The 57,671-nt window shown below is 42.6% G+C and carries 40 protein-coding genes and 1 tRNA gene (1 of these 41 running past the window's edge); 23 read left to right on the forward strand and 18 right to left on the reverse strand.

Translation table 11 applies throughout. The features are described 5' to 3' along the window. Positions 1–680 precede the first annotated feature (680 nt). Both BP621_RS01430 and BP621_RS01435 read left to right on the forward strand, forming a co-directional pair. Entirely contained in the window at positions 681–1,175 is a 495-nt protein-coding gene (locus BP621_RS01430) for an NOB1 family endonuclease (protein ID WP_292387550.1), read from the forward strand. A 197-nt stretch (positions 1,176–1,372) separates the two neighbouring features. Further along, positions 1,373–1,987: an orotate phosphoribosyltransferase-like protein gene (locus BP621_RS01435; RefSeq protein WP_292387551.1), complete on the forward strand. Its 615-nt coding sequence runs from the start codon at positions 1,373–1,375 to the stop codon at positions 1,985–1,987. Positions 1,988–2,215: 228 nt separating this feature from the next. On the opposite strand, the gene BP621_RS01440 is transcribed toward BP621_RS01435, so the two are convergent. Continuing rightward, on the reverse strand, positions 2,216–3,073 hold the full coding sequence (locus BP621_RS01440) for a DUF63 family protein (RefSeq protein ID WP_292387552.1): 858 nt from the start codon (positions 3,071–3,073) through the stop codon (positions 2,216–2,218). Positions 3,074–3,761: 688 nt separating this feature from the next. Further along, positions 3,762–5,894, reverse strand: coding sequence for a DHH family phosphoesterase (locus tag BP621_RS01445; RefSeq protein WP_292387553.1), 2,133 nt, complete (start codon positions 5,892–5,894; stop codon positions 3,762–3,764). Between the two features lie 566 nt (positions 5,895–6,460). Between BP621_RS01445 and BP621_RS01450 the strand changes: the two genes are divergently transcribed. Together BP621_RS01450 and BP621_RS01455 are read left to right on the forward strand one after the other, a co-directional pair. Beyond that, positions 6,461–7,255 carry a slipin family protein gene (locus tag BP621_RS01450; RefSeq protein ID WP_292387554.1) on the forward strand — a complete coding sequence of 265 codons (795 nt, stop codon included), beginning with the start codon at positions 6,461–6,463 and terminating at the stop codon, positions 7,253–7,255. A gap of 42 nt (positions 7,256–7,297) precedes the next feature. Then, on the forward strand, positions 7,298–8,626 hold the full coding sequence (locus tag BP621_RS01455) for an NfeD family protein (RefSeq protein ID WP_292387555.1): 1,329 nt from the start codon (positions 7,298–7,300) through the stop codon (positions 8,624–8,626). A 150-nt stretch (positions 8,627–8,776) separates the two neighbouring features. On the opposite strand, the gene BP621_RS01460 is transcribed toward BP621_RS01455, so the two are convergent. From BP621_RS01460 to BP621_RS01500, 9 genes are all read right to left on the reverse strand, one after another. Then, entirely contained in the window at positions 8,777–10,102 is a 1,326-nt protein-coding gene (locus BP621_RS01460) for an AIR synthase-related protein (RefSeq protein WP_292387556.1), read from the reverse strand. Positions 10,103–10,338: 236 nt separating this feature from the next. Beyond that, positions 10,339–10,947 carry an imidazole glycerol phosphate synthase subunit HisH gene (gene hisH / locus BP621_RS01465; protein WP_292387557.1) on the reverse strand — a complete coding sequence of 203 codons (609 nt, stop codon included), beginning with the start codon at positions 10,945–10,947 and terminating at the stop codon, positions 10,339–10,341. 792 nt (positions 10,948–11,739) lie between these two features. Next, complete coding sequence (locus BP621_RS01470) at positions 11,740–12,948, reverse strand: MFS transporter (protein WP_349682036.1); 1,209 nt, start codon at positions 12,946–12,948, stop codon at positions 11,740–11,742. Positions 12,949–13,438: 490 nt separating this feature from the next. Then, on the reverse strand, positions 13,439–14,452 hold the full coding sequence (locus tag BP621_RS01475; RefSeq protein WP_292387558.1) for a YncE family protein: 1,014 nt from the start codon (positions 14,450–14,452) through the stop codon (positions 13,439–13,441). A 951-nt stretch (positions 14,453–15,403) separates the two neighbouring features. Continuing rightward, on the reverse strand, positions 15,404–17,272 hold the full coding sequence (locus BP621_RS01480; protein ID WP_292387559.1) for an MFS transporter: 1,869 nt from the start codon (positions 17,270–17,272) through the stop codon (positions 15,404–15,406). Then, on the reverse strand, positions 17,217–17,609 hold the full coding sequence (locus BP621_RS01485; protein WP_292387561.1) for a PadR family transcriptional regulator: 393 nt from the start codon (positions 17,607–17,609) through the stop codon (positions 17,217–17,219). Before BP621_RS01485 ends, BP621_RS01480 begins: the two co-directional genes overlap by 56 nt. A gap of 592 nt (positions 17,610–18,201) precedes the next feature. Continuing rightward, positions 18,202–18,855, reverse strand: coding sequence for a class I SAM-dependent methyltransferase (locus BP621_RS01490; RefSeq protein WP_292387562.1), 654 nt, complete (start codon positions 18,853–18,855; stop codon positions 18,202–18,204). 603 nt (positions 18,856–19,458) lie between these two features. Beyond that, positions 19,459–20,160 (reverse strand): hypothetical protein, encoded by a 702-nt coding sequence (locus tag BP621_RS01495; protein WP_292387563.1) that lies wholly within the window; start codon positions 20,158–20,160, stop codon positions 19,459–19,461. Positions 20,161–20,561: 401 nt separating this feature from the next. Then, positions 20,562–22,487, reverse strand: coding sequence for a PINc/VapC family ATPase (locus tag BP621_RS01500; RefSeq protein WP_292387565.1), 1,926 nt, complete (start codon positions 22,485–22,487; stop codon positions 20,562–20,564). A 668-nt stretch (positions 22,488–23,155) separates the two neighbouring features. On the opposite strand from BP621_RS01500, the gene BP621_RS01505 reads away from it, so the two are divergent. Next, positions 23,156–23,575, forward strand: a complete 420-nt coding sequence (locus BP621_RS01505) for a hypothetical protein (protein WP_292387567.1) — start codon at positions 23,156–23,158, stop codon at positions 23,573–23,575. A gap of 321 nt (positions 23,576–23,896) precedes the next feature. Here the strand turns inward: BP621_RS01505 and hisI are convergent, their stop codons facing one another. Together hisI and BP621_RS01515 are read right to left on the reverse strand one after the other, a co-directional pair. Then, positions 23,897–24,259: a phosphoribosyl-AMP cyclohydrolase gene (gene hisI, locus BP621_RS01510; protein ID WP_292387569.1), complete on the reverse strand. Its 363-nt coding sequence runs from the start codon at positions 24,257–24,259 to the stop codon at positions 23,897–23,899. Positions 24,260–24,343: 84 nt separating this feature from the next. After that, positions 24,344–26,323, reverse strand: a complete 1,980-nt coding sequence (locus tag BP621_RS01515) for an amylo-alpha-1,6-glucosidase (RefSeq protein ID WP_292387572.1) — start codon at positions 26,321–26,323, stop codon at positions 24,344–24,346. A gap of 170 nt (positions 26,324–26,493) precedes the next feature. Here BP621_RS01515 and BP621_RS01520 point away from each other — a divergent pair, with 170 nt between their 5' ends. The 3 genes from BP621_RS01520 (at position 26,494) to BP621_RS01530 (ending at position 28,702) form a co-directional block, all read left to right on the forward strand. Beyond that, positions 26,494–27,648 carry a hypothetical protein gene (locus tag BP621_RS01520; RefSeq protein WP_292387574.1) on the forward strand — a complete coding sequence of 385 codons (1,155 nt, stop codon included), beginning with the start codon at positions 26,494–26,496 and terminating at the stop codon, positions 27,646–27,648. 298 nt (positions 27,649–27,946) lie between these two features. Then, a complete protein-coding gene (locus BP621_RS01525; protein WP_292387576.1) occupies positions 27,947–28,267 on the forward strand; it encodes a HesB/IscA family protein in 321 nt (106 codons plus the stop codon). A 72-nt stretch (positions 28,268–28,339) separates the two neighbouring features. Further along, complete coding sequence (locus BP621_RS01530) at positions 28,340–28,702, forward strand: nascent polypeptide-associated complex protein (RefSeq protein WP_292387578.1); 363 nt, start codon at positions 28,340–28,342, stop codon at positions 28,700–28,702. Positions 28,703–29,113: 411 nt separating this feature from the next. Here BP621_RS01530 and BP621_RS01535 read toward each other — a convergent pair whose 3' ends face one another. From BP621_RS01535 to BP621_RS01550, 4 genes are all read right to left on the reverse strand, one after another. Continuing rightward, entirely contained in the window at positions 29,114–31,402 is a 2,289-nt protein-coding gene (locus BP621_RS01535) for a PGF-pre-PGF domain-containing protein (RefSeq protein ID WP_292387580.1), read from the reverse strand. A 953-nt stretch (positions 31,403–32,355) separates the two neighbouring features. Further along, positions 32,356–33,420, reverse strand: a complete 1,065-nt coding sequence (cax, locus tag BP621_RS01540) for a calcium/proton exchanger (protein WP_292387583.1) — start codon at positions 33,418–33,420, stop codon at positions 32,356–32,358. Positions 33,421–33,747: 327 nt separating this feature from the next. Continuing rightward, positions 33,748–35,220, reverse strand: coding sequence for an MATE family efflux transporter (locus BP621_RS01545; RefSeq protein WP_292387586.1), 1,473 nt, complete (start codon positions 35,218–35,220; stop codon positions 33,748–33,750). Next, the gene (locus BP621_RS01550) at positions 35,214–35,435 is read right to left on the reverse strand and encodes a hypothetical protein (protein WP_292387589.1); all 222 of its coding nucleotides are present in this window, start codon (positions 35,433–35,435) and stop codon (positions 35,214–35,216) included. The genes BP621_RS01545 and BP621_RS01550 overlap by 7 nt, the downstream gene beginning before the upstream one ends. An 847-nt stretch (positions 35,436–36,282) precedes the next feature. Here BP621_RS01550 and BP621_RS01555 point away from each other — a divergent pair. Beyond that, positions 36,283–38,919, forward strand: coding sequence for a DUF3656 domain-containing U32 family peptidase (locus BP621_RS01555; RefSeq protein WP_292387591.1), 2,637 nt, complete (start codon positions 36,283–36,285; stop codon positions 38,917–38,919). Between the two features lie 290 nt (positions 38,920–39,209). On the opposite strand, the gene BP621_RS01560 is transcribed toward BP621_RS01555, so the two are convergent. Then, positions 39,210–39,575 carry a hypothetical protein gene (locus BP621_RS01560; protein WP_292387592.1) on the reverse strand — a complete coding sequence of 122 codons (366 nt, stop codon included), beginning with the start codon at positions 39,573–39,575 and terminating at the stop codon, positions 39,210–39,212. Between the two features lie 772 nt (positions 39,576–40,347). Between BP621_RS01560 and BP621_RS01565 the strand changes: the two genes are divergently transcribed. The 14 genes from BP621_RS01565 to tuf all read left to right on the forward strand — a co-directional run. Next, entirely contained in the window at positions 40,348–42,330 is a 1,983-nt protein-coding gene (locus tag BP621_RS01565) for a DUF460 domain-containing protein (RefSeq protein WP_292387594.1), read from the forward strand. 221 nt (positions 42,331–42,551) lie between these two features. Continuing rightward, entirely contained in the window at positions 42,552–43,313 is a 762-nt protein-coding gene (locus tag BP621_RS01570; RefSeq protein ID WP_292387595.1) for a UPF0280 family protein, read from the forward strand. 493 nt (positions 43,314–43,806) lie between these two features. Then, positions 43,807–43,883: transfer RNA gene (locus BP621_RS01575), tRNA-Lys, on the forward strand. A 90-nt stretch (positions 43,884–43,973) separates the two neighbouring features. Further along, the gene (locus BP621_RS01580) at positions 43,974–44,210 is read left to right on the forward strand and encodes a DNA-directed RNA polymerase subunit H (protein WP_095643934.1); all 237 of its coding nucleotides are present in this window, start codon (positions 43,974–43,976) and stop codon (positions 44,208–44,210) included. Positions 44,211–44,420: 210 nt separating this feature from the next. Next, complete coding sequence (locus tag BP621_RS01585; RefSeq protein ID WP_394339276.1) at positions 44,421–46,016, forward strand: DNA-directed RNA polymerase subunit B''; 1,596 nt, start codon at positions 44,421–44,423, stop codon at positions 46,014–46,016. A 14-nt stretch (positions 46,017–46,030) separates the two neighbouring features. Beyond that, positions 46,031–47,845 (forward strand): DNA-directed RNA polymerase subunit B, encoded by a 1,815-nt coding sequence (rpoB, locus tag BP621_RS01590; RefSeq protein WP_292387599.1) that lies wholly within the window; start codon positions 46,031–46,033, stop codon positions 47,843–47,845. Positions 47,846–47,857: 12 nt separating this feature from the next. Then, a complete protein-coding gene (locus tag BP621_RS01595) occupies positions 47,858–50,500 on the forward strand; it encodes a DNA-directed RNA polymerase subunit A' (RefSeq protein ID WP_292387600.1) in 2,643 nt (880 codons plus the stop codon). Positions 50,501–50,529: 29 nt separating this feature from the next. Next, complete coding sequence (gene rpoA2, locus BP621_RS01600) at positions 50,530–51,741, forward strand: DNA-directed RNA polymerase subunit A'' (RefSeq protein ID WP_394339277.1); 1,212 nt, start codon at positions 50,530–50,532, stop codon at positions 51,739–51,741. Between the two features lie 269 nt (positions 51,742–52,010). Beyond that, entirely contained in the window at positions 52,011–52,307 is a 297-nt protein-coding gene (locus BP621_RS01605; protein WP_292387603.1) for a 50S ribosomal protein L30e, read from the forward strand. 20 nt (positions 52,308–52,327) lie between these two features. Continuing rightward, a complete protein-coding gene (locus BP621_RS01610) occupies positions 52,328–52,753 on the forward strand; it encodes a NusA-like transcription termination signal-binding factor (RefSeq protein WP_292387604.1) in 426 nt (141 codons plus the stop codon). A 106-nt stretch (positions 52,754–52,859) separates the two neighbouring features. Continuing rightward, positions 52,860–53,288, forward strand: a complete 429-nt coding sequence (locus BP621_RS01615; protein ID WP_048107406.1) for a 30S ribosomal protein S12 — start codon at positions 52,860–52,862, stop codon at positions 53,286–53,288. After that, positions 53,285–53,851 carry a 30S ribosomal protein S7 gene (locus tag BP621_RS01620; RefSeq protein WP_292387606.1) on the forward strand — a complete coding sequence of 189 codons (567 nt, stop codon included), beginning with the start codon at positions 53,285–53,287 and terminating at the stop codon, positions 53,849–53,851. The genes BP621_RS01615 and BP621_RS01620 overlap by 4 nt, the downstream gene beginning before the upstream one ends. A 69-nt stretch (positions 53,852–53,920) precedes the next feature. After that, a complete protein-coding gene (locus BP621_RS01625) occupies positions 53,921–56,113 on the forward strand; it encodes an elongation factor EF-2 (RefSeq protein WP_292387608.1) in 2,193 nt (730 codons plus the stop codon). 344 nt (positions 56,114–56,457) lie between these two features. Further along, positions 56,458–57,671 carry the 5' portion of a translation elongation factor EF-1 subunit alpha gene (gene tuf / locus BP621_RS01630; protein WP_292387609.1) on the forward strand. 55 nt of this gene lie beyond the right edge of the window, so the window shows 1,214 of its 1,269 coding nt (coding positions 1–1,214); its start codon is at positions 56,458–56,460; the stop codon falls past the right edge of the window.

The raw sequence follows: 57,671 nt of genomic DNA on the forward strand, positions 1-57,671 counted from the left end.
AAATCGCAGATGAAGAAATGATCATGGGAATTCCAATCGAACTTCTGGCTGATGTAGCTGCTGGCCTCAAGGAAATTTGCCCGAAGTAAGGTCTGGAAAGTGTATATGTCCTTCAAATAAAAATCCCTTCATTCTCAAAGCCCTTTCAAGACGTCTCCAAAAAAGAAACCAATGAAAGGGCAAGAGCTTATAAATGTAGATAAAGAAACCCTCAACACACAAAATCTAATTTTGAAACATGTCTCAATTTTTATAAAAAGTATCTCCCAATTAAATAGACACATTCAACTTGTTCTTTTAACTCATTCTTGCCTCCTTTTTTTGATTAATTTTCCTAAAAGGTGTGGTAAATGTCGTTCAAATTCTTATACGGGCACTCGCTTTAACTTTAATTTCACCACTGATTAAATACTTACAAGGAAAATTGAAAATGCAGAAAAGATTTAACCTTATAAATTAATCCATTAATCGAGCGAAAGCCAAAAGAGCTTATCCATAAACTAGCTTTCTTAATCAAATTAAAAAATATCTTGCCCTTGATTAATTCCTCTTGAGCAAAACCGTTGACCCGCAACCGTTGCGCCGGTTGATGACGCCGTTGCTAGGTTTTTTCGCTCAAGCCTTTTTGTAAAAGGCTTGGCGGGAATCAATTATATACTAAAAGAGAAAAGAGAAGAAAAATGACCTATTACATAGCAGACTCAGCGGTTTTTATAATGGGAAACTGTGACCTGGACAGTTCCCTAATAATTACCGTTCCTTCTGTTGCGGAAGAATTGAAAAGCAGAGACTCTGCACTTCGTTTTGACCTTGCAAAAGAAGGAGGATTACGTGTTGAATGGCCAGAGCCTGAAATGGTAAAAGAAATTCAAAAAATGGCCGAACACACCCGGGACTCCGAAGAGCTTTCAAAAACGGACTTGGAAATCCTTGCAAAGGCTCTTGAATACAGGGATAGGGGCATATTGCTTACAGACGATTATGCAGTCCAGAACGTTGCTGTGCAGCTTGGGATTCAGGTTAAACCCATTGCCCAGAAAAAAATAAAGGATATTATTATCTGGCAAAAGCAGTGTATAGGCTGCAAAAAAACTTTTGACAAAGGGGATGTCTGCCCTATCTGTGGTTCCCCCCTTAAGAAAAAAAGGAAAAAAAGTAGAAAAGAAAAGAAGTAGAAAAGAAAAGAGTTACTTTTAAGCTGAAGAAAAAGATATAATGCTTGATAATGTAATAGTGTCTTTAATTGAGAGAAGGAATTTGAATATAGTTTACCAGGCAGTATTCAAGGCAAGCATTGTGAATAAGTTGTAAAATGTGCCGAGAAAAGTGCCGAAAAATACAGCCAGATAAAAATTCAGGTGGGAATGGAGGCATGAAGAACATAGAAGATTTAATCCAGAAAGCTGTGGAATTGCAGAGTAATGGGCTTGTAACCGGCCAGATTGCCGACGAACTCAACGTTTCAAGGGAGACAGTTACCTGGCTTTTAACCCGTTCAAAAAAAGAAGTAGCAGCCCCTGCTCCAAAGGATATTTCCGTAAACTGGAGCAGTATAGGAAAAAGTGCTACGCGGCTCCACTATATCTCGCTTGCACTATGCGACATGGTGCTTGAGACTCTGGAAAAAACAAACGCCGAAGTCGACGTGGTTGTCGGTGTTGCTGCCAGTGGCATTCCCCTAGCAAGCATGATGGCAAATGAACTGGGAGCTGACTTTGCTCTATATCATTCCCGTAAAGGACAGGATGTAGTTCAGCCAGGCCAGAAAGGGACAATAAGCAGAAACTTCGGAAGCGTTGCCGGCAAGAACTGCGTGATCGTAGACGACGTTATTACCACAGGTTCCACAACTATGGAAGTCATTGAGCAGCTTCGAGAAATGGGAGCAAAACCAAGGGTTGTAGTGGTTCTTGTAGACAAAAAAGGCGCAGATATGATTGCTAATGTCCCAATTCAGTCTCTTGTAAGGATTGTACGCTTGGACTAAAAAGCAAAACAAGGATAAATTGTTAATAACCCTTTTTTTATGAGAAGCCTTTCCAAGTGAAATACAAGGAAAGGCAAGACTTTTTAACATAAATTTCTTTTTTCCACATGAATAATGAAATTGACTACTAGCTTGGCTACTCTGAAAAAGGTGAGACGCTTCAAGGAAATCGTATGCGGATCAACCATCCTGCAAGTTGAAAAACGAAAATTTGTCATCTTATGGAATTCATATTCCTAATGTCATCCGAATTGTATCTCGGGTCGCAGTGGAAAGCCCAAGGATCAAAATAACCATTTTAATTAGCATTTTTAAGTTCAAGGAGCGTTCATCATCCTCAAACTGAGTGTCAAGCAGGTAAATAACCCCTATGAAGATAATGAGCTTCAGTGGATACATAATCAGTGCAGTACCAGTAAGGTGGATAAGATAGCTTGGTACAACGTGTTTAGAAAAGTATCCCAGCTTATCTACTCCTATATACGTTGAAGAAGCATCCATCAGATGAATCAGCAGGATAGAAAGATTCAGGGGATCAGTGAATATAGAGGATTTGAAATAGCGAGCAATAAGATAAAAGGCAAAAGTAAGTCCTGTTCCTGCTCCAATTACGAATAGGGGGATATAAGCGGCCACCACGTGTTGGAAATGGAGCAAAATAATAAGATTTATGAAAAACCATACAAGTCCGAAGCTTGCAAAGGTGAAGTGAAAATCCTTTACTAACCCTGCTTTCTGCATCCGGATTGAAATCCAGAGGCAGCCTACAGTTATCGCAAAAACCAAAAAATAGATATTCGGAGTTATTAAGAGATAGCTAAATGGTGGATGGACGAGACCTGCAGGAGAATCTTCAATTACGCGCAGGGAAGAACCTGCAAGTACAAAAGGCAGGACAGACGCAATAAAGCGAGGGGTCATTTTTACTTCAAGTTTTTCGAGCAGCTTGAAAACCCCAAATACGCAAATGCCCAGTATCACTGCCCAGGTAAAGGTATTTACAGGATTATAACCGGAATCAGTTCTTATGGGATCAAGATAATAGGTATTAATAAATTGTGAAATTGTATCAATTAAAGAATTCATTTTATCACTAAGAGGACTTATACACTTGAGTATTAAAACCAAGCGCATGCGAATTCGTAAAAAGTATTGTACCAATTGAGCTTAATGTCTTGTGCTATTAATATATGATGCTAGTAATAAATTCGTAAAAAGTATTGTACCAATTGAGTTTAATGTCTTATGCTATTAATATATGATGCTAGTAATATATGCATGAGTTATGCACGACTTTGAATTTTATTCAAACTTGAGAGAATCTCCTCTCTTCAAGAAACTTTTCTATTTTTCCTTCTTATCTTTCAAGCTGCAGAGCTTCTCTTATCTGCTCTAAATAATTATGATACTTCTTTCCATTTTTGGAGAAGAAACCCCTCAATTATGGATTTGGGGAAGTGATCAAAAAGAAAGGACTTGCCTTTGCCTGAGTTCCTCACAATAAATATAGGATTTTACATGCCATTTTTGAAAAAGTAGAATATTAATCCAAGGTGAAAAGAGTTTTCTCAGATCTATCATATCTTTTTACCAGCATCTTTTGCCCAAAGTTATAAATTCCCAGATTTACAGGACATCGGCAACATCACCAGAGAGTAAAATTCTTTAAGAAAAATTTTTTGTGAATAAAGTTTATTAAAAATAGACATTTTAAAAACAGAGTTTGTTGACCCAGAATAGAAGCGGAGGAAGAGAAGAGGCTTATTAAAGCCCTTTAATATTCGACCTCTGCAGATCCTATCTTCTCGGCAAGCCTTGATAACACTTCAGTCCTCATTCCTTCTACAAACTTAATGCTACCCACAACCAGATGTCCTCCTCCGCTAACGCCCGCGCCTTTCATTTCTTCCCTGAGTTCCCTGACGATTTTCGGAATGTTCATAAGCACGCCTTTCGAACGAATGACCGCAAAGTCAGGACCGTATCCGAGAGTTACCACAGGTTTATCCGGATACCTTTTGGTAAGTACGTCATGAACTTCTCCGGAGGTCTTTCCTGGTGGCGGGAAGGTGAATTTCTGGGCGTAGTTTTCAACGTCTATCACATTCATAATAGCCCCGTTTGCCAGTTTTTGAGACTTGACATTAAAGAGGCAGGTCTCAAGTTGTTCCTGTATCATGGTATTTGCCTGTTCGCAGAGCAGGGAAACCAGTTTTTTATGGGTATCATGGTCTCCGAGATCCAGAATGTCGTCGATAAGACCTTTCCCACTACTGAACTTCAACCAGAACTGTTCATAGTCAAGAGCCAGAGCCATTTCTTTTAACTCTTCAAGGTTATAACGGTCCGAGACAAGAGAAATGTACCTCTCAGCTTCCGGAGCCTCTGACCGGTCCCCTACTGCGGAAACCGCGGGAAGATGTTTTATTGTATCGCTTATATTGGGATTTATCATACGAGCAACTTCAGCACAGAGCATTCCGGCAGTAACCCCAAAATCCCCTCCCACGTGAGCAGGATTTACGTGCCCTATAAGGTACTGGTCAACGATCTCATCCGGATGGTGATGATCAATAACAAGCATATCGATTCCATAAACTCTGGCCTGCCGCATTGAAGGTACGTCTTCTTCCGTTGATCCGTTGTCGACAAGAATCACAAGCGGCATCTTCTGTCCGTGCCTGGAAAGATCTTCAAGCGCAAAGGAGATATCCCTTGTAACATCGGCAAGTTCATAAAAAGGAGCCTTTGAAGGAGCACGTTTATAGAAGTAATATTCTGCATCCGTTCCCCCAATTTCTGTAATAAGGGGCAGGATTGCCCTCTCAATTGCAATTGCTGAGGTAATTCCATCAGCATCGGCATGATGTCTGAGAATAATCGGGGTTGAATGAAGAATAGCTTTTTTGATTTCCTTGGCGACATGGAGCATCCTGGGCTTGAGTTTTTCCATAATCTCGCTTTTGACAAGGAAAGGAATATCAGCAGGAGCTGCCTTTTCGTCAATTACCTTCTCAACTCTGCCCTTGACAATTGCTTCTTTCTCTCCAGTCAGCAACTTCATGCTCATGACCTCGATCTGGATCTGGTCATCTCGCAGAGTTACTTCTCCAGTAATGGAAACAATCATTCCTGCATCAATATGCGGATAGGATCTTTTCCCGGCACTCTCAAAGGCTGCACAGGGCACAAAGCCTCCCTCATCGCTAATTGTAAAAATCGTGGGTCCGCTAGTCTGCTTTACCTGAATCACTTCCCCTTCGATTCTGAGGAGCCTGCCTTTCATACTGGAGTCGATTTCAGCTGAATTCTTGAGTGGAAGCTCTTTTTCAAGTTCGATAGTTTCGTATTTTTTAAGGGTTTTAGGGATCAGATCCAGCTTTCCTCCGGCCTTGACGCTTTTTACTAAAACAATCACGGCATCCCCTACTTCAGGAGGAACTCCTACGTTGCTGGAGTGCATAAGCCCTCTTACGTGAGGGTTAAGGTCTACAAAGACCCCAAAAGAAGCTTTACTGCTCGCGATGCCGTGGTAAAGTTTTCCTGCTTCCACGTCCTTAAGGTCGCAGGACTCATCAAGAGCATAAACATACTGAGAATGGGCACAGGAATCGCATACCTCTTCATCAGGATCCTGAGGGTTCTCAATACGTTCTCCACAAACCTTGCATGTGTATATCTTTCCCAGTCCATCACAGGTTTTACAGGGAGTTGTTACTTCAATACTTCCAATGCCTTTACATTTCTCACATGCAGCACCATTTTTTAAAAAGCTGTCAAGATTTTTTTCTGACATTTTCATGAAATCAATTGATTTTGATTTACCTCTGCCCTTACACTGAGGGCAGATTTCAGTTGAAACAACTTCATAGCCACGCCCGTGGCAGTCTGGACATTCCTTACTCATTAATATCAACACCAATGGTTCTTCCGAACCTGCGTTTTCTTGATTTACTGTTTGCGGCTCAGAGCACGTTTCTGAACCTAACAGTGTTTCTCGTTCCTATTGTCAGCTTTTAAGCACGCTGATCTAACTCTCCGGCCTTAAAAGGCCGAAAGTCAATATCGTTTTGATCCTTTTTTCCCTGTTAACTCACTTTTCCCTGTTTTATATTTTCTATGTTTCAAATATAAGTGTTTTCAGAGACAACTATTATATCAGAATAGGTTTCTCGCAGCTTCTTCATAATTTCATATAATCCTGCATCTGCATTTTTAACATTTTTTTCCTTCTCCGATATCGCTCAAATTCTGAAAAATTGAAGTCAATGGAGAATCTAGAGAGGAAGTAATAATAAATAATACAATATAATAATATAGCTTTTCAGATATTTGTGGAGTGCAGGGTGCAAAATTTTTGAACTATGAAGACTTACTCTATAGAAACTTTTATTATTAATTCTCTGAACAAAGAATACTTAATTATTATTAAGTCTAATTTAAACATTAATGGAATAAGAGGTCATAAAAATTATGAGTACCTTTGCCAGTCAAATCTATCTTCCTGTATTATTAGTCGTAATATTAATACTCTCACAATCAATAAAAATGGTTAACGAATATGAGAGAGTAGTCATTTTTAGGCTGGGCCGCCTAAGTGGTGTAAAAGGGCCAGGGATTTTCCTGATTATCCCGATTGTTGATAGAGCTATAAAAATCGATCTGAGAATTGTTGCAATCGATGTACCCAAGCAAGCCGTAATCACCAAGGATAACGTCACAGTTGAAGTGGATGCGGTCGTTTATTACAAGGTCGTGGAACCTGGAGCTGCCATTACTCAGGTTGAAAATTATATGTTTGCAACTTCGACCCTTTCACAGACTACCCTGAGAGACGTTATGGGCCAGATGGAACTCGATGAGCTACTTTCGGAAAGAGAACAGATCAATAAGCAAATTCAAGAGCTTCTAGACACGTATACCGATCCGTGGGGAATCAAGGTTACAGGAGTTACAATCAGGGATGTTGCCCTGCCTGATACAATGAAGAGAGCAATTGCCAAACAAGCTGAAGCTGAAAGAGAAAAGCGTGCCAGAATTATCCTTGCGGAAGGAGAGTCCCAGGCTGCGCAGAAAATGAAAGAAGCTGCAACTTTCTATGAAGGAGTACCCACAGCAATCAAATTAAGGGAGTTACAAACTTTAGCCGAGATTGCGAGGGAAAAGAACCTCATAGTAGTTACACAGTCCCAGTCTCTCGAAACCGGGAATATAGCGGCTTTATCTCAGGCTATTGCCGAAAGAAAAGAGCCGGAAAGGCAAAAATAAGCTTAAAAAGATAATAATAGCAAAAAGAACTGAAGGAAATGGATGAGCAAGAAAGGACCGATAACCATGTCTGTAGAAAGAGGTCCACATCTCTTCTTTATTTTCTTCCTGTGTTTCATCCTCATAGCTGTTTCTATACCCTCTGTGGATGCAGGACCTCAACAGAAAGTACTTGTGCTTGAAATATCCGAAGCTATTACACCAGCTTCAGATGACATTATAGCGGATGCAATTGAAAAAGCTGAAAATGAAAACTTTGAGGCTCTTATAATCGTCCTGGACACACCAGGAGGAGGGCTAGATGAAACTCAAAAAATTATAAGCACAATTGAGAATGCGAGCGTGCCTGTTATCGGATATGTGCCCGAGGGCGGGAAAGCCTGGTCAGCCGGCACACTCATCCTTATGGGAACTGATATTGCTGCAATGGCACCTTTCACGGTTATAGGATCAGCCCAGCCTGTTCAGATGTCGGCTGAAGGGACAAAACCCATAACAGATGAGAAAATAATAAATGCTCTTGTCAAATTTTCGGTTGCAACAGCCAGTAAGCACGGGAGGAACGAGACCTTTGCAGAAGAAGTAATAACGAAAAATAAAAATCTCGACGCGCAAGAAGCCCTGCAGACTGGCGTAATAGAATATGTAGCTCCTTCGATCCCGAATTTGCTGACACAGATTGATGGGCAGAAGGTAAAGGGGAAAATACTGCAAACTGAAAACGTAGAGATCGAAAGCTATGAGCCTTCACTTTCTCTGTCCCTCTTAAGACTTATTTCAAACCCGATTATCTCCTCACTTCTTTTGACCCTAGGAATTTATGGGCTAATTTTTGGAATCTCAAGTCCGGGAGCCGGAGCAGAAGTTTTCGGAATCATCTCAATTGCACTCGGATTAATAGGCACAGGCTTTGATATCAATATAGGGGCAATCTTCCTCATTCTCTTAGGAATAGGACTTCTGATCATTGAAATTAAAATACCTGGATTTGGGATATTCGGGCTTGCGGGCCTCATCAGCCTCATAATAGGAAGCATACTTCTTGTACCCATGGGAAGCGAAAATATTTACACCCCCGAATTTCAAAAGGTTCTTGTCCTGACGGTTGTTGCCCCCACGGTTGTTTTCGGATTATTTCTGGTTTTTGCAATCTACAAAGTAACCGAGATCAGAAAGAAAAAGCCAGTCATTGGAGTGTTTATAGGGGAAACTGCCGAAACCATAGACCCTCTAGGGCCTCAAAAGACAGGCTTTGTCCGCTATAAAGGAGAATACTGGAAAGCTCGTTCAGAAGAGGAAATCGAACCAAAGGTAGAGGTAGAAATCACTGGAAAAGTAAGGGAAGTACTCTTAGTAAAAAGAAAGATGTAATTTTTCCCTATTTCTCCGGTTCAATTTCTTTCTGATCTTACTCTTACTTTAGATTAAGGACCTCTACTAATTTTCGCCAAAGCCTTTTCAAAAAAGGCTTTTGACTAACCTAATTTAAGCAGTTTTCGCTAAAGCCTTTTTAAAAAGGCTTTATTTACTTCTTATTTTTTCGAGGACTTTTTGTTTCTTTTCAATAGCTTCAAGCGCAGCCTTATCAATTGCTGCTCTCATTTCTTCAAAGTCCTTGGGATTCTCTTCTCCGTGAACTTTTTTAACTGGTGTATAGGCAGACTCTCTAAACCTTGGCGTGAAGTCCCTACATTCGCCATTTATGAAAATTTCAGCTCCATTCCCTTCCTCAACATGCCCTATAATATCAATTTTAATGCCTGCTCCCCTGACAATATCAAGGATCTCATTAGCATACTCAGAGGGAACAACTATAAGCAGGGCATCGAGAGAGACTCCAAGATAGTCAATTTTCAGGTGCTCAAGCATTGAAAGCACTTTTGGGTTCACAAGAGCCCTTATTTTTTCCTCTTCAAAGACCAATTTTACTCCTGCGGTCTTTGAGATTTCCTTGGCATCTCCTCGAATTCCGCCATTGGTAACATCAGTCATCGAATGGACTTTTTTATACAGATCGGACTGCAGCAAAACCTCACAAGCTTCAAGGAAACGAATGTTAATGGTTTCCTCGACAACATCGTGCATTCCGTAGTAAAGCGCAGTTGTAGAAATCGTACCCCCGCCTGCTCCTTCGGTCATAAGGATAAGATCTCCTGCTTTTGTCCGGTTCCGCGAGGTAAGTGAAGAGGTTATGCCTACCGCCCCAACTCCGCCTGTCATGCGTTCACCTATGACCATGTCTCCGCCGATTCGAAGCGTGCTTCCTGTAATAAGAGGTATTCCGGTAAGTTCAGAGACCGTGGTTATTCCTGCAATATGGTCGAAGATCTTTGCTACATCCCCATCGTCTGCTACGTGAATATCGGAAAGCATTGCCAGGGGGCGAGCTCCCATAGCATATACATCACGTAGAGCTGCCCGAGCTACGTGAAAGCCCGAGAGAAAAGGAAAATCACTCAGACGAGAATGAATACCGTCAATGGTGATCACAAGGTAGTCTTCACCGATTTTGACAACCCCCGAGTCGTCAAGCTGGGAGCTATCCACAACCGCACCTGTTTTACCTATAACTTCTCCAAGCTTGGAGTGAACGTAAAAATCCCCTATGCCCCTGGAACCTACCCCGAATTCTCCCATTGAGACTCCTGAGAAAGTGGACCTTAACACATCTCCTTTCACATCAAGTGTTGCTTTTGCTTCACAAATGACCGCAGCCGCGATCTCATGAGCCTTCTCCGGGCTGATATGCTTAATTTCAAGAATTCTTGAAGCTAGCTTTGCCTCAAGCCCTGCTTCATTTGAAGGGTCCTCCCTGAGAGCCCGTTTTGCGTAGCCTTCTATATCCATAGTAACCATCTCTTGCAGATTTTTCTGCCCTAAAAAGTGCACAGGGCAGGATAGTTTGGCATTCAAGTATCAATCTATTTATTTCAGGTATTCTGTTGATTTCAGATACTTTAGTAAAGTTCACAGGACTGTTGATTTTAGATACTTTAGTAAAGTTCACAGGAATCAGAATTAAATAACTGGAAAAAATGAAAATATATTTAGAGCCCGAGGGTGAATTCCTTAAAAAAATTCTCTCAGCACATTTCTACAAAGTTTTTCAGGATCTTCAATCCAATAGCTCCACTTTTTTCAGGGTGGAACTGGGTACCCATAACATTACCTTTAGAATTTACGACAGACGCTGAGAAATCCAGCCCATAATTGCAGGCTGCAAGGGTGTTTTCAGGCTCTGTATCCACATAGTAGGAATGGACGAAGTATACGAAAGAGTTGTCAGGAATCCCTTCAAACAGAGGGTGGTCCTGCTTGATTTTAATATTATTCCAGCCAATATGAGGCACCTTTAGTTCGGATTTTGGAAAACGCAGCACCTTTCCAGAAATAAGGTTCAACCCATCAGTAAGCTTTCCTTCCTCTGAAGAACTCATGAGAACCTGCTGCCCAAGGCAGATCCCGAGCATCGGCTTGCCTGACCGCGCGTATTCTTCTATAATCCCTTTGATGGAGTCAAGGCGCTTCATGGCATCCACAAAAGCGCCGACACCCGGGAGAATTAAACCGTCTGCGGCAAGGATCTCCTCAGGATCCCCAGAGATTGCGGGACTGGACCCGACATGTTCGAGCCCCTTTTGGACACTGCGGAGATTTCCAAGCCCGTAATCGAGAATTATAATTCTTTTCATATCTCTAACAAACAAAGTTAAAATAGATTAACTTTACGAGCATGGGAGGGGACCATAGGAAAATTAAAAAAGAAAAATAAGACAAAAATAAAGGAACTGTAAAATCCTTTGCAGTTAAGATCTCCCAGCAGGAAGGCTGTAAGAGCTGTTCTCCCTTTCAAAAGTCACCTTGTATTTGCCACAATGTATGCATTCATAGCGTTTTTCGAGCACTGTTGGCAAAAAGTACAATGCACCGCTTTTTCGCTTCCATTCATGCAGTCCTAAAAAACACAAGAAACTACGGTTGCGATCAGATTCATCTGAGTCATCAGAGCATTCTTGAGTCAAAAAACTGTTTCCCCTTGTTTCTGATTGTTAAGGTTATTCTACAATAATAAAAAAATATGGTTAAAAGAACTATATAAATATATAGTTCTTATGGAAAATATCAAGAAGTTCTACTATCAAAAAATATACCTGGCTAAAAATAAAAGAGCAACCATATAATATCAAAATATTACTAAATTCTATTCTTAATAATTTAACAAAGTCTTTGTAGGAGTAAAATATGAAGAAATCCAGATTGATCAGACATGGCGAGAAAGCTATATAACTCCCGGTAAATGTCTTGGTTATAGTGAAAAAATTTCAATAAGAATTGCAGTCTGGAATCTTCTTTCGTTTTCCCTATCCCTTCAATATTTTTTAGTGTTTCCTGTCCCTGCTCCTGCAGGAATATATTTTTAATTAAACTTTATTGGTTGAGCAGCAAACAAGTATCAATAACCCATCAATTCTGAGACGTTTTCATCAATGGTTATGTTGGAGCAAAAGCGGCACCATGAAGGCTGTAAGTGATACAACAATGGCAGAGCCGGCAACCCCCTGCCAACCTGCTACCTTCCAGGCCAGCATTGCACCTCCAGACCCCAGGCTGCCGCAAACGAACATCCCTACCATGAACAAACTATTCACCCGGTTGCGTGCTTGCGGCTTAAGCCCGTAAATTATCTGCTGATTGGCGACAATGGCGCTCTGCATCCCGAAATCCAGAAGCATAACACCGAAAATCAAGCCGGTAAGGGAGTTCCAGACTGCAAGAATCAGCCAAGCTAGCAGAGTGGCAAGTGCACCTGTAGAAACAACATTGCTTGGGCCTCGGCGGTCGGCTAGATGTCCAGCTATAGGAGCAGCAAGCACTCCAACCATCCCAAGGATGCCAAAAAGTCCTGCGATATCGGCGCCGAGGTGAAAAGGAGGCTTCTCGAGATGCAGCGCGAGGATCGTCCAGAAAGCGCTGAACACGGCGAAGAGCAATCCCTGTGTCAAGGTGGCGCGGCGTAGCCTGGATTCATCGCGCCAAAGTTGTAGGAGTGAACGAAGCAATGGTCCATATTTCATAGAGATCGTGGGCCGGCTGAGTGGCAATAACAATGCCATTGCTGTCGCACCAGTGAGAACAAGGGGAATACCTATCAGGAACATAGTTCTCCAGCCGTAGTGAGTGGCGACAAAACCGGCCAGAATCCGGCTCAAAAGCATGCCGCTCAGCAATCCGCTCATAACACTACCGATTACTGCACCTCGGCGGTTATCAGATGCCAGCGATGCGGCTGCCGGTATTATCTGCTGCGTGACGGAGGCGCTGAAGCCAATGCAAAGTGAGGCGCCCAGCAGGGCCCGACCAGTAGATGCAGTGGCGGCAAAAATCAGTGATAAGGCCAAAACAAGGAATTGCGACACGATCAGTCGGCGACGTTCCATCAAATCTCCCAGGGGCACTAGAAGCAGCAAACCTATTGCATAACCGAGTTGGGTAGCAGTCGGAACAAAGCTTGGAGCCAATTCGCCAGGGAAGGAGCTTGTGATAACCCCCAGCATTGGCTGGTTATAGTAGATGTTCGCAACTGCGATTCCACATGCACAGGCCATAGCGAAGACAAGCCCTTTGCCTGGCTCAGAGACACTTCTAGTATGGAATGTGTCTTTTTTCGAACTATAGTTTCTTTCTTCCGACATGTAGCGAGATTTACAACTATCAAGCACCTTATTTATTTCCCCTCAATATCACAATTCGCACCGTATAATCCAAGGATAAAAACGCATTCTGTTTCTTTCATTTTATACATAATCTCTAGTTGAAAATAAATGCTTAAAAATACCGCTAAGGCTGGATGGAAAATTCTGAAAGAATTTTTATTAATTAATTACAATTATTCAAGCTTATTATCTTTTTTCAAACAAGCGAAAAATTTCCAATCTCCTACTATATCAGCTATAAAAAATCCGATAAATAATGATTGTTGTAAAAAGTGAATTAATTATGGTTAGGGCAGCTTTCTAAAAGTGAAGTTATGTAAATGTCTTAAAAACATAGTTACGTTTTTAACTTTTATCTATATTAAATCCTAAAATTAAAAAAAATTAATTATAAATCTTATAAACATTAGATAAATCAGTGCTGTGTGTTCTGCCGTTACGTTGCGTTTTTTGACTTGCCTATAACTCTTTATCCAATAAACTGCCCAAAAGAACTGGGTAAATATCCTACTGGCACAGTAGCTGTAACACTGTTGTTTGCTGTGTCAATTACAGAGAGAGTGCCGCTGACCTCGTTATCCACATATACCTTTGTTCCATCCGGGGTGATTGCAATTCCTATAGGCAGTATTCCTACTGGCACCGTAGCTGTAATTGTATCTGTGGTAGTATTAATGACAGAGGTGGTATTGCTCCAGAAGTTCGCAACATATACACTTGTTCCATTTGGATTGACTGCTATTCCAAAAGGACCAATTCCTACATCCACCGTAGCTGTTACAGTGTTTGTTGCTGCGTCAATTACGGAAACAGTCTTGTCACTATCGTTGATATTACTTATGTTGCCACAGTTAGTCACATATACCTTTGTTCCATCTGGAGTGACAGCAACTCCAATAGGGTTGGACCCTACAGGTACCGTAGCTGTGACAGTATTATCTGATGTGTTAATTACAGAGACAGTGTCGCTGTAGGGATTTGTAATATATACCTTTGTTCCATCCGGATTGACGGCAACTCCATCAGGAGGGCTTAATACATTCAATGTGGCTGCAATAGTGTCTGTTGCTGTGTCAATTACAGATACAGTGTAGCTGTTAACGTTCGCCACATATACCTTTGTTCCATCCGTACTGACTGCGATACCTTCAGGAGAGTTTCCCACAGGTACCGTGGCCGTAACAGTGTTTGAACTCGTGTCAATTACAGAGACAGTGCCACTGTCATAATTTGTCACATATATTTTCGTTCCTGCCGGATTGACTGCAACTCCTTCAGGACTGCTTCCTACAGCCACTGTAGCTGTAACAGTGTTTATAGCTGTGTCAATTACAGAAACAGTGTTGTTAAAGGGATGTGCAATATATGCAAATGGTGCCGCTCCTACGATACTCACCAGCATTAAAAACGTCAGCGCAATTATTCCAAAAATATTTATGAGAGCATGTCCTCTATACGTTTTATCATATTTTGCTTCTTCCATTGTCTTCCTCCTTATATTGGCGCTTATATTTAGATAACTAGAAATAATATAAACCAAATAGAATTTATTTTACCTAACCTTAATAACTAAAATGTAATAAGATCATAAAAACAGAATTTGGTAATATTATACTAACATTATTCTATAATTAAACTTATTTGACAATAATTAATATAACTATTACAAAAAGTAGACATTAAGATTTAATTAAATATCATTAATTTATATAAACAGACTATACAGAAAAATCAAAAAAAGCTCAAATACAATAATTTCCAGTGCATAAGTTACAATAAAGTCTCTGTGTTTTATGAGTCTTGAGTCCATATTTAGTGTTACTGACAGTTACAATGGTAAGTGCTTGTATGTAAAGACAAATACAAAACTGACACATTAAATTTCAGCCCGTTTCCGATGAACGAAAAGAAATACGGACTCAAAGTTGTTAGCATCTCAAAGAAAAAAGTCGCAAATAACCTTACATATGCCTACACATAAATACTAACATGTGACCTATAATAACTGATTTATCCGGCATGTAGAAATTCTCTAAAATCCAGGATTCCCATTGTTAATTTAGACTGAGATAATTTAGGTAGGTTTTCTACAAAAGCCGAAAAAAGCATATTCAGGCGTCACAGACCCTGAAGGAAAGGTAACACTAAACATTTCTAATCCTGAACTGCCTTCTGGAAAAGCTGAAGGGTATATAAAGATAAAAGTAAGAAGAGAAGGATACAGAGATTTTACCAGCGACTATTTTCTGAAGTTAATCCGAGTTGAATTCTCGGATAGATTTATGCTGGAAGAATCTGAGTCAAAAAGGATACAGGGCCTTGTTTCTACGTCGGCCTTCTGTATTTTTCTGTTCTCTGTATTTCTTGTTCTCTGTATTTCCGGTTTTTCACGCTTGTTAAGTTGCAATGATTCTTACCAGGCATGCCAGAAATATTAGGTCTGCGTTTCTTCTACTGCTGCAAGATCACCTTTGCTAATATTGCTGACCGAGCTATGAGCCTCATACACATACCGTTGTCCTCTCATTGCCGATAGCACTGCTGCTATGCCACAGAGTACAGCTCCGATTATGAAAGAAATCCGCAACGCTGGCATAAAAGCCTGCTGCAATGTCTGTGGGAACCAGTAATTACTTGTCAGTGTGGTCACGATTTGCTGTGGTATTGCGCTGACAATACTCGAATCCATAGATTTCAGAATTGAGCTCATTGGATTATAACCCAGAAAGGCAGAAAACAAAGCATTTGTAGGCGACATTGCTGCCAGTTGATTCGCGAGCTGTTGCAAAGCAGGGGCAATCTGTGTAGATCCAAGACTGGCAAACGAGCGGTGTACCGCACCCGGGAAAGCTTTCTGAATGCCCACTATCACGATGGTGAAGAATACAGACATGCTCAGCGTACTGGCCGAGTTTGACAGTGTAGATAGCATGCCTGATGCAACACCTCGGTTTTGAGGCGGCACGGAATTCATTATTGATGAACTGTTCGGAGAGGCGAACATACCGTTGCCAATACCCATGAAGAATATCAATATTCCCAGCTCCCAGTAGTCGAAGTTATAGGGAAGCAGTGAAAGCCCGAGGAAGACCAGTGTTACGATGGTCATCCCGGCAGTGGCGATCCATCGAGGCCCATACTTGTCCGAGAGCATCCCGGAAATCGGTCCCATGATCATAAAGCCAAGAGTCATGGGAAGCATATAGATACCTGCCCATAACGGTGTATCCTCAAAGCGATAACCGTGGAGCGGCAGCCAGATTCCCTGCAGCAGAAGAATAAGCATAAACATAGCACCGCCTCGCGCAATGGCTGCAGTGAAGCTAGCAAGACACCCGTAGGTAAAAGCCCTGATTCTGAAGAACTCCAGCTTAAACATAGGATTCTTCACCTTGCTCTCGACGAATGGGAAAGCGATCAGCAATACGATTCCGATACCTAACGCTGCCATTACCCATGGGTTGTTCCAGCCCATTGCGTCAGTGATGCCATCGTGCTCGTAAGGCATGAGAGCGTAAGTGACGCCTATCAGAAGTGAAGTCAGCCCGCCGACGAAGAGTAAGTTGCCCACAATATCGAGATTAGTCTTGGCAGCACGGAATGAAATATCCTTCATCCTCCAGTAAGACCATACCGTTCCAAGGACAGCAAAGGGGATATTGACCAGGAAAATATAGCGCCAGTTGTACGTCGCCAGTACGCCACCCAGTAACAAGCCGATGAACTGACCGGACATGAAGGCAACCATGTTTATGCCAAGTGCCTTTCCCCTCTCACTGACTGGAAACGCGTCTGTAATGATAGCTGATCCATTTGCTATTGTGAATGCACTGCCCACAGCCTGTATCAGCCTGAAAATAATTAGCTCCAGTGCACCAGTGTTGCCTGTGCCAGGCGTCAGATATAGCAAAATTGAGCCGATGGCGAATATAAGGAATCCCAGCCGGAATAGTTTTACCCGACCGTACATATCTGCCAGCCGACCAATAGTGAGGAGCAGTGTAGCCGTGATCAGGCCAAAGCCCATAAGGAGCCACAGCAGGTACTGAAATGCACCCGGATCCGTTGGGTCCATCTGGATGCCTTTAAATATGGCGGGCAGCGAGATCAAGATGATGCTGCCGTTGACAGAACCCATTAATGATGCCAGGGTCACATTGAACAGTGCAACCCATTTGTACGCAATATTCTTCCCAGACCCTCCCGCGTCTATTTTATCTGTCAAATTGCGATTTTCACTCAAGTTATTACCTTCCATTTTCATCTGTTTCGTTTTTCCCACCAGCATCACTATTGTCGTCATCTTCAGTCACACTGTTGATGATCCGGGACATTTCATTAAGGAGTTCTAGCTTCTCCTTTGTCATGCGATCCAGCCCAGCCACTCCCTTGGGGGTGATCGTGTACACCCTACGACGTTCGATTCCCTCGCTCTGGATGAAACCTTTTGATTCAAGTTTCTCTAGGATTGGATAGATCGAGCCTGCACTCGGGGTCCATCGTCCGTTTGAGCGGAGCTCAACCGTCTTGATGATATCATAGCCATGAGTAGGCTTATCTTTAATAATTTTCAGAACGACATATTTGAGAAAAGCCCTTCTGATCTCTGTACACATTTTATTTTCGGTGTTTTCTTCCATGGTTCGTGCCCCGACATATCGACAAACGATATATCGGTAGATTGTATAGTATTTATTTCTTTTTGGTAACTATTAATCATTTAAATATTGGTTAGATGGTATCGATTTTAACATATCTGTGACTTCAAGTTATTAACTAATGAAAAAAGAGAAGACATAATCAATAGTCAGAGATTAAAAAAGGCAAATTTGCTGAAATTTGCTTATTGATCGTAATAAAGAGGATACTAATTATATTTTCCCTGGACTGAATAGTTACCATAATTATGAATTAAATCTTTGTTTGCTCAAGGCAACTTCAAAAAGATTCTTTATAACGTTCGTTAACCAATGACAGATAAACATCAAATTAGGTAAGATCAGAATTCACAAGAAATAAAAGCTGCGGGAGCACACCCTGCTGAAGCAAGAGAGTATTTACGCACCACCTGTCTGTTTTTAATAGTTAGTAATAATCGCGTTTCCATATTTTCCTTTTATATATCTGTTTTTTGATCTCATCCATTATTTAAAAATTTACAGCATGGCTTTTTAAGTTAACATTGCTTATATTCAACTGTTTTAATGAAATAAGATAAATAAACAAATTTTTTCACATAGATTTCTGTGCCTTAAACCTTACAGTATAATTCCAGAGATTTCCTTCAACTTTATCTAAGATAAAACCAGCTTCTTCTCCTAATTTAATAGTAGTAGATTTTAAAGGGTAATCTGGATCAGGTAAAAATTCTGTTACTGCAAGGATTCCGCCAGGCTTCAGAACTCTTTTCATTTCCTTTAAAGCCTTGTTTTTGTCTGGAAGTTCCTGAAGAACTGTTACCGTATACACCACATCGAATGAATTATCATCAAATGGTAGTTTATGCGCATCTCCTTCCACAAGCTTGATATTTATGATGTCTCTGTTTTCTGGTCTGGATAGTTTCTTCTTTAACTGCATTAACATTTTTGGTTGAATATCAAGAGCATATACTTCTCCTTTAATTCCAATAGCCTTTGCAGCGAAGGTTGTAAACGCCCCGCTTCCGCATCCAACCTCCAGAATACGCATTTCTTCTGTTATCCCGCTTCGCTTTATCAATTTATCAGGAGGCTGCAATTTTCTTCTAAAATCGCTATCTAAAAAAGGTCCCATAAATGCTGGTGGTGAAAATACATAAAATCTTTTTATAATTCTTAATGCAATTTGCAATAAAACAAAAAAGCCTATAATTTTCAGTAAAATCGCTGTAAGTACCCGCCGCATACCTAACCACTTTTAGAATCTCAATATTTCTGATTTCTTTAGTTCTGAAATCCATTTTTACGTACATATATTATCAAAAAAGGCATTGAAGACTATGGAATTATTTGTTATAAAACCTAAAAACAATTTCATGTTTGATGTAAGCGCAGCCAAGTTGTTAGGCATACCTTCTGAATTGTTTAGTATTATTAATATAATAGTTTTGTCTGCAATATAAATTCTAAAATGTATTAAAAAATAGTAAAACAGGTTAAGTTGAGGCTATCCATAACTTTTACTTCAGGACTTTACAATATTGAATTCCTAGAGAAAATTATCAAAAATGCACTTAGGATGGTTTCCCCTTGAGTCCCCTATGTTAAGCTGGATAATCCTGGGTTCATTTATTATTGTAGAAACTTCTAGAAGTCGAACTTGAAGGACAGTATGTGACGAAACTTACTCCATTTGCTTATGTACGTTATATCACTCCGATTAAAGGGATAATTTTTTACTGCCGCCACTCCGCCACTAATACTTTTCTGCTGTTATCATTAATACTTCGACTCCTAAATAAATTTATGATATATTGAGAAATTCTTAATCGAGAAATAAGTTCAAAAGTCATGCATACATACAATTTTCGTTTAAACGCCCCGATATGAACAACTTGGCTATTATTGGCACATCGGTCTTCTTCACAACAAGCAATTCTCTTTTTCCAAAACGTACACAGCCTTTATGTATACTGTAGTTCACACCCCCTGATTTTAATCTATTACTTGCTTCATCAAAGTGTTTGGAAGGGACTTGCAAAACGGCGAGATCGGAAGAATGAACTTTTAATATGCATTCACTATATGCTTTGTTAAGGTTGCAGTCTTGTTGTTCCGATGTTATTTCAGTTATTATGGCTTCGGCTTCAGTTTTATCTGAAAATACTTTGTCTGCAAACTTCTTGAACTCCTCCACAGTTACAAAGATCACAGGGAGCCAACACTTAGTTTGAGTATCACTTTCAGAAATATCCCAGGCAAGTGGCAAATCTGGAATACTACCTGAGAAGTGTTCGAAAAGAATACTCATGCAAGGCACTGGAATAAGTTCTCTCTTTTCAATTAATGCACTTAATGCGATGCATACTGATTTCGAAAGTCCAAAAGCATGTAAAACATTTTGTTGCTCAGGGTCAGACAAAGTATATTCTCCCTCCCCAAATGTTTTAGATAAGTCAGTACTTGTTGCAAATCCTACACTTCCTATAAAACAAAGAATCTGTTGTTGTAAAGGGCATGACTCTATTATCACAGCTAGGTCATCATTCATCTTCTAAACCCCCCAATTTTGTAAATATCAATTACGATTGAATACACAAACATAAGGATTTGAAATTAGTTTTGGTCAAAAACCTCAATTCTTCCCTGCAAATCCTCCCTGACTTCTGGCTCTGCCTTATGTAATTTATTCAATCTGACCCTACCCCTGTAATTTTCTACTACAAAATCAGATCCAAGACTATATAAAATTTTTTAGGGGCTGACTCTGTTAAAATTAATAAAATGAAGCCAGAAGCAAAAGAGAAGAATGACAAAAAATAAAGAGAGAAAAAACCGAAAAAAGAAGAATAGTGGAAAGGGGAAAAATAAGATATAAAATAGGAAAATTGGGGATGAAAAAAGAAGAATGATATAAAAGAAGAAAAAAAAGCTTTAAAAAAACAAAAAAGGTTAGATCAGCCTGATTTCAATCGTTTCTCCCTTCTCCTGAGCTTCCAGAATATCGGATGCAAGGTCTGAGTTCGCCCTGAGTTTCACATCTCCATGTCGGCTTACGGTTGCACTGAACAGGTACTGGTCTTCGAGATAGATTTCCACATCCTTTCCTGCAAGCTCCGGTGCCCCAAGAATAAGGTGTTTTTTATCTCTCTCGATGAAAGGATGAACGGAAGAAACACTAGGTGTCTCTTCAAAGCTGGATAAAGCTCTTCTTTTCTCTCTGGGAGCTCTGCTTTCAGCTCCGTACTTCCGGCCTTTTGAGGCTTTCGGAGCTTCGATCTCCAGCTCTCTTACATCAATATGCAGCCCGAGAATATTTTCGATCCGGTCAATGACATTCCCACCTTTGCCAATAACTTTTCGCACCTCGTCTTCCCGAACCTTGACAATTGCACTGTCATCTGAAGTCACTTCAACTTCAACCGGGCCGGAGGCGTACCTGCCAATAACATTTCTTATTTCCTCTTCCGCAAGCTTCCAGGCAGGTTTCCTTAGTTCGGTAGGAAGCCCTACTGGCATAACAACAACCTGTTCTCCATAGGTATAGATTTCATATTCTACTTTTCTGGTCTCAAAATCGGCAATAACAATTACCGGTCTTGCAAGATCCTGCTCGGTCATTCCATGAGGAACTTTGACAGTAAACTCAAGTACCAGAACCTTTGCCACTTCTCCTTTATCAATGAAAATAACGGTATCCACTACCTGGGGGATTACACCCAGTTCAACTCTTCCTATCAGGCGTTGAATCGCGTCCACTCCCCTGGTTGCATGTACTACACCTATCATTCCCACGCCTGCAAGCCGCATATCCGCAAAAATCATGAAATCGCCGGTCTTTCGGACTTCATCATATATCGTATAATCCGGCCTTACCAGAAGCAAAAGGTCCGCAGTATCTTCCATCCTGCCATTCAGAGGCGAATACTGGGTGATTTCAGGAGGCACCTGGAGGTCTCTTGGGGATTCCATGGTTTTGACCACCTGCCCGCGGTCATTCAGATATCGGGCGACTCCGGCGGCAAAAGTAGACTTTCCGGCTCCGGGCGGGCCGGCAATAAGAATTCCACGTTGGCTTACAATCCGCTCTTTGAGCTTATCGCTCAGCCGGTAGTGTTCAAGGTCCACAACTACAGTTGGCCTTACGACCGTAATTTCCATATCATCGGAAAAAGGCGGGTGAGCAATTGCAGTTCGCATATTCCGGATTTGCAGGACCGTAGCTCCACTTGAAGACATTTCGATAAAAGATTCGGGGTCCAGCCTGGCTCTTTCAATAAGTTCTCTCGAGATACTGGAAAGTTCCGTAGAAGTAGCAGGTTCATCACGAATTTTTACGTAACGTATATTCCCTACAGGTCCCTTCTTCGCCATAGGAGAGACTCCATTTTTAAGATGTACGGACATCGTATCGTCCGTAAAAAAATGCTCTACTTTGAGAGGCATAAATTCTGACGGCTCCAGAGTTTTGGGATGAATGTATTCAACATTAAGCCCCTTTGCTTTAGCTATAAGAGACTGTACCCTGTCCTCGCTTACAAACAGCCCTCCGACCTCAATAGCCGTACTTCGGATAAGAGCATCTACTCTGCCCTCTTTGGAGAACTTGATCTCTTCAAGCGTGGGCTGAACCCCGCTGAATTGAAGGAGAATTTCATCCCTCTCTGCCAGCCTGCGGAGTTCCAGAAGCTCTTCAAGCCCTTTAAATCCTATTTCCCTGCCCTTATTTGCCTGGGCTTCAAGTTCCGATACCACAGCTTCGGGAATAATGATCTCAGCACCCCTGAAATCTCCGCTTCTAATGCGGGCCGAAAGCCTCCCGTCAATAATTATACTTGTGTCCGGAACAATCCTCCATATCCGCTTGTCTTCAGCCATATAAATGGATATAGAGCCGGGAAGTATATAATAAAACTTCTGGCAATTTTATTTAGATGAATGAAGCCAGAAAGTGGTGCTGGTGAGTATTATTCTTTATGCTTGAAGAGATTTTTGTAACTATGAAGCTGATTCTGAAGTTGATTCTGAAGTTGTTATTATTGTACTCAATATTCATAATTTGTTCCAATATAATATTTATATTGACCGATATAATTCTCTGTAGTACGAAAAGTCTGAAAAATCATAGAAATTAAAGTAGAATGGATTTTACGAATGGGTAGGTGCTAGTATGCAAAATTTAATTCTAAATTAAATATATAAAGGAAAAATTTATATTTTATAAACAAGTTTTTTAAATATATTAATATTATAAATATTTAATATAATTTTTGAATATAAAATATCAAACTTTAGTTTATATTGGTTTCTAATTTATATTTCTTAAATTATTATATTCGCGGAATAATAATACACTAGTGATACAATGAAAAATCACTTTTATCGGCAAATAATAAAGCAATATAGTTTACTAATCAGGTAGTCTTCCATAAATGTATGCGGATTATTGATTTTTAAATTAAGTATATTTGCCCATAAACAGTGAATTTAGCAACCATCAAAAGTGAAATTGTATCGAACAAAGCAAAATGATGGAGACGATATAGATGAGAGAACAAAGATTTAACAAAATAAAGAAGATAGTCTTTATTTTGTTGGCTGTTTTTCTGGTAATATCATTGACAGCTGCATCAGCAAGTGCATGGTATTCAAAGACTAGCGACGGCAAATGTAAAGAGGTAGCTAAAGAAAAGGTGGTTAAAGAAGCTAAAGAAAAGCCGGTTAAAGAGGTAGTTAAAGAAAAGGCTGCTAAAAAAGTAGCTAAAGAAAAGGTGGTTAAAAAGGCAGTTAGAGAAAGGGTATTTGATCGAAAGCTGGGTAATGAAAAGCTAGGCAATGAATTGTTAGACATGGTAGAGAATAACTGGTTCGGCAGCGGTCGGGGAGGCAATTGTGACAATGGTTGGGGAGGCGATTGTGACAACGGCTGGTTCGGCGACGATTGGGACGACTGTTCGGACTGTTAACTGTTGATGAGTCTAACCATGAACTAAGCTGTAGACAAATCTATACCAATAACGACCCATTTGTACACTCCGCATCGGATTACAGAAACAGTGAGACTCTATAAGTATATTGGAGTCTTTCTTGATAGGACTTACGCAGTAAAAGAGCTAAAACGAGCGTGAGCAGTTATTGTAATAGGCATTGTAGAAAAGACAGTTTAAGGTTCCATGCTGTTGTTTTTCTATTTAACCGCGTAAGTTCTACCATAAAAAGATGAAGAAAAAGAAAAATAAATATTTGACATTTATTAATTTTTTAAATTCGATGTAACTCAATAAAATTCAATAGACGTCATCCGGCTCGAAGACCTTCTCTCCCACAACTTCTCCTTCAAGATTTCGATAAAAACAGGATCTGTATCCCATATGGCAGGCTCCCCCTACCTGTTCCACGAGCAGGAGAAGAGAATCCATATCACAGTCGACCCTGATTTCTTTCACTTTCTGTATATGCCCCGAGGTCTCTCCTTTTTTCCATAATTGTTGTCGGCTCCGGCTCCAAAAATGCGCAATTCCGGTCTCTACCGTCTTCTCAAGGGCTTCTCGGTTCATATAGGCGCACATCAGCACCTCCCTGCTAACTTGGTCCTGAATCACAGCAAGGATAAGACCTTTTTCGGATTTCAAGGTATCAAAATCAATCATGGGGGATAGATTGCAAAACAAGTATAAAAAGAGAGGGCATGAGATCTTAGGGTGCCGGAGAGAGGCAGTAAGCCTGGTGCTTTTTCAAGGCTTGATTCCGAGTACGTCCTCAACGTACGCTCTGAGAATTTCCGCAACACTCCATGCCTGAGCAATGCAGCCACCCGGAGAGTAAGGATAATCCCCATCAAACACTTCGGAAATGCTGCCTACGCCTGCAGTTTCAAGGTGTGTATCAAAACCCTGAAGGAGAGATCGCATATCTTCAAGGCTTTCTTTTGAATAGTTATGAACCTTCCGGTAGGCTTTCACATAAGCGCCAAGGAGCCATGGCCAGGCTGTCCCGTTATGATAGGCTGCATCTCTGGCTGCCGCATTTCCTTGATAGTGTCCTTTATAAGCAGGATGATTACTTGAAAGAGTTCTAAGCCCAAAAGGGGTCAAGAGATCTTTTTCAACTCTGTCAACTATTGCTTTTTCTTTCTTAGGGGAAAGAATAGTATAAGGCAGGGCCACTGCGAAGAGTTGATTGGGGCGGATTGCAGGGTCTTTAATCTCATTTCCTGCTTCGTCCTGATACACGAGGTCAAAGAGGCAATTGGTCTCAGGGTTCCAAAATACATTCTCAAAATTTGAAGCTACTCCGGCTGCAAGAGTTTCATATGAGGAAATATTTTTTCCTAAATTAGTACCCAGATTGGAGGCCGTTTTCAGGGCATTATACCAGAGAGCATTGATTTCACAGGCTTTACCTGCTCTTGGGGTCACTGCCTGTTCCCCTATTTTAGCATCCATCCAGGTTAGCTGAGGTCCCTGCCGGATAAGATAATCGGAGTCCATACCGATTCCAAAATCTGTGCCTTTACGGTAATTCTCTATGATATCCCCCACGGTATCCCAGACATCCGATAGGAAAAGGAAGTCTTTAGTATATGCAAAATATCGGCTCACAGTGTGAATAAACCAGAGAGAAGCATCCACTGTATTATAAATTGGTTCTCCTCCGAGTGCCAGGAAAGCATTGGGGATCAGGCCTCTCTTACAATGTCTGGAGAAGTTTTTGAGAATGGATCTTGCCTCCTCAAAACGACGAGGAATTAAAAGCAGTCCAGGCATGGAGATCATGGTGTCCCGACCCCAGTCAGAAAACCAGTGATACCCTGCAATCACCGTGTTTTCACCTGAAGAAGGATTTTTCACTATAAAAAGGTCCGTTGCCTTGAGAAGCTTAAGAGCAAAGGGTTCGGTGAGTCTTGAATTGAAGACAAGGAGATTTTGTCGGTATGTTTCCCTTGTATAGAGTTCCTCAACCTGTTCAAGCGTTAGAGAAGAAACATCTTCTGTTGAAGCGACAATAAAGAAATGGGAAGTTCCCAGTTTGAGTTTACTTTCGAAGTAACCTGGATTGAAATTGTCTTCCTGGAAGTTGAGCCCCCTTTGCTTCTCAATATCATACTCAAAGTTATAGTACCATTTAGGATCAGGATGATACTGGAGATCGGATGAAAGCGAGAAAGTAAAGCCGTTGGAGCTTTCCAATTTTACTCCTGCAGGATCGGCTTTCTGAGTAAAGGAAAGCTCTCCTGAGCGAACTGTATAATGGAAATTTCTGGAGTTTACCAGCGGAAAGATTCTTAGCAGAGCTCCTTCTCTCCTGGATCTGATGTCATAGAGGATGCAGGTTGTGTTGCTGTTGTGAATCATGAAGACCTTTTTCTTTATGGTAAAATCGCCAGGCTGGTAAACCCAGAGAGGAAAAGGAACAAGGATGAATTTGGAGAGGTAACTGAAGCCTGAAGGAAAAACAGTATCCGGATACTTGTGGGTTGCAAGCCGATAAACGTCTTCGTTAATTGAAATTTCCTCATCAAGGGAGGAAAGCAATACAAACCTTCCTGGAGAGTTTTCTGGAGCTGCCACAAGCAGTCCGTGATAAGTCCTTGTGCCTGCCCCTATTACCGTAGATGAGGCATATTCCCCGAGTCCGTTTCCTACTATCCACTCTTTCTTTATTCCTTCCTCATATGTGGAAAAGGAATCTGCTCCAAACCTGATTCCACTCATAAATATCTGGTTAGGATTTAATTTCTTAAATATTTGTATCCTTTGAAAAAAAAGTTGAGGAAATCTAAGAAGAGGAAAAAGCCAGCTTATAGTAAAAAATGTCAAATTATTAAATTTCAAGTGTAATCATAAACTATTTTAGCTGTGCAGGATATAAGAAAGTGAGAATCATGAAGCAAGACCTTTTAGAAATCCTTGTTGATATCTTCAAATCCTCCGGATACAATGTCATAATATCCAGTCAGTGTGACATTCTTGTGGAAAAAAACGGGCATAAGGCTTATGTCATATGTGCCCTGCAGCCAGATTTCGAGGAAATAAAAGCTTTTTCAGAAAAGATAGGGGACTGTACAGGAATCTATGTAATGACCCAGAAGGGGCCTGAAGAATTAATCGATTATGCAGCTGAACTTGGGATCTATGTTTGGGATAGGGATGAACTGGCTCTTCAAATTGGAAGAGCGGTTCTTATAAATCTTGAACAGAAGTCAAAGATTTCGTATTCTGAATCGGAGACTCAACCCGCAAATGAAACACCAGATCAGTCCGGGCAAACAATTTTCGAATTACCTGTCGGAAACTGGAAAGTAAAAGAAGAATCTAGGGAGAATCCTTACTTTAACGGAGATCTCTTGCCTCTTCAGAATCAGCAATCAGAGGTCGAAAAAATATCTTTTGAAGATCAATCCCTGACACAGAGCTTTGAGGGAAGGAATAATTTAAGGAAGCAGGAACAGGCTAAGGTCCCAGAAACCGAATCTTACGAAATGCTGAATATAAGGTCTGTAGAGCCAAGGATTTCTAAAAACCAGGCTATTATTATCGCAAAACCCTATATAATCAACCCAAAGGATGCAATTTTAAAGTTTGTACCCTTCTGGAAATATAGATATAATGTTGAAGCTGAAAAACGCTTCAGGTCAAAAGTCCTGAGTATTGCCGGAAAGGGAAAGGGTTTTCTTAACGCTCTAAATAAGTCAAAGGAAGAGATGGAGATAGAAGGGCTCGGTACACCTACAAGGGTTCCTGCTGTGCAGTATGAGTTAAAAAGGCCGAATGTGGATAAAAAACAGGCAGAAAAGATTCTTCTGGACTTTATTAAAGAGGAAAACACACGTGAGATACGTTTTAACAATACGGAAGGACAGGCTGTTATATATGAGCACAAGAGTATCGGCCCCAGGGCTGATGAAATACAGCTCGATATGGAGCTTGTGTATATCCCTGTCTGGGAAGTGAAGGGGAAACGTAACTCTTTGGAGATTAACGCTTATAATGCAAAGGTTCTTGAGGAGCCTGTTGATGAAGATGCCGAGTTTCTGTGAATAGGAAACCTGAAAAAAGTATCAGAAGAAAAATATATAAAATAGAAAATATATTTTTATATAATTGGCAGAATAGTAGGTAGGGTTCCTTGAAAAAGAATCCAGACCTTATCCTCCCAGACTTCTGTGAAAAAGTCTTTTTCAGGAAAAAGCGCAATTTTACAATAAACGTTATATTTGCCCGATGCAAGAGTATATAACGTTTGGAAATTATCTGTAAGCTGTAACGGATGGCATCTTATAGGAAATAAAATCCATAATATTTCATAAGTATGAAAAATAAAAAAGAGGTGCGTAAATGATAGAAGTAACAGACAAAGCTGCTGCAGAATTGAAAACGCTGATTGAACAGGAAGAGAAACCTGAGCTTGCTCTCAGAATTTTTGTTGCCGGGGTTGCCTGCAGTGGAATTCAGTATGGCTTAGCCTTTGATGATGAAACGAAGGAAGATGACGTGACTATGGAAAGTAACGGGATTAAACTCGTTATGGCAAAAGATATCGAAAGGAGCTTCTCTGAGGGCAGTATTGACTTTATTGAGGACGAAAACGGAAAGGGATTCCTTATCCGCAATCCAAGCGCCGGCGGTGGATGCGGCACCTGTGGCGGATGCCATTAAGTAAAGTAAAATTGCGCTGAGGTATCGAACCCAAACCTGAAAAATAAACGAAAACAAAGGAGAAGCAAATCTATGTTCCCAGGAATGGGAGGCGTGGGAGGCCGGGGAATGAACCCGGCTAAAATGAAGCAGATGATGAAACAGATGGGGATTGATGTTAAAGAGCTCAAGGATGTTCAGGAAGTGGTCATAAAGACTGCGGACTCTAATATCATTATAGAGAATGCAAATGTCACTATCATGAAAGTCCAGGGTTCTGAAACATACCAGATTGTAGGTGATGTAAAAGAAGTCCCAAAAGAACTGGAGATTCCCGCTGAAGATATAAAACTCGTAATGGAGCAGACCGGTGTTTCTGAAGATGAAGCCCGGAATGCCCTGAAGAATTCAAACGGAGATCTGGCAGAAGCCATTGTGGCACTTTCTTCTGCCTGACTTCTTTTTTCATATATTTTTATAATTATTGCTGGCCCGAGTTCCGTTTCCCGAGTCCCGTCTCGGGAGGACGGTGCCCTTTTCGCTCCGCTCAAGAGGGCTGAATTATGGGCAAGTAAGATTGGTTTTCAACTCGCTGAGGAGGGCTGATTTACCCACAATCTTTTTTAAAATAATTTTGTCCGCAATTTTTAGAAAAGGTTTTATCGAAAACCCGATAAACGTTTGAATTTGATAATCTTATCCCCAAACCCTATCGGCGTGATCAACCGGCGCAACGGTTGCGGAACAACGGTTGCGGGTGGATGGTTGCGGCAAAACGGTTGTGGCAGATGAGAAATAGAAAGAGAAAGATAAGAGGTAAATTCCCTTATCTCCTAGTTTTCAAATTGAGTTTTGGGATTTTACTTTTTACTTTCTCTTGTGTAGGAATACTACAAGCAGACCAGCGACTCCGAAAACTGTTTCAAAGCCCGGTATACCTGGGATTTCTTCCTGTTCAGTTTTCGATTCTTTATTTAGTGTATCATTTTTATTAATTATTCCATTGTCTGTCTCAAACTGTTTTTCTGTCACGGTTTCTTCATTGGCTTTTTTTGCTGTACCCGTTATTGCAAAGGGAGAAAATTCCGGAGTTTTTGCTGTGAAATACAGGTATTTGTCATCTTTTCCTGATGGTTCTACCGCCAGTTGCATCCATTTTTTATCGCTATAAGTGTTAAGGGTGATTGAAGCCGGCTCGATCTTTTTATCCTCTATCCAGGATTTTTCAACCTTGAAACAAACGATCGGGTTTTCTATGTTTTTTGGGGTTGCAATTCCACCGTTTCCTACCCAAATATTAAAGGATTTGTAGACCTCTCCAGAAGGCAGTTCGGAGACTAAGGTGGACTTTCCTTTTAACATCTCTACGATGGTTGTAGTTTTGCCCAGAGTCTTCTTCGCATCAAAGCTCACATAGACAACACAGGTTGTATTCTTTGTGAAATCAAATTTTACCTCTTTTCCGTTCGTGATAAACGCCTGTGAAAATTCCTTTACTTCAACGTTTTTTGCAGGTTCAGGAGAGCCTCCACCACCGCCTCCGCTACTGCTGCTACCGCTCTTGCTGCTTTCATCACTGCTTGAGCTACTGTCACCGCTGGAACTGCTTTCCAGTACAGTTATTGTAGTAATTCGTGAGGAAGAACCTTTTTCATTATATGTTGTTAAGTTAACAAAATACATTCCCGGATCCTTATATACATAGACGGGATTCAGGTCACTGGAGTCAGTCTTTCCGTCGAAATTGAAGTCCCATACTCTTGAGATTGCATTATGGGAAAGATCAGTAAACTGTATCGCCAGAGGAGCATATCCCTTGGTAACGCTGCTACTGAAGTTTGCAACCGGGGCTCTCAGATCTTGAGTAGTAGAATTTGTGACTGTAATGTACTCCAGTTTGGCTATAGAAATATTGCTAGTGGGATTGGTTATTTTTAGAGTAATGTCATATGTGCCTGGTTTCGTAAACGTGTGCGTCGCATTCCCTGCATTTTTAGAGTTTATTCCGTCTCCAAAATCCCAGAGCCATGAAGTAGATACTTCATCAATGCCGCTGGCAGTAAACAACACATCTAACGGTGCAGTACCAGAAGTTATGTTGGCAGTAAATTCAGCTACTGATGGCAAGGTGTTTGTGGCAGAAATCTCACTAATGTAAATGCCGCTATTAGTATCATTATAGTTAGCCGCTTCACCGCCGTAGTTACTGTCTATTCCCCATACAATAGTATTCTCGTATACATCCGGTGTTGTAAATACACCGTTTTCATAACTGGCTACTTGAGTGCTTTGTCCTGTAGAAATGCTGTATACATATACTCCAGCACTGCCAAACTGGTCGGTACCAGACTTTGCGTATACGATTTTGTCACCATATATATCAGTGTGAGTACCGGTATCATCACCAGCATCTGGATTATCAGGATCCCCGCTGTAAACATTATCACTGGTCACAGCTGTAACTTTTTTGGTGACAATGTCGTACATAGCAACATATCCCATTCTTGTGTAGAAATCCGACCATATTACCTTGTCGCCATATATGTGCGGGATATTAAGATCACCGGAATATGGTACTTTTATGGTTTCTTTAGTGATAAGATCATATACGAAGATGCGTTTCCCGTCGCCATCATCATAAGAATATGTTATTTTGGTATCGTATATGTCTGGATTCTCGCCACTTGTGATTCTGGTCTGTGTTGAAGTCGATATATCGCGCATGTACACATTATAATTGTAGCTGGTTTCGTTGTAATCTGCACTCCACACGATTCTATTGCCGTAAATGGCAGGTCTGCTAGATTGATCTACATTCTGTGTGATGTAAGTTATTGCGGCTGTTGATATGTCATATACTGCAAGCCTTGGTGTTTCGATGCTTTCGTCATGCCACACTAAAATGTTGTCGTAAATAGCCGGATAAGATGCTGCAGAAGAGTTAACTGTAGTGTCTGTTCTGGCGGTCAAATCATAAATGTGAATAACACCACCATTTGTCCATACCACTTTGCTACCGTAAATAGCAGGCTCAGACCCATTACCAATGCTCATGACCTGTGCCGCTGATGCTGAGGTTGAAATTAAAAGTAGAAATACAGAAATTAAGGCTGCTGAAGCTAAAGCTATTGAACATAGCTTGCTATTAATTTTCATTACCCTCCCCCCATGTAGCTTTTATCTTCAAAGCCAGGATACAAGTTTATATAGTCTATACTATTCAGACTTTCGGATAAAATCTATCCCTTGATTTTCCCGATAATATTATAATTTTGGATCAAAAGCGTCAATCTTGATTACATTTATCTATTTTTGTGTATCAAGTAAACTTGGCAAATAAGTAGACTACTTAGATATTATATAATTGTACAAGTAAAATCTCTTCTGTTCATAGTTACTTATTGATCTTTATTTTAAACTAGAAGAGTTTAGGTAAGCTTCTAATTTTTTCATTTTACACGATTATTCTTCATTACTAAAATGGAACTGGAATTTACAAAACATTTTACTTTTGCGTTGTCTGCTGTTGTATCGTATTGAACTTTCACATAGTCTTGAATCTGCGAAATCACTGCAGGATGCAATATTTTTTATAAAATAAATAATATTTATATTATTTATAATGATAAGTACTCAGGAAAATGGAGCGGGGACACTGAAGTTTAAGAGGGGACAGACATGTTTAATAATAAGTGTAAATATGCTTCAAGATGTGCCGCCTATCGAGACAATTCATATACGTGCACAAAAGCTTTTGATAAAAGCTACTGTGGAGTCTATAGAAAGTTTCTAAGTGGGACTATTAAGACATATAAACAAGATTTTGATTTTTTTGAGTGTTACTACTAATGGTTCAATTTTGAAACACACTCTTTGATTTTTGAATCTCGTATCTGAAACAGTAACTCGAATATCTGATCATGGAAAGTTATCTTGAAAACTCCTGATGATTTTGAATAAAACAGATTTTGGGACAGCTTAATAGCTAAAAGGAATCAATTTTTACACTACCGGTCGCTTGCAAGACAAATAGGAAATACAGATATCCTGCAAGCTCCCAGTGTTTCCTGGCTGTTGCACTCCTCTTTTTGTCGCCTATTTTTTGTCGCTTATGGATGAAGGAAAGAGACCACAGCCATTATTCCGTATGTCCCCAGAAGCTGTAATCCTTCAAACCAGTTGCTTTTGCCGTCTTCAATTATGGATTTAACCATTAAGACGGCAGAGACTATGGCAGCTAGTTCGAAAGTGGTGAAAATCAGATTCATGGGGTTCTGAAAGAAATAGCTTGTGAACACCAGGACCGGCACGACAAACATAGCGATTTGAGTTGTTGAGCCGATTGCGATCTGGAGTGCCAGATCCATCCGGTCCTTAATTGCAATTGTGATTGCCGAGACGTGTTCTGCGGCGTTTCCGATAATTGCTATGAAAATCATACCTATGAACAGTTCCGTCCATCCGAGGCTTTCAGCCAGCGGTTCTATAGAACCAACCAGGATTTCACTCATAACAGCAACCGTAACGGTTGATGCGAGAAGAATAGCAATAGATTTTTTGACGCTCCACCTGGCAACGCACTCTGTCGTATCAACAGTGTATAAGTGCTTGTGGGTGTGAAGCGAGAAAAGCAGGCTTGCAAGATACGACACAGCCATAATAACCGAAACTGCAATGCTCAAGGTTTCGATTGTTGCGGCGGAAGGATTTTCTGAAGTTAAAACGAAAACAGCCGGCATGACAATAGCTGCAGTTGCAAGAAAGAGAGTGGAGGCGCTTGTCTTTGCAGCTGTCGTATTGAATTCCTGCTCCTTTTTTCCGAGACCTCCAAAGAAAAATGCCATACCCAGAATCAAAAGCAGGTTTCCAATGATGGAACCTGTAATCGATGCCTTTACCATTTCAGTAAGTCCTGCTTGCAGGGAAAAAAAACTTATGATTAATTCTGTTGCGTTCCCGAAGGTAGCATTTAATAATCCACCCAGCGCTGGGCCGGTATGTGCTGAAATCTCTTCTGTAGATTCACCGATAAATTTTGCAAGCGGTATGATTGCAAGAGAAGCTAAAACAAATATTGCTATGGGCGAAGAGTGTGTATATTCTGCGAACAGACTCAGCGGTACAAAGATAAGAAAAATTTTGAAAACATTTTCCAGGATTTTTGTTTTTTCCATATTAACGAATCTCCTCTGCCACCTGGCAAAGAGTTACCATAAGGCGACTTCGAATACAGCCTTTTTCATTTTATGTGTTAATAACAAGGCTGAGAGATATTTTTATCCCTCAAGCCAGATAGGAAGGAAACCTCAGGACTCAAAAGAAAAAAGAAAGGAAGGAAAATGAAATGGCAGAAGCGTGAGCTGGCACTTTCATCTGAAATTTCCATCTGAAACTTCCATTTGAAATCAAAAATATTAAAGTAAAAAGGAGAAGAGTTCTTGCTCCTTTTTAAAGCCTTAAAAGTTGGATTTCAGAAAAGCTGGATTTCAGGGAAGAGTCTCTCACAACGTCTCTCTTTTTTCTGCAGGACTGAAAGTAACAAATCTGGGATTTTCCTCAACATCGGCTTTTCCACTGTTTCTGACTACTGACAGTGCTTTTTTTGTACCGGCTGATTGCCTAGATTTTGCCTTTGCATCATGCCTGAGGAGCTTGAATTCCTTCGAAAGCATTACCAGAGCTGCCAACATCATGATACACTCCGTAACCGGAGATGCAGCCCACACTCCATCTAGGCCGAAGAAGACCGGTAGGATAAAGAGCAGAGGAAAGAGGACAACAAAAATCTTTCCAAGGTAGATGAAAAGTGCTGCCTTTACCCTGTTTATTGACTGGTAATATATAGCAGTGAGGAGCACGGTACCTTCAACGAGCAAAGAGAATATGAAAATCTTCATTCCTCGCAGGGTAACTTCCAGAAGTTCGGAGTCTCCCTGGCTAAATATCTGCACCACTCTTTCCGGAAAGAGATAAATTAATACAAACCCTAAAACCCCTGTCAGGATGCACGAAATAATTGTCAGTTTCAGGGTTTTCGAAACTCTTTCGTAATAGCCAGCTCCGTAATTGAAACCTATAATCGGCTGTACTCCCAGAGCTATTCCCTCAAAAAGCATAGAGAAAATTGAAAAGACATATCCTATAATGCCGTAGGCTGAGACCGCAAGCTCGGAACCGTACCTGAGCAGCATGTAATTGTGCGCAAAGAGCACGAGAGCCAGTGAAAACTGCATCACGAACGACGGAAGACCTGCTCTAAGGATCTGAAGCAGTGCTCCGAGTTTGAATTTCATGGCTTTAAGCCGGAGTCTCAATTTTGCCTCGCTGCCAAAAAGGTAGTTCATGAGCAGTATTGCCGGAAGAGCAAAAGAAATTACTGTAGCAATGGCAGCACCTGACATTCCCATGCCCATACGCATGATAAAAAGGTAGTCAAGCACGAGATTTACGACTACTCCTGCAATCATGATATTCATAGAGAGCCTGGGTTTCCCGTCGTTCCTGACGAGCGGATCAAGGGCAATTGCAAGGATCATAAAGATCGAACCCATGAAGATGATCCTGAGGTATTCGCGGGCAAAAGCAAGGGCAGGCCCGCTGGCTCCAAGGAGACTGATTGAGGTTTCACAAAAAATCAGTCCAAATACAGTAAAAACTGCTCCTGTAAGAAGACACAGGGAAAAAGCATTATGTACTATATCCAGGGCTCCACTGAAATTCCCCTTTCCAAGTTGCAGGGCCGTAAGACTGGATGCACCGATCCCGATAATTACTCCTATGGCGACTATAACCATATAAGCAGGATAGGCAAGGGTGACTCCTGCAAGCCCCTGGGCCCCGATAGCATTTCCTATAAAGAAGCCGTCAATTATTCCCTGGATTCCGGCAATGACAACTCCCACGACGGTCGGGAATGCAAATTTCAAGAATAGATTCACTATATTCCCGGATTTCATTTCTTCGTCGCTTACCATTCCAGGCCCTCCTCATGCTGTAAAGCCATCTTTTCAGAGGTCTGGTTTTGAAATTCCAGGACTATTTTTGCCATTGTCAGGTGGAAGAACCTGTTCAAAGAGAGGTAGGTTGTAGTGTGTTTCTGTAGAGATCGGTATTTTCTTAAAGTTTTACCTATTATTGAGGGATCGAAACAATAAGATTCGGTCCTCTTAAATAGTTTAAGTGAGGTCATAACTCATCCTGGACAAAGCTTCTGAAAATACGCAGATTCAAGTATAGTTGCCTTGTTGCAGAATTAATTAGTCTGTCTATGCCGAACTGGTAGCTGCATATAATCTGCGGGTTAATTTGTGCGCATTCCTGCAGCACTCATTCGTTTTACGAAGCTTCACCCCGTTTACTAAAGGGTAAAAGAGGATTCAAACGAACCAAGAATCCTATGCAATCATGCAACAAAGCAAGTGAAACCAGATTCAGATAGTTATCTGATCACAGCTAATTTTATGTAATACAAAAATATTTATGTGCATATATAGATTTGCACTCTTTTTTATTTTAACAGGTTATTTTACATGAGGTCTAAAAAGCATTTAAGTAGATAAAATAGCCTCATTTTAGGCAAAAATATATATTAATAGGCCTAAAGCTAAAAGCGTAAATAAAATGGGTCATCTTTAGCTGAAAACTCTGGAAAAACATTAGATTTGCCCACGGGCTATTAAATTTGCAAATAAACAGGAATAAGCCTGAGATTGAACAGCTTACCGATCCAAAATGAATAATATGTGCAACAATAGCAAATTTAAAGTTTTCAAGTTTACAATAAATTTTCTCTACAATAAACGATCAAGGCTTTGCAATAAAAGATCATAGTCTACAATAAAAGATCAAGGGTTTGCCCATCCATTTTTTATGCAAGAAGCACCTTTACGTCTTAAAATGAACTTATTCCTTTACTCGTCTTTATTCACCTTTACTCATTTACCTGCATGCTGCTAAGCTATTCATATAAATCATTTGCATAGCTCTCTCTTCATAATTACAAAACCTTCCAGCCGGAAAGAAAAAACTGATCAAAAATGTCTACTAAAAATTATACCTGTCCTCCTAATTATACTCGTACTCCTCCTGAAGTTCTGGCTCCCGTAGGCGACGAAGAAGCCCTGCTTGCTGCAATTCGAGGAGGAGCTGATGCAGTCTATCTCGGGGTTGGCGAATTCAATGCCCGCCAGGGTGCAAAGAATTTCACTCTCGATGACCTTGATGCCGCCGTGAAACTGGCTCACTCGCATGGGGTTCTTGTTTATCTGGCCCTCAATATCCCGATCAAGCAAAAAGAGCTGCAGCACGCGCTTGAGATAGTAGATAGTGCATATGCAGCCGGAATCGATGCAGTTATCTTCCAGGATCTGGGGCTTCTTAAGCTTTTAAAGGAAATCTATCCGGACCTTAAGCTTCACGCAAGCACCCAGACGACTATCCATAATAAAGAAGGAGTCGATTTTGTAGCAGGGCTGGGAGCAAAAAGAGTTATAGTTTCAAGGGAACTCACTGCGGCTGAGGTAAAGGACATAGTGGACCACTCAAACGCAGAAATTGAAGTTTTCGTCCATGGAGCTCTTTGCTACTCCTATTCGGGTAAATGTCTTTTCAGCAGTTTACTGCATGGCAGAAGCGCAAACAGGGGAGCCTGCGCCCAGCCCTGCCGACGACGGTACAGATTCGTGGTAAACGGCAGGGAAGTTGACGAAAGGCACATTGGAGGCAGTTATCCCATAAGCTGTGCCGAACTTTCCACACTTCCAGGGCTTGAGGAAATCATAAAAACCGGTGTTGTAAGCCTTAAAATTGAAGGACGGATGAAAAAGCCCGAGTACGTTACTGCAAGTGCCGCTGCCTATAAAGCTGCAGTCGAAGGAATTTGCGGCCCAGGAGATAATCCGACAAAAGATGAACTTGAAGCAAGGGAAGCCGAGCTTGCAAAACTCTTTTACAGAGGCTTTACAAGAGGCTTCATACTCGGAGAAAAAGGCGTATCCCATCCCAAATACAGTTCAAACTACGGGGCGTTCCTTGGAAAAGTCCTTGATATTTCCCGCTCAAAAGGGAACACGAAACTCATAGTTCGGCTGAATGAAGACATCCAGGTAAAAGACGGTATAAGTATTTTCACGCGGGAAAGAATGCTTGGCTCAGCAGTTACAGGCATAATCACGATCTCAGGCGAGCACATAAAAAGTGCAAAAAAAGGTGAAAAAGTAGGGCTTGAAATAAGCTCTAAGACCGGAAGAGCAGTCCAGAGAGGTGACGAACTCTACCTCACAACAGATACGCAGCTCCTCGACACCCTTCAAAAAACAAAACTGAAAACGCTTTCTGTAAGTCTGAAAGTAAGAGCCAGGAAAGGAGAGCGGTTTACGGTTGTGATTGGAGAGGAAAGTGAAAAGCTCAGAGATGCCGGGGAGAACAGAGATAAGGCTCTCGTTGTGGAATTCACTGATGATTACGTCGTCCAGGAGGCCGAGAAAGCCCCAACAACGGTCGAGCAGATAAGAAAAGCAATGGAAAGCCTTGGGGATACTTCTTTTGAGGCTGCCTCTGTCGAGATCGAAGCGGATGGAAATATTTTCATTCCTGTTGGCGTGTTGAAGAACGCAAGGAGAAAGGCAGCAGACCTCCTGCTGGAAAAAATCCTCAGTGGAGATAAGAAAGAGCAGAGGCACCCGGATCTTGCAGATTTCAATTACCTGTGCAACTCTGAAAGCCGCGGCAGTGGAGCGAATGATCAAGATCAGCAACCTCCAGCCGTAGGTGAGACCCTTAGTGAGATCCTTAGTGAGACCCTCAGTGGAACTCGGGGCAGAAATTCAGCTTCAAAGCGACTCCTTCTTAGTGTTGAAGTAAATGAAAGTTCTTCTCTCTTTGAGGCTGCCTTTGCCGGTGCAGATATTATCTATATTCCGGTTTCAAAGTTTGAAGAGCTGACCGCGCCTGAAAATTCGGAAAAGCTTGAGGATTTGAAAGCCGAAAGGGTCGAACTTGTTTTCCGAGTTCCCCTGATAAATCACGATTATGAACTGGATGAACTCAAGCCCCTGCTGGAAAAAGTAAAAGCTACGGGCTTTGGAATAGCCTGTTCCGAGTTCGGGTCCGTACAGCTTGCAAAAGAGCTTTTCATACCCTTTTCCGCAGGAAAAGAGTTCAATATTTTCAACGCTTTTACAGCCAGCACGCTCTATCAGGCAGGAGCGTACAGAGCAACTCTTTCAAGCGAACTGAACCTGAGCGAGATAAAAAATATCTGTGAGGCGCTTCAAACCTGCAAGGGCTCAGGACAGACCGAAATTTTTGTTTACGGCAGAGAAATTATGCTAATTACGGAAAATGACCTTTTAAAGCCCCTTATTGATAGAAGAATTGTAAGAACAGACAGCGAAGCGCTTCTCGTTGACCAGGAAGGTTCCGAGTTTCCAATAGAGCGTCTGGGGACCAGGACCTTGATTTATAACTCAAAAGTACTTGATATGTTGAAGTACGTCAAAAACCTGAAAGATTATGGTGTGGATGTGCTTCGTCTTGATCTTACATTCAATACCCAGGCTGAGATAAAAGAGATTATAAAGGCATACAAAGAAGCCCTTGCAGGAAAAGAAACCAGGCTGAAACCTGCAAGAGGGGTTGAGTATACGACAGGGCATTATTTTAAGGGAGTTTAAGGGGAATTCCTTAAATTAAACTGATCAGAAGGTATTTTCCAGCACAAATGCAGTTAGAAAATATATTAAGAAAAATTAATAAAAAAGTTACCTATCAAAATAAATTGCAAGGAACCCTGTTACTTTATATATAAAAACCCAAGAATTTTTGTATAAATATTTTAAAAATTAAAAGTTGCCTGCTTTCCAGGCAACTGCTTAAGTCCTAAAAAAACATAAGGGTCATAATCTGCAAACAGACCTCAAGTTTATGTTTTTTAATGCAATGTAAAATTTACCCTTGCTCACAATTATTTAGTCATTACTACTAATCCGACAATCTTCTGTCCAGAGTACCAAACCTTAACCTGGAAGTTGTCAGGGTTAGCAAATGCATTTTGTACAGAGGTTTCAATATTGCTGGCTGGGTTGGACAGATACCTCCAGTCATTATCTACATTGAGCCAAAGAGCTCTTGTGTTAGTGGAAGGATAGGCCTTCAGTTCAAGCCAGTACGCTGTTGCTACACCATTTGTCACAGCTGCTGTGGACACTGATTTTTCCACTACGGCTGGAGCTGTTGACTGCTGACTGCCTGAATCCAGAGCTACTCCCTGATCTTGAGAAGATGCAGCACTTAATACCGATGGGACCGCTGCCAGGATTAAACACATCATTAAACCTGCTATTATAAGCCGATTTTTTAACATCTTTTACACCTCTAACTATTTTTATATACTGTTGTATTTTTCACACCTATCGTGCTATCATTTTTAGTTTTTTCTCGAGAATCTGCACGTATCAAGAAAGAGATTCTTAAAATAAACCCCGAGAAATACGTAAAGTATTTTCAATACTTACCAACTCATATATTTATGGACCTTGTATATGATACTTTTGACATTATTTCCATATTTGTTCAACCAAGTGCCACGATCAAGTACACGGGAACTCATAAAAATTGGCATGATCAGATAGTTTAGTTCTTTAACTACTGCTTTTATAATTCAGCCGGTAAATTCTAAAATTGATGGACATTTTAGTCAGGTAAATACCATATAACGGAGACTCGTTCAAAAAAAGATATCATGAGGGGACTGTATTGGGACTGTATTACTATAATATAAATCAAGATAATTAAAAATGCATTGACAAGTCGAAAATGTCCTGAAAAGAAGTCAGGCAGTAAAGTGTACTGCGGCCAGTAAACTGAAGTTTTAAATGGACTACCCTGTGCAATAACGACTAAAATCATGGGTTCTTCGAACCTGTTCTATTTGGGCACCAGCTGGTTGTTCTATCTGGATTATGCATGTCTTTCCTAAAATGCCTGTTTATCCAGAATATGCCTGATAAATAACTCTAGAAACCATATCAATAAATAGCTTTAAATAATAAAAACGAGTGCAGTTAAATATATATTCCATAAAAAATAAAATATAGACGCTCATGCAAAAAAGGATTATCTATGGAATTGATATTGCTCGGGGCTCTCCCAGGGCAAGGGAACTTCCCAGATACGCACTTGCTATCCTTAAGGACGGGGAAGTTTTCCACCAAAGTATGCTCCGTCGCCAGAAAATCTTTAATATGATCCAGAGGGAAAGGCCGGAGATAATAGCTGTTGACAATATTTTCGAGCTTGCTGCTGACCGAAGCGAGCTCCTATATCTTATGGAAAAGTTGCCTGAGGGTATTAAACTTGTTCAGGTCACAGGTGGGCTGCATCCCGAACCGCTTGTCAGGCTTGCAAGGAAACACGGATTTTCTTTTGATCCCGAAAACCCAAATGATGAAGCTGAAGCATGTGCCCGCCTTGCAGATATGGGGATTGGTCATGAAGTTTCCCTTTTTGAAGATATTACAAAAATCAAAGTCAGTAGAGCCCGTTCACTGGGAAGAGGAGGCTGGAGCCAGAACCGATACCGCAGGAAGGTACACGGAGCTGTGCTGCAAAGGAGCAGGGAGATTGAGAATGTCCTGAAAGATCTTTCTCGGGAAAAAGGCATCAGGTTCGAAGCCGTAAACGTAAAAGGTTTCGGAGGCTATGTCAGATCTGAATTCACTGTATATGCAAAACGTGGAGAGATACCGATACATCCAATGGCAAGTAATGATGCTCAGGTAAGCGTAAGAAGTGTTGAACGCGATAAAATCCGATACGTTCCCCTTAAACCAAAGAACCCTAGACGTAAGTTTACAATCGTTGGAATTGATCCTGGAACAACCGTGGGAATTGCGATTCTTTCTCTTGACGGAGAGCTTCTTTACTTGAAAAGCTCCAGGGGAATGGCTCCTGACGAAGTGGTCAAACTTATTGCCGAATACGGAAAACCTGCGGTTATCGCCAGCGACGTAACTCCAATGCCGGGTGCGGTTGAAAAAATCCGAAGAAGCTTCAATGCTGTGCCTGCAAGTCCTGGAATCGAGGTTTCTGCCGAGGAAAAAATTGCGCTTGGAAAGACTTTTGGTTACTCGAACGACCACGAAAGGGATGCACTGACTGCGGCTCTTCTTACCTACAGGAGTTACAAAAACATCTTTTCCCGGATTGAAAAGAAAGCTCCGCAGAATGCAGATCTTGAGCTGATAAAGTTTCATGTAATCCGTGGAGCTTCTATAGAGGCAGCAATTGAAAAAGTCCAGGCGCCAGGTGAACCTGAAAAACCGAGGCAAAGAGAGCATCCAGAAAAGCCGGAGGACAGGCCAATTGATGAATCCCTCCTGAAAATGAGGGAGACTGTCCAGCGGCAGAGCGAGCAGATTCAGAACCTTCAGGAATATCTTGAGGAACTAAAGAAAGAACTGGTTGCAAAAGACCGGAAGATCTCAAAGCTTGAGTCAAGGCTGAACAACTTCAAAAGGGAAGCTTACAGCGAAATAAGAAAATCAAAAGAAATCAAAATTAGGGACGAAACCATTGAAAGCCTGAAAAAAGAGGTCAGCCATAAAAGCAAAACCGTAAAGGAGCTGCGGCGCAGAAGCAACAAGCTGCGTAAAATCCAGAAGATGGAGGTCCGCGGCGAAGGTACGGCTGTCAAAGTTATTGCTGCCTTTACTAAAGAGTCCATTGCCGAAACAAAGGAAAAATACGGGCTTAAGACAGGAGATGTAGTTTTCCTTGAAAATCCAAGTGGAGGCGGAACTGCAACTGCTCAGATTCTTGTAGAAGCCGGAATCCGTACCGTACTTATCCCTGAGGATATCTCGCATGCAGCCGAAGAAACCTTCTTCAAAGGAGATGTGCCGGTCTTAAAGAATATCCCGCTTGAAAGGGCTGAAGACTTTGCAATGGCCAAACCCGAAATCCTCAAAGCCGCAATCGAGTCCTGGGAAAAAGAAGCCGACGAAAAACGCCACAAAGCCAAACAGGACGAACTACAGAGCCTCTTTGACGAATATAAAAGTGAAAGACGCAGGGGCCTGGTTTAAGAAAACTATGTTTAAATTCTATGGCTTCTCCAGATTTTTCTTTTGCAGATCACAACACTATTTTATAAATCAGGTCACTTCAGCAAGGGTTACTGTTACTTGCCCCCTTAATCAGCCCTCTTGAGCGCAGCGAAAAGGGTACCGTGCTCCCGAAGTGGAATTCGGGAGACAGAACTCGGGAAGCATCTCCTATTTAAGCAATAAATCCTATCTGAATCAACATGCCAGATCCCATAAAAGAACCTGCTAAAGAACCTGCCAGTACTCCGATTAAAGAGCATTTCCAGCTCAAGGAAACCATAGTTACCATTGCAGCCGATGACCAGGCCCATATCAAAGCCGCAAAAGAAGCGATCCGTATCCACAGGGCAGCCCTTGAGACTTACATTCTCTCCGATCCTTATTTTCAGCTTACTCTCGAACCCTACGAATGCCCGGAAAATGCCCCAGAAGTTGTAAGGAGAATGGTAAAAGCTGCAAACACTATGGGTATAGGCCCAATGAGTGCGGTTGCAGGCACAATTTCTGCCCTTGCGGTGGAAGCTATGGTTGAAGCCGGGGCCAGATATGCCATTGTTGATAATGGGGGAGATATCGCACTCATCAATGACAGGCCTGTTGTGGTTGGGATCTATGCAGGACAGTCACCTATTAAAAACCTGGGTCTGGTATTCGAACCCAGAGACTCGATCACAGGCGTATGCACTTCAGCAGGGACAGTTGGTCCTTCAATCAGCTTCGGGATGGCGGATGCAGCTGCAATATTCTCGGATGACGTTTCCCTGGCGGATGCGGCTGCAACGGCTCTTGGAAATGAGGTAGGCATAGGAAAAGAATCTGTGGAGGCTTCTTTCAAAGCCGTAAAGGGAATTCCAGGAATAAAAGGGGCACTTGTAATCCAGGGAGAATACATTGGCATGTGGGGGCAGGTGCCAAGGATTACAAGGGCAGATGTCAGATATGAGTATATAACTAAAGCGTGATTATCCAGCATTATAGGATATAGGGGCGTTGGAGTTTAGGATATATTCTATATACATTCTAAATTTTTAAAAATGTTTAAATTCAGGAATTTGGATTTGAGTTTGATTAATTAGTACTTTATTTTTGGAGAGGGTGACTGCCGGGAAATCGGGACATTATTAAGAATCGGGGCAAAAGTCTCAAGTTACCCGGAAATATGAGATATAAATTGAATTCTTGGCCTTACTTTTAAAAAATTGAAAATTCTCGTACATATATTTTTCTGGCAAAATCGGGAAAAATTCAGTTAAAATCCGGCACGTAACAAATAATTTTAGCTCAAATATATAAAAATCCCGGAAGAAAAGACATTCTCACCATAAACTATTTATAGAATAGCTGGAATTAGAGGGTTGCACTGGTGTGAGAGGTGCTCCCTGAGGCAGCGGGGCAGCAGGGTAGCATGAAAAATCTCCAGGTGTAAAAAAGTAAAACGAAGGAATTAAAGCAACTGGGCCCGTAGCTCAGTCAGGCAGAGCGTCTGGCTTTTAACCAGACGGCCTAGGGTTCAAATCCCTACGGGCCCGCCATATTCTTAATTATACCCGGCGGAAAGGCCATCCACTGGAGAACTTAGGCCTGACAAATTTTTTGAATACTTTATTTTTGGAGGAAAGGATTTGACAAAATTCAGCCTGCTCGACCATGAGTCGGTCCCTAAACATGAAATCATGCCTGAAGGCGAGTTAAAGTCTGTTTTAAGCAAGTATTCCATTGAAAAGGAGCAACTTCCGAAAATCAAAGTGCAGGATCCTGTCAGTAAAGAAATAGGAGCTGTTGTCGGAGACGTAGTGAAAATCACAAGAAAAAGTCAAACTGCAGGGGAGGCAGAGTACTATAGACTTGTGATCGAGTAAGCGGAGGGGAGTAAACCGCTTGCAGGATCAAATTTTCTTCACGGAATTTCTTTTTGAATTCCATGCACCATCGTACGGCAAATTCAACAGTTGCGCATCGATCCAAGGATCAGAATCTCTTGATTTTCATTTTAATAAAGCAAAGAGGGTGCTATCATCGCGTTAGAAACAAGTATACTGTCGCAGGCTTATTTTACACGGGACAAGATAGTGCAGCATCATATAGACTCGTTTAACAAGTTTATAGATTACGGGCTGCAAAAAATCATAGATGAACAGAAAATAATAGAAACCGATATCGAGGATACCTACCTTAAACTTGGAAAGATCCGGGTAGAACATCCTGTGGTAAAGGAAGCCGACGGGGCAATCGAAAAACTTTATCCCAATGAGGCAAGGCTCAGGAATCTCTCATACTCAGGCCCTCTCTACCTCGAAATGAGCGTGGTAAAAGAAGGAGTTGAGTCCGAAGTAATGGAAGCAAAAATAGGACAGCTTCCTGTCATGGTCAAATCCAAGATCTGTAACCTTCCAGGGCTTAGCGAAACCGAAAAAGTCCGCTATGGAGAAGATCCCCTTGATCCCGGGGGATATTTCATTATCGGCGGTACTGAAAGGGTGGTTATGACCCTTGAGGACCTCGCTCCTAACAAAATTCTTGTAGAGTATGGGGAGAGGTACGGCGACACTATAGAGGTTGCAAAGGTTTTCTCACAGAAACGCGGATATAGGGCCCTCGTAATCGTGGAAAGAGGACGAAAATCCCTGCTTGAGGTTTCTTTCCCTTCGATTTCAGGCAGAGTATTCTTTATTACCCTGATGAGAGCTCTTGGGATTGTAACTGACGAAGACATTGTAAATGCAGTTTCAAGTGATCCCGAAATTATCAAGTTCATGCTGGAAAATCTCGAAGAAGCCGAAGTCGAAACCCAGGAAGAAGCAATCGAGAAAATCGGGGCCCGTGTCGCTGCAGGCCAGGCCAAGGAATACCAGATAAAAAGAGCAAACTATGTTATTGACAGGTACCTGTTCCCCCATCTTGGCAACGACATGAGAGACAGACTCTCCAAGGCTCACTTCCTGGCAAGAATGGCTGAGTCCTGTTTTGAGCTGGCCCTTGGCAAGCGTTCGGAAGATGATAAAGATCACTATGCAAACAAAAGGCTGAAATTAGCAGGAGACCTGATGGAAGACCTCTTCAGGGTATCTTTCAACAGGCTTGCAAGAGACATAAAATACCAGCTCGAACGCGCAAACATGAGAAACAGGGAGTTGAATGTCGCAACAATAGTCAGGGCCGATGTGTTGACTGACCGCCTGCAGCACCCTCTGGCAACTGGAAACTGGGTTGGAGGAAGAACAGGTGTGTCTCAGCTCCTTGACAGAAACGACTACATCTCCACGCTTTCCCACCTGCGCCGTGTAATTTCTCCCCTCTCCCGCGCCCAGCCTCACTTTGAGGCTCGAGACCTGCATGCAACCCAGTGGGGAAGGCTCTGCCCTTCGGAAACCCCTGAAGGCCCGAATTGTGGTCTGGTGAAAAACTTTGCCGAGATGGTTGAGCTTTCAACAGGTATAGAAGATACCGATGGGATAAAGAAAATCCTCCATGACCTGAACGTCGAGCGCGTGGTTGTAAAGGTACCGGAACTCCCGGTCAAAGTGAAAGAAACCTTATTCGATGAGTTCGGAGAAGAGATCGTTGAAGAATATGAAGAAACTCCGGAACCCGAAACCAAATACAAAGATGATGATTTTTACGATTATTCAGATATGGACGATGCCGGATCAACGTTCGGTGACTAAGGGGTCGATGCCAGATGACTAAAGCAAAAGTATTCATAAACGGGGAGCTTGTCGGGACCCATGATAACCCTACGGAGCTTGTAGGCGAGCTCCGAAAGATGAGGCGACAGGGATTCATATCCAGACAGGTCAATGTCGCTCTTAACAACAACACCAGAGAAGTAATTATAAACTCCGATATGGGCAGAGCAAGAAGGCCCCTTTTAGTTGTAGAGAACGGAGCTCTTAAGGTAACTCCAGAGCACGTAGAGAAAATTAAGAACAAAGAAATCAATTTTGATGACCTGGTAAAAGAAGGCTGTATAGAGTATCTAGATGCCGAAGAAGAGGAAAATGCCTACATCGCACTCTATGAGGCTGATATTGGTCCAAGGCATACTCACATGGAGATTGATCCTGAACTTATTCTCGGAATCTCTACGGGAATGGTGCCTTATCCTGAACATAATGCCTCTCCGCGTAACACCATGGGTGCAGCCATGATCAAGCAGTGTATCGGCGTTGCAACAGCAAACCAGAAGCTCAGACCTGATACCCGTGCCCACGTCCTTCACTACCCTCAGAGGGCAATGACCAGAACCAGGACCTCGGAAGCAATAGGTTTTGACGACAGGCCTGCAGGTCAGAACTTCGTGGTCGCAATCCTGTCCTATGAAGGGTATAACATTGAGGACGCTCTGATTTTCAATAAGGGCTCAATTGATAGAGGCCTTGGGAGAAGTCACTTCCTAAGGACTTTTGAAGGAGAAGAACGAAGGTATCCGGGTGGGCAGGAAGATAAGTTCGAGATTCCTGACTCTGAATTCCGTGGAGCACGCAGTGCAGACGCCTATGCGAACCTGGACACGGACGGGCTTGTAAATCCCGAAACCCCGGTTGGCCCCAATGACGTGCTTATCGGAAAAACCAGTCCACCAAGGTTCCTTGAAGAACCGTCGGACTTCGGGATTTCAGTTGAGCAGAGGAGAGAAAGCTCGATTACCATGCGGTCCAATGAAACCGGAATTGTTGATACGGTAATTCTGACCGAATCTATTAATGGAACCCGGCTTGCCAAGGTAAAGGTAAGAGACGAAAGAATCCCTGACATAGGAGACAAATTCGCCTCAAGGCACGGGCAAAAAGGAGTTATCGGCCTTAAAGTCCCGATTGCAGATATGCCGTTTACGGAATCCGGTCTGACTCCGGACCTGATGATTAACCCGCATGCAATTCCTTCCCGTATGACTGTAGGGCATGTCCTGGAAATGATTGGCGGGAAAGTAGGTTCTATGGAAGGCCGAAGAGTTAATGCAACAGCTTTCTCCGGAGAAAATGAAGAAGACCTCAGAGAAGCCCTGAAAAAGCACGGGTTTGCCCATACCGGAAAAGAAATTTTCTACGACGGAGCAACCGGCAAGATGATTCCTGCAGATGTCTTTGTTGGGGTTATCCTTTATCAGAAACTGCACCATATGGTTACTTCGAAAATGCATGCGCGTTCTCGTGGGCCTGTACAGGTGCTCACCCGCCAGCCAACCGAAGGCCGAGCCAGAGAAGGTGGTCTCAGATTCGGAGAAATGGAGCGTGATGTGCTGGTAGGGCACGGAGCAGCCATGTCATTAAAAGAGAGGTTGCTCGACGAGTCGGACAAAGTTGTAGAACTTGTCTGTTCTCACTGTGGAATGATTGCAACATATGACAAGCAGCGGAATGTCTCTTTCTGCTCAACCTGCGGGGCTGACACGGACATATATCCTGTGGAGATGAGCTATGCATTCAAGCTGTTACTGGACGAAATCAAATCCCTGGGAGTTGCGCCCAGGCTTAAACTTGAAGATGCGGTATGAGGTGAGGCAGATATGGCAAATGTACCTCCTATTCCGAAAAGAATTTCTTCTATTAAATTCGGCTTACTGTCTCCAAAAGAGATACGTAAAATGAGTTCAACCCCGATCATCACAGCCGACACTTACGATGATGACGGATTTCCAATTGATATGGGGCTTATGGACACGAGACTCGGGGTTATTGACCCCGGGCTTCGCTGCAAGACCTGTTCAGGACGAGCAGGCGAGTGCCCTGGACACTTCGGGCACATTGAACTTGTCGCCCCTGTAGTCCACGTTGGTTTCAACAAAGTAATCCGAAAACTCCTAAGGGCAACCTGCAGGAAATGCAGCAGAATCCTGCTTGAACCTGCACAGAAACAGCATTATCTGGACCAGCTTATAGGCATTGAGGAAATCGGACATATGCCCGATGATATGATTAATGAGGCTTATAAGGAGGCCAGCAAAGTAAAGGTCTGCCCCTACTGCAATGAGGAACAGCTCGATATCAAATTCGAAAAACCCACTGAGTATCTCGAAAACGGGGAAAAATTAACCCCTACAGAGATAAGGGACCGCTTCGAGAATATTCCTGATGAGGACATAAAAGTTGTCGGGATGGATCCCAAGAACGCAAGGCCGGAATGGATGATCCTTACGGTCCTGCCCGTACCTCCTGTTACAGTTCGTCCCTCAATTACCCTTGAATCCGGGCAGCGCAGTGAAGACGACCTGACTCACAAGCTCGTGGATATTATCAGGATTAACCAGCGTTTCCAGGAAAACCGGGAAGCTGGTGCTCCTCAACTCATTATTGAGGACCTCTGGGAACTCCTTCAGTATCACGTTACAACATTCTTTGACAATTCCGTCTCAGGAATACCACCTGCAAGGCACAGGTCAGGCAGACCATTAAAGACTCTCTCTCAGCGTTTGAAGGGCAAAGAAGGGCGTTTTAGAGGAAGCCTGTCCGGTAAGCGTGTTAACTTCTCAGCCCGTACGGTAATCTCGCCGGACCCAAACCTGAGCATTAATGAGGTAGGGGTTCCGATGCCCATTGCCCGGATCCTGACAATGCCGTGCGTGGTAACGCCAAGGAATATAGAGCAGCTCAAGATTTACGTCCGCAATGGCGAGGATGTCCATCCCGGAGCAAATTACGTACTGCGTCAAGACGGCAGGCGTATAAAAGTTACCAATGTAAACAAAGACGACCTTGCCGAAAAGCTGGAGTTCGGATGGACAGTTGAACGCCAGTTAAAAGATGGAGACATTGTACTCTTTAACAGGCAGCCGTCTCTACACAAAATGAGTATTATGGCTCATTCTGTGAAGGTACTTCCGAATAAAACCTTCAGGCTGAATCCTGCTGTATGCCCTCCATATAACGCTGACTTTGATGGGGACGAGATGAACATGCACGCCCTTCAGACCGAAGAGTCCAGGGCTGAGGCAAAGATCCTCATGCAGGTTCAGGAAAACATTCTTTCCCCGCGTTTTGGAGGTCCTATTATAGGCGGGATCCACGACCATATTTCAGGGCTTTTCCTGCTGACACGTTTTGAAAATCATATCTTAGCCAATGACGCGTACGATATGCTCCGGAAAAGCGATATCAAAGAGTTGCCTTCCCCTGCAGGGTACGATCCCGATGGAAAGCCTTACTGGACAGGAAAACAGATTTTCAGCCAGATCTTGCCCAAAAACCTGAATACACAGTTTTCAGCCCAGGTCTGCTCACACTGTGATACCTGCAAGAAAGAGGAGTGTCCTAATGATGCCTATGTGGTAATTCGGGATGGAGAACTCATTAAAGGTACGATAGATGAGGCGGCTATCGGAGCATTCAAAGGAAAAGTTCAGGACCGTATTATCAAGGAAATAGGCCCTGAAGCCGGAGCTCGCTTTATAGACAATATGACCATGCTTGCAGTTAGGGCTATCATGCGAACAGGTCTGAGTTTCGGAATAGCTGATGAAGATATTCCGAAAGAAGCCAGAATCCAGATCAATGAAGTCCTCGGCAAAGCTGAAGATGCTGTGCAGAACCTCATCAAGTCTTATCAGAATAAAGAGCTTGAACCTCTTCCTGGAAGAACCCTTGATGAAACAATCGAAATGAGCATCATGCAAAAGCTCGGAAAGGCCAGAGACGAGACCGGTAACATAGCAGACAGCCACATGGGGCTTGAAAACCCGGCAGTTATCATGGCCCGCTCAGGGGCCAGAGGTTCCATCCTGAACCTTACCCAGATGGCAGCCTGTGTTGGTCAGCAGGCCGTTCGTGGTGAACGTATCCGCAGAGGATATGGAGGTAGGACACTGCCCCATTTCCAGAAGGGAGACCTTGGTTCGGACGCCCACGGGTTCGTGAAGGCAAGCTACAAGAGCGGGCTTAACCCGACTGAATATTTCTTCCACGCAATCGGTGGTAGGGAAGGGCTTGTGGATACTGCAGTCAGGACATCGCAGTCAGGGTACCTGCAGAGGAGACTTGTCAATGCTCTCCAGGATTTGGAGGTCCAGTATGACCTTACAGTCAGGGATACCAGAGGGGTGCTCGTGCAGTTCAAGTATGGAGAAGATGGAATTAACCCCACGAAGAGTGATTTCAGTAAACCCGATACAATCCACAGGATTGTCCGTTCCGTAGCAAGCCGGGAGGTGGCCTGATGAGTATCAGTGAAACTACAATCGATAGTATGATAAAAGACCTGCCTCTCCCTTCTAATATCCTTAATACTCTCAGGGAGGATGTCATCAAGGCCGGAGTAAGTAAGAAGGAAATGGAAGAAATTCTAGAAAAGGTAATGGAAGAGTATCATACATCGTGCATTGAGCCCTGTGATGCTGCAGGTGTGGTTGCAGCTCAGTCTATAGGGGAACCGGGTACTCAGATGACAATGCGTACCTTCCACTACGCTGGTGTGGCTGAGATTAACGTTACGCTCGGTCTGCCCCGTCTTATTGAAATTGTGGATGCTCGAAAAATTCCGAGCACCCCTATGATGACGATTGCCCTTTCTAAAGAGAATCCTGAAGATTATGCTTACGACAGGGAAAAGACAAGAGCCCTTGCCTGGGAGATTGAAGCAACAAAAATCGACCATATTGCTGATGTGACCACTGATCTTTCCCAGATGAAGTTGATAATTGACCTTCATGAGAAGGCGATGGAAGGCAGGAATATTACTATAGATCAGGTAAAAGAAAAGTTCAACGAAGAATTGAACGTTCTGGTCACTATTTCCCCGGATATAGATAACCAGATTATTATTGCGCCGGGAGAGCCTTCTTACAGGGAGCTGCTCCAGCTTGCAAAAAGCATCCATAATGTCACCTTGAAGGGGATAGAAGGGATCAAGCGTGTGGTGGTCCGCAAGGAAGGGGAAGAATATACCCTCTATACTGAAGGTTCGGCCCTGCGTGAAGTGCTTCAGTTCGAAGGCGTGGACAAGACAAGGACAAGCACAAATAATATTAACGAAATTTATGAAGTGCTTGGAATCGAAGCAGCAAGAAATGCGATTATTAAGGAAGCGACAGACACCCTTCGTGAGCAGGGGCTTACTGTGGACATCCGGCATATTATGCTTGTGGCCGATCTCATGACCTGTGACGGGGAAGTAAAACAGATCGGAAGGCACGGAATTTCAGGTGAAAAGGCAAGTGTCTTTGCCCGTGCTGCTTTCGAAGTTACGGTAAATCACCTGCTGGATGCAGGGATGCGCGGGGATGTGGATCAGCTTCAGGGTGTCACGGAAAATATTATCGTCGGCCAGCCTATCCGTATGGGTACCGGAGACGTGCACCTTATAACCAGAAGAAGAGAGGAAATTGAAGAAGCATTAGAAGAAGCATCAATAGAAGCGGCAGAAGCAGCAGAAGCACCAATAGAAGCAGCAGAAGAGTGAAGGTTTCTGGGTAAAAGCTCAGTGCAAAAACCTGAAACTCAACCTATAATTATTTAAATGCGTAGCCTGATAGAAGACCAGTTCAGATCAGGTATACGTTACCTTTACGAAACTCGAAAAATCCTGATGCAGAAACTCGAGTCTGCGAGGCTCATAACCAGAAAATAAATATAAGGCATCAGGTATTTAGAGTACCATATATTCACCGAGCTTGGAAAATCTTTATTAGGAAAGAGACAGAGTAGACGAGCTCATTTGAGACAGAGTTGATGAAAATGAAGATCAATGTTGATAAATCTCTTATCAAGGCTGTGAAAACAGGAAAAGTAATAGTTGGAGCCAACCGGACCGTGGATGCAGCTGCAGACGGCTCTGCAAAAATGGTGGTCCTGGCATCAAACTGCCCCGAAGAAATTAAAAAGAAAGTTCAGGCAACAAATGTCCCTGTCCTGGAATTCGAAGGCACAAGTGTAGAACTCGGGCCCGTATGCGGTAAGCCATTTACGATTGCAGCCATGGCAATTCTCGATGTAGGAGAATCCGATATCCTGGCAGCTACAGTTTAATAGAAGGAGTTGGCAACGTCTTGGGTGAAATAAGACTTACTGCAGAAAGCATCCAGTACATTGCGTTATTTGAAAATGTGACACGAGCTAAAATCCTCGACTGTATCCCTGAAGAGGAAAGGCTCGTATATGTCGTAAAACAGGGTGATATGGGACTTGCTATAGGCAGAAATGGGGAGAATATAAACCGTGTTAAAAAGGCTCTGGACAAATCCATAGAACTTGTGGAATATTCAGATGAACCTGTCACCTTCCTGAAGAACGCCTTCGGACCTGTGTCCGTGAGTTCGGTAAACATTATAAACAAAAATGGCAAGCGATTAGCTTATGTAGAGGTACCCAATAAAGAGAAGGGGCTTGCCATAGGCCGCAATGGGAAAAATATAGAAAAAGTAAAGATGCTTGCCCGTCGCCATCATAATATAGAAGATGTGATCCTGCAGTAATCTAACTTAATTTACATTGATCCATTAATCCGGCGTTGAAGGACAATCTGGCATCCAGTATGCCTCTAGAAAACTGAGATCAATTTTTAACTTGGAGAAATTAACAATGGCTAAAGGAAAATATGCAGCTAATATTCTCACACAGAACAGGAAAAATGCCCGCTGGAAAGATTCATACTACGGCAGGCGAGTTCTTGGGCTGAACGTGAAAGCCGATCCACTGGGCGGTGCACCGCAGGGTCGGGGTATTGTGTTAGAAAAGGTAGGAGTTGAAGCAAAGCAGCCAAACTCAGCTATCCGCAAATGCGTAAGAATCCAGCTCATCAAAAACGGGCGTCAGGTAACTGCTTTTTGTCCAGGGGACGGCGCAGTGAATTTCATCGATGAACACGATGAAGTGACCGTGGAAAGGATTGGAGGTCGCATGGGTGGTGCTATGGGTGATATTCCGGGCGTACGCTTCAAAGTAATTGCCGTAAACAACGTGTCCCTGAACCAGCTGGTCATCGGCAGATTGGAAAAACCCAGGAGATGATTTTCTTGAAAATATTCGGCAAATGGGACCCGACTGAAGTTGAAGTCCGAGACCAAGGAATTAAGCGCTATGTTAGTCTTACTCCTGTTATTGTTCCCCACAGCAGCGGAAAGCATGCCAGGCAGCAGTTTAACAAATCCGAAATATCTATTGTAGAACGTCTGGCAAATAACCTGATGAGAACCGAGGTAAACACAGGAAAGAAGCAGAAGACTCTCAGCGCCGTTGAAGAAGCTTTCGAAATCGTGAGCAAGAAAACCAAGCAGAACCCTATCCAGGTGCTTGTGGATGCTATTGCCAATGCAGGCCCAAGGGAAGAAGTAGTAAGGCTGAAGTACGGCGGAATTTCCGTGCCAAAAGCAGTAGACACCTCACCCCAGAGGCGTGTGGATACAGCTTTGCGCTACATCAGCATGGGAACAAACAATGCAGCCTTCAAATCCAAGCGCTCAGTTGCGGAATGTCTGGCAACCGAATTAATAGGTGCTTCAAACCGTGATACAAAATCCTTCGCTATCAATAGGAAGGACGCAAAGGAAAGAGTTGCAAAGGCAGCACGTTAATCGCTTATGCGGGTTGCCTGATATTATAAGTCATTAAAACTAGATTACATTTGTTTAAAAGGTATTAGCATGGGACGAAGGAAGAAGATGGTCGAGCGCGTAACGACGCTCATGAATGAACCGACAAAGATCAGAAACATCGGGATTGTTGCGCACATTGACCACGGAAAGACTACATTATCGGACAACCTGTTAGCCGGCGCCGGCATGATTTCTAAGGAACTTGCAGGCAGACAGTTATTCATGGATTCCGACGAAGAGGAACAGGCAAGAGGTATCACTATTGATGCTTCTAACGTTTCTATGGTTCACACTTTTGATAATGAAGACTACCTGATCAACTTGATCGATACTCCCGGACACGTTGACTTCGGTGGGGACGTCACTCGTGCCATGAGGGCTGTGGACGGGGCTGTTGTTGTCGTGGATGCAGTCGAAGGTACAATGCCCCAGACCGAGACCGTGCTGAGGCAGGCACTCAGGGAACATGTTAGACCCGTACTTTTCGTTAACAAGGTCGACAGGCTGATCAATGAACTACAGGTTGATTCTCAGGAAATGCAGGTTCGTCTCGGAAAAGTCATTGATCACGTGAACAAGCTCATCAAGAACATGAACCCTGAAAAATACAAGGAAGGCTGGAGAGTCGATGCTGCAGCCGGAACTGTTGCTTTTGGGTCAGCTCTTTACAATTGGGCAATCAGTGTGCCCATGATGAAGAAAACCGGGGTCTCTTTTAAGGATGTATATGATTACTGTAAAGTCGGAGACATGAAGTCCCTGGCACAAAAGTGCCCGCTGCACGAAGCTGTTCTTGATATGGTTATTCACTTCCTGCCAAATCCTCTTGAAGCCCAGAAGGACAGGGTAAAGGTAATCTGGCATGGGGACGAGGACTCAGAAATCGGAAAGTCAATGACCCATGCAAATGCAGACGGAGATCTTGCGTTCATGGTAACTGACATTTCAGTTGACCCTCACGCAGGTGAAGTTGCAACAGGAAGATTATTCAGCGGTTCTTTTAGCCGTGGTATGGAGGTCTTTACCTCAGGAACTGCAAAGAAGAGCAGAGTCCAGCAGGTCAGTATCTTCATGGGTCCAGAAAGGCTTGAAGTAGACAAAATTCCTGCAGGAAACATTGCCGCAGTTACTGGTCTGAAAGATGCAATAGTAGGATCTACAGTAACAACCCTTGAGGGTATGGCATCTTTCGAAAGCATAAGGCATGTAAGCGAACCTGTGGTGACTGTAGCTGTTGAAGCAAAGCACACAAAAGATCTGCCTAAACTAATTGAGGTACTCAGACAGGTTGCAAAGGAAGACCCGACTCTTCAGATTACTCTTGACGAGGAAACCGGGGAACACCTTATGGCAGGAATGGGAGAACTTCACCTTGAGGTTATTGCCCACAGGATCGAAAGGGATAAGAATGTGGAAATCACCACAAGCAAGCCAATTGTCGTTTACAGGGAAACCATTAAGAAAAGGATTGAGCCTGTGGAAGGAAAATCCCCGAACAGGCACAACAGGTTCTACATCTTTGTGGAGCCCCTTGACACCGAGATTGTCAGCCAGATCAAGTCCGGCGATATCAGCATGAATCTGCCTGAACTTGAACGCAGACAGAAGCTCATGGATCTCGGAATGGACAAAGAAGAAGCAAAAGGCATTGTTGGGATCTTCAATTCCAATATCTTCATTGATATGACCAAAGGTATCCAGTACCTGAATGAGACAATGGAACTCATACTTGATGGGTTTGAGGAAGTTATGCGTGCAGGCCCACTAACAAGGGAACCCGTGGCAAATGTGAAATGCGTGCTTGTAGATGCCAAGCTTCACGAAGACGCGATTCACAGAGGTCCTGCCCAGGTTATTCCTGCTTCAAGGCAGGCCATTCAGGCAGGCATGCTTATGGCAGATGACACCCTGCTCGAGCCTTATCAGAAGGTTTTTGTTCAGGTGCCCCAGCTTTTGATGGGTGGTGCAACAAAGGAACTGCAGGGACGCCGTGGAATTATTCTTAATATGAGTACGGAAGGAGACCTGGCAATTATCGAGGCCAGAGTACCTGTAGCTGAGATGTTCGGATTTGCTGGTGAGATCAGGTCTGCAACTGAAGGACGTGCTATGTGGAGCACCGAATTCGGAGGCTTTGACATTGTGCCAACCAGCATCCAGAACGAAATTGTGGGCCAGATTAGAGAAAGGAAGGGCCTGAAGAAAGAACTGCCCAAAGCTTCGGACTTCCTTTCAATGTAAGCGGAATCTTCCGCTTTTTCCTTAATATTACTATGGATATACCTATCCTCAGACAGGATAGATAAGAGCACCCGGACCGATCTGGAAGGGAAGAGTATCCCTATCGGTTCGGCCAATCGGAAAGCTTTAAAATAAGGTATACCTATATTGGGGAAAGCAGTCCAGACCACTGGAAATTTATAGAGTGGCGGTTCAAGAAAGAGTCCGAAAAGGGAAAACTGACAATATTGATAGAGCAAAAGATGTAGAAGTGAGTGAATCAATATTGAGATCCGCCCCTAATCTTAATATAGTAAATATTTGATATACGGATGAAACTCATCGAATTACAGGAGAATTAGAATATGGCATCAGATAAACCACACCTGAATTTAGCAGTGATTGGTCACATTGACCACGGAAAATCTACATTCGTAGGACGCTTAATGTTCGATGCAGGAGCTGTAGCTCCACATATCATCGAGAAGTTTAGAGAAGAAGCAAAGCAGAAGGGTAAGGAATCTTTCGCCTTCGCATGGGTTATGGACTCTCTTAAGGAAGAGCGTGAAAGAGGTATTACAATTGACATCGCTCACAAGAGATTCGATACAGACAAATTCTACTTTACAGTTGTAGATTGCCCAGGCCACCGTGACTTTGTAAAGAACATGATCACAGGTGCTTCCCAGGCTGACGCTGCTGTCCTCGTTGTCGCAGCTCCTGATGGTGTCATGGCCCAGACCAAGGAACACATCTTCCTTTCCAGAACTCTTGGTATTAACCAGCTGATTGTCGCAATCAACAAGATGGATGCAGTAGAATACAGCGAAGCCAGGTACAAGGAAGTCGTGGAACAGGTATCCGGTATTCTTAAAATGATCGGGTACAAGCCAAGCGAAATCCCCTTCATTCCAACCTCTGCATTCTACGGTGACAATATCGTCAAACTCAGTGACAAGACACCCTGGTACAAGGGTCCATCCATTATGGACTCTCTCAACAGCCTCAAGGAACCATCAAAACCATCCAATCTTCCGCTCAGGGTCCCTGTGGAAGACGCATATACAATTTCCGGTATCGGAACTGTACCCGTAGGCAGAGTTGAAACAGGTATTATGAAGAAGGGAGACAAGGTCGTCTTCATGCCAGGCGGAGCAACAGGTGAAGTTAAATCCATTGAGATGCACCATGAAGAAATTCCACAGGCTCTTCCAGGAGACAACATCGGCTGGAACGTTCGTGGTATCGGCAAGGCCGATGTCCGCAGAGGCGACGTTTGTGGTCATGTTGACAACCCACCAAAAGTAGCTGATACGTTTGTAGGACAGATTGTTGTTCTGCAGCACCCCTCCGCAATCACTGCCGGATACACCCCTGTTTTCCACGCCCACACCTCCCAGATTGCATGCCAGCTGATTGAGCTTAACAAGAAGCTGGACCCGAAGACTGGGCAGGTAAAGGAAGAAAACCCAACCTTCCTTAAGGCCGGAGACGCAGCAATCGTTACCATCAAACCGACAAAACCGATGGTTATCGAACCAGTAAAAGAAATTCCACAGCTCGGCAGGTTCGCTATCCG

Source organism: Methanosarcina sp. UBA5, assembly GCF_002505485.1.
Lineage (GTDB): Archaea > Halobacteriota > Methanosarcinia > Methanosarcinales > Methanosarcinaceae > Methanosarcina.

What these genes read in the sequence shown, in the direction of transcription:
- BP621_RS01525 (WP_292387576.1), top strand. Translation starts at nt 27,947, where the DNA reads ATGATAGAAGTAACAGACAAAGCTGCTGCAGAATTGAAAACGCTGATT.
- BP621_RS01485 (WP_292387561.1), bottom strand. Translation starts at nt 17,609, where the DNA reads ATGGAAGAAAACACCGAAAATAAAATGTGTACAGAGATCAGAAGGGCT.
- BP621_RS01500 (WP_292387565.1), bottom strand. Translation starts at nt 22,487, where the DNA reads ATGGCTGAAGACAAGCGGATATGGAGGATTGTTCCGGACACAAGTATA.
- BP621_RS01595 (WP_292387600.1), top strand. Translation starts at nt 47,858, where the DNA reads ATGGCAAATGTACCTCCTATTCCGAAAAGAATTTCTTCTATTAAATTC.
- BP621_RS01490 (WP_292387562.1), bottom strand. Translation starts at nt 18,855, where the DNA reads ATGCGGCGGGTACTTACAGCGATTTTACTGAAAATTATAGGCTTTTTT.
- rpoA2 (WP_394339277.1), top strand. Translation starts at nt 50,530, where the DNA reads ATGATAAAAGACCTGCCTCTCCCTTCTAATATCCTTAATACTCTCAGG.
- rpoB (WP_292387599.1), top strand. Translation starts at nt 46,031, where the DNA reads ATGACTAAAGCAAAAGTATTCATAAACGGGGAGCTTGTCGGGACCCAT.
- BP621_RS01470 (WP_349682036.1), bottom strand. Translation starts at nt 12,948, where the DNA reads ATGTCGGAAGAAAGAAACTATAGTTCGAAAAAAGACACATTCCATACT.
- BP621_RS01570 (WP_292387595.1), top strand. Translation starts at nt 42,552, where the DNA reads ATGCCAGATCCCATAAAAGAACCTGCTAAAGAACCTGCCAGTACTCCG.
- hisH (WP_292387557.1), bottom strand. Translation starts at nt 10,947, where the DNA reads ATGAAAAGAATTATAATTCTCGATTACGGGCTTGGAAATCTCCGCAGT.
- BP621_RS01480 (WP_292387559.1), bottom strand. Translation starts at nt 17,272, where the DNA reads ATGACGACAATAGTGATGCTGGTGGGAAAAACGAAACAGATGAAAATG.
- BP621_RS01440 (WP_292387552.1), bottom strand. Translation starts at nt 3,073, where the DNA reads ATGAATTCTTTAATTGATACAATTTCACAATTTATTAATACCTATTAT.
- BP621_RS01545 (WP_292387586.1), bottom strand. Translation starts at nt 35,220, where the DNA reads ATGGTAAGCGACGAAGAAATGAAATCCGGGAATATAGTGAATCTATTC.
- BP621_RS01555 (WP_292387591.1), top strand. Translation starts at nt 36,283, where the DNA reads ATGTCTACTAAAAATTATACCTGTCCTCCTAATTATACTCGTACTCCT.
- BP621_RS01560 (WP_292387592.1), bottom strand. Translation starts at nt 39,575, where the DNA reads ATGATGTGTTTAATCCTGGCAGCGGTCCCATCGGTATTAAGTGCTGCA.
- BP621_RS01615 (WP_048107406.1), top strand. Translation starts at nt 52,860, where the DNA reads ATGGCTAAAGGAAAATATGCAGCTAATATTCTCACACAGAACAGGAAA.
- BP621_RS01455 (WP_292387555.1), top strand. Translation starts at nt 7,298, where the DNA reads ATGAGCAAGAAAGGACCGATAACCATGTCTGTAGAAAGAGGTCCACAT.
- BP621_RS01505 (WP_292387567.1), top strand. Translation starts at nt 23,156, where the DNA reads ATGAGAGAACAAAGATTTAACAAAATAAAGAAGATAGTCTTTATTTTG.
- BP621_RS01565 (WP_292387594.1), top strand. Translation starts at nt 40,348, where the DNA reads ATGCAAAAAAGGATTATCTATGGAATTGATATTGCTCGGGGCTCTCCC.
- BP621_RS01520 (WP_292387574.1), top strand. Translation starts at nt 26,494, where the DNA reads ATGAAGCAAGACCTTTTAGAAATCCTTGTTGATATCTTCAAATCCTCC.
- BP621_RS01450 (WP_292387554.1), top strand. Translation starts at nt 6,461, where the DNA reads ATGAGTACCTTTGCCAGTCAAATCTATCTTCCTGTATTATTAGTCGTA.
- BP621_RS01620 (WP_292387606.1), top strand. Translation starts at nt 53,285, where the DNA reads ATGATTTTCTTGAAAATATTCGGCAAATGGGACCCGACTGAAGTTGAA.
- BP621_RS01530 (WP_292387578.1), top strand. Translation starts at nt 28,340, where the DNA reads ATGTTCCCAGGAATGGGAGGCGTGGGAGGCCGGGGAATGAACCCGGCT.
- BP621_RS01460 (WP_292387556.1), bottom strand. Translation starts at nt 10,102, where the DNA reads ATGGATATAGAAGGCTACGCAAAACGGGCTCTCAGGGAGGACCCTTCA.
- BP621_RS01475 (WP_292387558.1), bottom strand. Translation starts at nt 14,452, where the DNA reads ATGGAAGAAGCAAAATATGATAAAACGTATAGAGGACATGCTCTCATA.
- BP621_RS01495 (WP_292387563.1), bottom strand. Translation starts at nt 20,160, where the DNA reads ATGAATGATGACCTAGCTGTGATAATAGAGTCATGCCCTTTACAACAA.
- BP621_RS01430 (WP_292387550.1), top strand. Translation starts at nt 681, where the DNA reads ATGACCTATTACATAGCAGACTCAGCGGTTTTTATAATGGGAAACTGT.
- BP621_RS01625 (WP_292387608.1), top strand. Translation starts at nt 53,921, where the DNA reads ATGGGACGAAGGAAGAAGATGGTCGAGCGCGTAACGACGCTCATGAAT.
- BP621_RS01550 (WP_292387589.1), bottom strand. Translation starts at nt 35,435, where the DNA reads ATGACCTCACTTAAACTATTTAAGAGGACCGAATCTTATTGTTTCGAT.
- BP621_RS01445 (WP_292387553.1), bottom strand. Translation starts at nt 5,894, where the DNA reads ATGAGTAAGGAATGTCCAGACTGCCACGGGCGTGGCTATGAAGTTGTT.
- hisI (WP_292387569.1), bottom strand. Translation starts at nt 24,259, where the DNA reads ATGATTGATTTTGATACCTTGAAATCCGAAAAAGGTCTTATCCTTGCT.
- BP621_RS01605 (WP_292387603.1), top strand. Translation starts at nt 52,011, where the DNA reads ATGAAAATGAAGATCAATGTTGATAAATCTCTTATCAAGGCTGTGAAA.
- BP621_RS01515 (WP_292387572.1), bottom strand. Translation starts at nt 26,323, where the DNA reads ATGAGTGGAATCAGGTTTGGAGCAGATTCCTTTTCCACATATGAGGAA.
- cax (WP_292387583.1), bottom strand. Translation starts at nt 33,420, where the DNA reads ATGGAAAAAACAAAAATCCTGGAAAATGTTTTCAAAATTTTTCTTATC.
- BP621_RS01535 (WP_292387580.1), bottom strand. Translation starts at nt 31,402, where the DNA reads ATGAAAATTAATAGCAAGCTATGTTCAATAGCTTTAGCTTCAGCAGCC.
- BP621_RS01435 (WP_292387551.1), top strand. Translation starts at nt 1,373, where the DNA reads ATGAAGAACATAGAAGATTTAATCCAGAAAGCTGTGGAATTGCAGAGT.